Genomic DNA, 49,504 nt, shown 5'->3' with positions numbered 1-49,504 from the left:
GTGGCAGATGCGGAAGTAGCTGCTGCTGACCAGAGCGAGTAAGTAACACTGAATCCACATTGTCTAACGTTTAGAAATCTGCTAATCAATGGTACAATAGGTCAGTAAAATTCAAGTATGGGTAGTAAAGGATGGAATTTGTTTATGACAGTAGAAAATACACGAGGATTTGAGAAAATCTCGGCCTATGCCAATGATGAGGCAATTACATTACCAAAACGTTCAACAACTTTATCGGCTGGCTATGATATAGCAGCGGCTGAAGATATTATTGTACCGGCAATGTGGAAGACTGGTGTGAAGCACGTGCTAAAAGACCTTGCGCATTTAAATGTAGCAGGTGAAGTAGACGAAAGTGCTATGAAACCAGTGCTAGTGCCAACAGGTTTGAAAGCTTATATGGGCGAGAATGAATACTTACAATTAGCTTGTCGGTCTTCAAACCCGCTTAAACGTGGGCTTTCATTACCAAATGGGGTAGGTATTGTTGATGCAGATTACTACAATAATGAAAATAATGAAGGTCATTTATTTGTTCAATTAGTAAACTTTGGTTTACGTGACGTTCAAATTAAAAAAGGTGAGCGTATTGCGCAAGGGATTTTCCTTTCTTTCTTAACGACTGCTGATGACCAGCCAAGTGATCAAGTGCGTGCAGGGGGTTTTGGCTCTTCTGGTCAATAATCGTCAGTTGCTATTGTTCAACTAAATAGAAAGGAGTGAAGTCCATTATGGCGAAGAAAACGACAACGAGATATGTTTGTCAGGCTTGTGGTTATGAGAGTGTTCAGTTCTATGGTAAGTGCCCGAATTGTGGGGCCTGGAACCAAATGGAAGAGGAACGCTTATATGGAAAGACTATTGCGCATCCTGAGACGCACGCTGGACAAGTCAATTCAAGCCGAATGAAGCCACAAAAATTGGCGGCGGTTCAAGGGGAAGAAACGCCTCGAATCCAAACGCAGTTGGGTGAGTTGAATCGGGTCTTAGGTGGCGGTGTGGTTCAAGGCTCTCTAGTGTTAATCGGTGGAGACCCAGGAATTGGGAAATCGACCTTGATGCTACAAGTATCAGCTGAATTGCATCAAAGCGCAGGACCAGTTCTTTATGTATCGGGAGAGGAATCGATGCACCAAATCAAGCTGCGGGCGGACCGTCTAGGCTTTGAAGGGGCGGATTTCTACGTCTATGCAGAAACGGATATGGCGGCTATCCAAGATGCCATTTATGACTTACAACCGCGCTTTGTAGTGATTGACTCTATTCAAACTATGACCCACGAGGATGCGACATCAACGGCTGGATCAGTTGGCCAAGTCCGCCAAACGACAGCAGAGTTAATGAAATTAGCCAAGTCACAAAATATAGGGATTTTCATCGTTGGGCATGTGACGAAAGAAGGAAACATTGCTGGACCGCGTATTCTAGAGCATATGGTGGATACTGTACTGTATTTTGAAGGTGAGAAGCATGATACTTTCAGGATTTTACGGGCAGTGAAGAACCGGTTTGGATCAACCAATGAAATTGGGGTCTTTGACATGCAACAAGACGGCCTGCATGAAGTCGCTAATCCTTCCGAACTCTTCTTAGAAGAAAGGCTAGCTGGCACTAATGGATCAGCAGTTGTTGCTTCTATGGAAGGAACACGACCGATTTTAACGGAAATTCAAGCGCTACTTACACCTACCTCATTTGGGAATGCCCGTAGAACAGCTTCTGGCCTAGATTATTCACGGGTATCACTCATTATGGCTGTACTTGAGAAGAGAGCTGGTTTAATGCTTCAAAATCAAGATGCCTACCTCAAATCAACTGGTGGTGTCCGTTTAGATGAACCAGCGATTGACCTAGCTATCGCAGTAGCTGTGGCTTCTTCATACCGAGAAAAAGAAACAAAACCAACTGATTGTTTCGTCGGAGAAATTGGTTTGACTGGTGAAATTAGACGGGTAACAAGAATTGCGGAACGTGTTCAAGAAGCTGAAAAATTAGGGTTTGAGCGGATTTTTATCCCTAAAAATGCGATATCAGGTTTAACTGGCAAACAAAAAATACAAGTAGTTGGTGTAACTACTGTAAGAGAAGTGTTGAATACGATTTTTCCAAAATAGATAGATACTGGAGAGCTTGGACCGAACGGTAGCCAAGCTCTCTTTTTATCTCGAATATGCGTCAGATGTTAATTTCAGGTTAAGATGATAAATACTAGACTGTATTTTAAGTAAGTTTATTGTGTAAATGTAAACAAAAAGTTATACTATAAAAAGCGGTAGTATAATAAAGAAACCGCTTCATAACTTATTTTTTTTATAAAAGGAGGTGCATAAAATGAACGAAAGATTTTGGAAAATATTGTCTCGCGTACTCATTGTGATACTAGGATCTTCAATAGGTTATTATGTATTACCATTACTTTGGGACATGATCAATATCAATATGAGCTTTTTCTATTATCCACTGTTTAACATCGTACTTGGTGCAATTATTCTTTTTCTTATTTACGGATTAACACAGCCTTTATTGATGCGTTTTATTCATAATATCGAGCGTGACATGCGTCAGTTATCGATCGAAAAGGTTTTAGTTTCTGCATTAGGTGTTATTATTGGACTAGTTTTAGCTTGGTTAATCAACATTCCCTTAGTGGCGATTGGTTGGCCATTCATTTCAAATATCTTGCCAATTGTCTTAACCATTGTCTTGGGTGTACTAGGTTTCTATATCTTCTCTAATAAAAGCGCTGAGATTATGGAAATGCTTACCCGTATTCCGCAGGGGAGACGTAGTGAATCAACAGATATGCCTATTACTGAAGATGTACAATCAGATAAGGAAACACATGAAAATGACTTATCAACTCACTCAGAAGGCCTTGATATGTATACGGATGCCTTACTATCACTTAGACAAGCTGCAGATGAGGCTTACCAACCCTATAAGATTTTAGATACATCGGTGATTATCGATGGACGGATTTTAGATGTCTTAAAAGCTGGCTTTATCGAAGGTGTGATAGTGGTACCCAACTTTGTCTTGAAAGAATTACAATACATTGCAGATTCAGCAGATTCATTGAAGCGAGTTCGTGGCCGCCGCGGTTTGGATATTTTAAACCAAATCCAAGCGCTAGAAGATGTGGTGGTTGATTTCTACGCGGGTGATTTCGATGATGAAACGGAAGTAGACTTAAAATTATTGCGTCTAGCCAAATTAGTGGATGGTGTTGTAGTAACCAATGATTATAACTTGAATAAAGTGAGTCAATTCCACAAGATTAAAGTGTTAAATATTAATGAGTTAGCAAATTCATTGAAATCTATTGTGATCCCTGGCGAAACGATTTCTGTACATATTGTAAAAGCTGGTACAGAGCGCCAACAAGGTGTTGCCTACATGGACGACGGCACGATGATTGTTGTTGAAGAAGGGAAACATCATATTGATGAGACCCTTTCAGTAGAGATTACCTCAGCTATTCAAACCAATGCTGGACGCATGGTCTTTGCCAAAATAGCTGACTAGAAGTATAATAATAGTGATGGAAAATTAGGTTGGTATTTTTACCAGCCTATTTTGATTGAAAAGCTAAATATAAAAGGAGAAATCAACATGTCAGATAAAGTACGCGTACGTTATGCGCCAAGTCCAACTGGTCATTTACATATTGGGAATGCTCGTACCGCCTTGTTCAATTATTTATTCGCTCGTCACAACGGCGGGGAATTTATTATTCGTATTGAAGATACCGATACAAAACGGAACCTTGAGGACGGAGAAAGATCTCAACTAGAAAACTTACGGTGGTTGGGTATTGAGTGGGATGAAGGTCCAGATAAGCCAGGTGAATACGGCCCTTACCGTCAATCTGAACGTAAAGATATCTACGACCGTTACCTAACAGAATTACTAGACAAAGGCTTGGCTTACTATGCATTTGATACATCTGAGGAAATCGAAGCAGAACATGAAGCGCAAGTCGCAAACGGTGAAACACCACGTTATATTGGTAAATGGCGCGATAAATCACAAGAAGAAATCGACGCAGCACGTGCAGAAGGACGTCCAGAAACAATCCGTTTCCGCGTACCTGAAAACACCACATATACCTTTGATGACATGGTAAAAGGGGAAATCTCTTTCGAGTCAGCAGCGATTTCAGGTGACTTCGTTATCCGTAAACAAGATGGTATGCCAACTTACAACTTCGCCGTTGTTGTTGACGACCACTTGATGGAAATCACTCACGTATTACGTGGTGACGACCATATTGCGAACACACCTAAACAATTAATGATTTATGACGCATTAGGATTTGAACGTCCAACATTTGGTCATATGACATTAATCGTTAATGCTGAAACAGGTAAAAAATTATCTAAACGTGACGGGTCAATCTTACAATTTATCGAACAATACCGTGACTTAGGTTACCTACCAGATGCAATGTTCAACTTCATTACATTATTAGGTTGGTCTCCAAAAGGCGAAGAAGAAATCTTCTCACATGATGAATTGATCGAGATCTTTGATACAGACCGTTTAAGTAAATCACCAGCAGCCTTTGACAACAAAAAACTAGAATGGATCAACAACCGCTACATGAAAGCAGCGGATGCTGAAGACGTAGCGAAATTAGCGATTGACCATCTACAAAGAGCAGGCCGTATATCTGAGACATCAACAGCAGAAGAACGCGCATGGACTGAAAAATTAGTTTCATTATATAAAGATGAAATGTCATATGCAGCTGAAATCGTTGATTTATCAGATATGTTCTTCCAAGATGAACTACACATCGCAGATGATGCTAAAGAAGTATTAGCTGGTGAAGGTGTAGCGGATGTCTTAAAAGCCTTCCAAGCGAAATTAGCTGAAATTCCAGCTGATGACTTCAAAGAGGAAAACATTATGGCAGCAATCAAAGCTGTTCAAAAAGAAACTGGCGTAAAAGGTAAAAATTTATATATGCCAATCCGAGTAGCTACTTCAGGTGAACAACACGGTCCTTCTATTGGTTTAACAATTGAAGTATTGGGTAAAGAAAAAGTAGCCCACCACTTAGACCAAGCTCTAGCAAGCTTATAATCAAACATTTAATACCCCCTATCTAAGCATAAAAACTTGGATAGGGGTTTTTTTATATTTAAACGGCACAAAAAGCGATAAGTAAATACAAAAGTTGCTTACATTTTGTCGAAAATCACCATCGTATTTTTGTATACAAGATATAAAACGTTTAGAAACCCCTAATTTATCATATTCTACAAAAATTAGCAGATACAATTTGTTATTTCTTTTAGGAAACTTGTGAATAAGGATTGATAATAGTTCATCTCCACCCCTATACTATGACTAGATTAAACACAATATATAGGGTTAAATAATAAACAAACCACAATTTATTGTGTTTTTTAATAAAAAGCGAGGAGTAATGACCATGACAATCACAGTTTATGCAAAGAGTGGCTGCCCACAATGCGTATTTGCTAAGAAATACCTTGAAGCGAAAGAGGTGCCTTTTGAAGAGAAACGGGTAGACCTAGAGGCGATGTATCTAGATGAAGTAAAAGAATTAGGGTATTTGTCTTTACCAGTAATTACAGACTCAACAGGAAAACATTTCAATGGTTATAGACCTGAAAAGATGGAAGCTTTGGTGGAAGCATGGCAAGCATAGTTTATTATTCATTAACGGGTCAAACCAGACGTTTTATCAATAAAGTTCAAGGCTTCGATACTTATGAGATTTCATCAGCAGTAGCACCAGTGACGATGACTGAGCCTTTTATTATGGTGATTCCATCATATGAAAGTCATGTGTATGGTGACGTGATTGAAACGGCTGAAGAATTTTTAGAATGGGCGGATAATGCATCTTTATGCAAGGGCTTTTTTGGTGGGGGCAACCGCAACTTTGCTCAATTATTCTGTGTAACAGTAAAGGAACTATCTGCTGAGTTTGATATTCCTGTCTTACATGGATTTGAGTTCCAAGGGTCTGCTTATGACGTGGCTAAGTTAACAGAGGAGTTAGAGAAAATTGACAGATACCAAGAAATTAAAAATTGAAAATACGAAAGACATTACTTACTTTAAGCTTAACAATATGGTAAATATCCCAACTGCTGACAAACAAATCCAATTAAATAAAGACCGAGAAGCGGTAAGGGCTTATTTCTTAGAATATGTGAACCCGAATACAGTTTTCTTCCATACATTAGAAGAAAAATTACAGTATTTAGTCAACAATGATTATATTGAGGAAGGCTTCTTAAATAAATATTCTTTCGATTTCATCCAATCCTTGTTTGACCATTTATATAGCCATAAATTCCGCTTTAAGAGCTTTATGGGTGCTTATAAGTTTTACACGCAATATGCCCTAAAAACAAATGACAACAAACGATTTCTAGAAAGGTATGAAGATCGAATTGCTTTTACTGCTTTGTATTTAGCAGATGGCAACGAAGATTTAGCTTGGCATATTGCTGAAGAGCACATTGAACACCGTCTACAAATGGCTACACCTACCTTCTTAAACGCCGGTAAGAAGCGTCGCGGTGAGATGGTTTCTTGTTTCTTAATTGATGTCCAAGATAACATGGAGTCAATTGGTCGTGCAGTAAATTCCTCACTTCAACTGTCTAAACGCGGTGGTGGTGTAGGGGTTAACTTGTCTAACCTTCGTGAAGCCGGTGCCGCAATTAAAGGTATTGAAAATGCTGGTTCAGGTGTTGTGCCAGTAATGAAACTGTTAGAAGATGCCTTTTCTTATGCTAACCAATTGGGTCAACGAAATGGTGCTGGGGTCGTTTATTTAAATGCCTTCCACCCGGATGTGTATGAGTTCTTATCTACTAAAAAAGAAAATGCCGATGAGAAAATTCGTGTGAAGACGCTATCTTTAGGACTAGTTGTGCCAGATAAGTATTACGAACTATTGAAAACAAATGAACCCATGTACTTGTTTAGTCCATATGACGTGGAAAGAATCTACGGTGAGCCATTTGGTTACGTGGATATCACTGAACACTACGAGGATATGGTCGCCAACAAAGAAATCAAGAAATATAAAATCAATGCCCGGGAATTAGAACAAGAGATTTCTCGTCTACAACAAGAGTCTGGTTATCCTTACATCATGAATGTAGATACAGCAAACAAGGAAAATCCAGTCAACGGGACAATTACCATGTCTAACTTATGTTCTGAAATCATGCAAGTCCAAAAACCGTCTACTTTAAACGAAGACCTTACCTACGAGGAAGTTGGGCTAGATATTTCATGTAACTTGGCTTCAACCAATATCACTGAAATGCTAAAAACGCATAATTTTGAGAAAGCTGTGGATACTGCTGTACGGGCTTTAACTGCCGTTTCTGATATGACATCAATCCAAGCTGTGCCAAGTGTTGAACGCGGGAACTCAGCCTATAACTCTATCGGATTGGGAGCGATGGGACTACATACAGCCCTTGCTACCAATCAAATCCACTACGGTTCGCCAGAAGCTTTAGAATTAACCGACGCCTACTTTATGGCATTACGTTACTATGCTTTGAAGACCTCAAACCAGATTGCCAAGGAACGTGGAGAAAGCTTTTTTGAATTTGACCAATCAGCTTATGCTGATGGTTCTTACATTCGTGACCGTTACATTAACAACCAAGAACCGTTCGTTTTCCAGTCTGAGAAGGTAGCTAAGCTATTCGACCATATTCACCTGCCAACACCTGAAGACTGGCAAGCATTGAACGAGGCGATTATGACAGACGGCCTGTACAACGCCTACCTGTTAACCGTTGCACCAACCGGATCGATTTCATATATCAACGAAGCATCGTCATCTATTCACCCAATTGTCCATCTCATCGAAAATCGTCAGGAAACCAATATTGGATCTATGTACTATCCTGCACCATACTTGGATAATGATACTATCCAGTATTACAAATCTGCTTACGAAACTGACATGCGTCAAGTAATCGATACTTATGCAACAGCACAAAAACATATTGACCAAGGGATGTCCTTGACCCTGTTTATGCAATCAACTATTCCACAAGGCTTATATGAATGGAAAAATGGTAATACGGACAAAATGACTACCCGTGACCTTAACCGCTTGCGTAATTATGCTTGGGCACAAGGGATCAAATCGATTTACTATGTGCGGACCTATACAGATGACTCCGATAAAGAAATTGGCGTTGACCAATGTGAATCATGTGTGATTTAAAACGTAAATGAGAGGAAAAATAAGCAATGACACAAGAACAGAAAAAATACTTTAACCAGATTTTGAATGGTGAACCAACCAACCACAACGTTTTATACTACAAATCCATCGACTGGGACCGAGTAGAAGACGCCATCGACAAGTCAACCTGGGAAAAACTAACCTCACAATTTTGGTTGGATACACGTATTCCAGTTTCAAACGACCGCGACGACTGGCGGATCTTAACAGATGAAGAACGCGACGTCGTCAACAAAGCCTTTGCTGGTTTAACCGCCTTAGACACCTTGCAGTCTGAAGAGGGGGCTAACGTCATGCGTGACGCCGTTCGGACACAACACGAAGAAGCCGTATTGAATAATATCCTATTTATGGAGTCAGTACACGCTAAATCTTATTCAACAATTTTTATTTCATTGAATACAACTCGTGAAATTGATGAAATCTTTGAATGGGCTAATAACAATGAATACCTTCAATATAAGGCGCGTCGTATCAACGAAATTTACCAAGATGGTACTGGTCTACAACAAAAAGTCGCTAGTGTCTTTCTAGAAACCTATTTATTCTACTCAGGATTTTATGCGCCACTTTGGTATTTAGGTAACAATAAATTAGAAAATGTTGCTGAAATTATCAAGTTGATTATTCGTGATGAGTCTGTTCACGGTACTTATCTAGGTTATAAATTCCAATTAGGCTACAACCAACTTTCAACTGATGAACAAAATGAATTAAAAGACTGGATGTACGCGCTACTATTTGACCTAATGGAAAACGAAGAAAAATATACCGAAGAAATCTATACACAAGTAGGCTGGACGAAAGAAGTCAATACCTTCGTGCATTACAACGCCAATAAAGCTTTACAAAACTTAGGATTTGAACCCTTTTATCCAGATGGTACAGCAGAAAATGTTAACCCAATTGTGATGAATGGTATCTCAACAGATTCAAGTAACCATGACTTCTTTTCACAAGTAGGAAATTCATACTTAATGGGTGAATCAGAAGCGATGGGCGACGATGATTACGACTTTTAAATGTCCAACCAATATAAGTAAAAAAAACTGGCTCTCAAGCCAGTTTTTTGTGGTTAAATAAGCTTTTTATGCAAATTAATCGACATCCATTAGAAATTATTCGTAGTTTCGCCGAACAATCCCTTGCAATGGAAATATATTGTTCGTACAATGGAGGTAACAAAAATAAAGGGGCTATTTATCATGAACTACTTACAAAAACGTATTTTAAGAGATGGTACTGTTATTGACGAAAAGATTTTAAAAATTGACTCATTCCTAAACCACCAAATCGACCCAAAAGTGATGCATGACATCCAAAGCAATTTCTTTGATTACTTTAAATCACGTGAAATTACCAAAGTATTAACCATCGAAGCAAGTGGTATTGCACCTGCTATCATGGTAGCTGCACACTTCCAAGTACCGATGTTATTTGCAAAAAAATCTGAACCATCAACACTTGCTGGACAAGATAAATTCTCAACATTAGTACATTCATTTACTAAGAATAAAACAAGCGAAATTATCATCTCTAAAGAATACTTAAATGAGAATGATAAAGTACTGATCATTGACGATTTCTTAGCAAATGGTGAAGCGAGTCTAGGTTTAATTGACTTAGTGAAACAAGCTGGTGCTGAAGTTGTTGGTGTGGGTATTTGTGTAGAAAAATCATTCCAACCAGGACGTCAACGCCTTATTGATGCGGGTGTAGATGTTTACTCAGTTTGCCGTATTGCATCATTAGCAGGCAATAAAGTAACTTTTGTAGATGAAGAAGATGAAAAGTTAGCATAGCGGGTGGCCAATTTGAAAAATATAAATTTTAAAGATGTCTTCTCAGCTAAAACTACATTTCTCTCACTACAACATTTACTAGCCATGTATGCCGGTGCTATTGTGGTACCGTTAATTATCTCAAGTTCTCTAAACTTCACGACCCAACAGACCCTTTACCTGGTATCGGCTGACATCGTGATTTCAGGGATTGCAACATTCCTACAACTTTACCGAGGTAAAGTTATCGGTATGGGCTTACCTGTTGTAATGGCTTGTTCCTTTACAGCGATTGGCCCTATGGTTCAGGTAGGTGCGCAGTACGGTTTAGGGACCATGTTCGGTTCAGTCCTTGCAGCGGGTATCATCATCCTACTATTGGCACCTATTTTTGCCAAATTGTCCCATCTATTCCCGCCACTAGTGACCGGGACTATTGTAACCTTAATTGGTGCGACCTTGATTCCTGTTGCGATTAATAATCTAGCAGGTGGCGAGGGTAGTGCAGACTACGGCAATATCGATAACTTGATTCTTGGGCTGATTACTTTCGTGATTATCCTGCTCTTATACCGCTTCACTAAAGGCTTCCTACAGTCTATCTCTATTTTGATTGGACTTGTGGCCGGTATGGTGATTGCCGTCTTTATGGGCAAAATGGACATCCAACCGATATTAGAAGCCTCTTGGTTCCAATTACCCATGCCGTTTGCTATCGAATCGCCAAGCTTCAATCCGGCAGCTATTTTATCCCTAGCAGTCGTTGGGATCATCTCAATGATTGAAGTTACAGGTATCAACTACGCATTAGCAGGTATGTACGACAAAGACATCGATGAAGCGGATTTAAGACGCTCATATTTCTCAGTAGGTATCGGCTATTTACTAGCAGGGATTTTCAATACCTCACCACAAACCGCCTTCTCACAAAACGTTGGGGTTGTGCAAATGTCAGGTGAAAAGCGGAAATCGATCTTCATCAACTTGATCATCTTAATGCTACTATGTGGGTTAATTCCAAAAATTGGTGCGATTGCAACTTCTGTACCGTCAGCCGTATTAGGTGGGGCAATGATCTTCTTATTTGGTAATGTCTTATCATACGGAATCAGCGTATTGGGTGCGCAAGATTTAGCAGATAATCGTAACCAATTGATTATTGGTGCTGCAATTACAATCGGTTTAGGTGTAGCTATTGCACCTGCAGCCTTTGCACAACTGCCAGAATGGATCTCTTGGCTAACATCTTCAGGAATCGTAGCTGGTGGTGTAACAGTGGTCTTATTAAACGCCTTCTTCCATGGCATAAAGAAATAAACCACTTGAACAATACCTTGTTTAAATAGATGAAAAACCCCCTTGAATTTAGTTATGCTAGCTAAATTCAAGGGGTATTTTTATGGATATGATATTTGCAATTTTAGTCATAAATTCCAAATGACTTCGTAAAAAGCTGACAAGTGCTATTGACTCAAGATTGAAAGCAATATAGTATAACGTAATTGTGGTGTTTCCATAAAAAATGCTTATAGCGAGGTTTATATATGTTTAAGAAAATAAATAAAGTACCTGCAGGGATGTTTTTGATTCCCTTGGTATTATCACTGGTATTAGTGTCTATCTTCCCTAATATGTATGATGCAATTGGCGGTACCACACAACAAACATTTCAATTGGGGACCAACGTTGTGATTGGACTATTGGTATTTTCAGCTGGGACAAGTTTAGATTTAAAACAAATTGTGCCTTTGATAAAACGTCATTTGCCGATAATTTTGTTTAAATTAGTGATTTCAACAATCTATATTTTAGTTTTTTATTGGTTGTTTGGCTTAGATGGCATTTTTGGTATCAATTTATTGGCTTTCGCTTGTGTGATTTATTCTTTAAACCCAGCGGTAGCATTAGCTATTCATTCAAGTTATGGGGATAAACAGTTTGGCGCCGTTTACGGTATCATGGGTTTAATTGGGATGCCTTTTGCACCTTTAATTTTGCTTAGTATTTTAACGGCCGATGGTGGGGCAGCAGGGATCGATTGGCAACCGATTATCTCAATCTTTGTGCCTTTAGTAGCCGGTACTATTCTAGGTAACCTAGACAAAGATTTCACCGACTTTTTTGTGCCGATGATTGGTCGTTTACTACCTTTCTTAGGATGGAACCTAGGTGCAGCGATGAATATTCAATCAGCTATCGCTGCAGGTTTGCCAGGTATTTTGATGGCCGGAATCTTTATGGTCTTATTATTACCATTAATCCCATTTGACCGCTACATCATGAAACAAAACGCAGGGGTAGATGGTGCAGCTATTTGGAATGTAGCAGGCATGTCAGTAGCCAATCCTGCTAGTATTGCATCTGCTTTGCCGTTGGTATTTGCTGATCAGTCAGCAAGTGCTACAGCTATTGTCATGATGGTATGTATCATTACTTCAATCATTTCACCTATTGTTGCACAGAAACTATATGTAAAAGAATACGGTATTCAATCCATATAACACTTGTGAATACCTACAGAAGAGTCATGCTTGCATGGCTCTTTTTTTGACTCGGTGAATGCATAAATTTAAAAAGATGACTTTGGACAAAAAAGTCAGTCAAAACACAGACTTATTGCAATGTAATTATGACTTTGTGTGCGATAATATAACATACGAGTGATAATTTTGTTGGAAGCATGTCCTTTTGATGACACAATTTTATCGTGCGCAATTTTAAATCATCTACGTACACCTTGTAACTTGAAAGGAGTTATCATGAACGATTTTTTCTTAGCGTTAATGGAACGTAAAGACCAATTATTCACTGCTACTTACGAACATATGGCTATTTCCTTGCTTGCCTTGTTCATTGCTTGTGTTATTGCCATTCCACTAGCCATTTGGCTGAGTGATCACCGTAAATATGCGGAACCTGTATTACAATTTGCTAGTATCTTACAAACGATTCCCTCATTGGCCTTGTTAGGATTGTTAATTCCCTTAGTAGGGATAGGTTCAGTACCTGCACTGATTGCCTTAGTTGTCTATGCGATTTTGCCTATCTTACAAAATACCTATACAGGATTTGTAGAGATTGACCCGACAATTGAAGAAGCTGCAATCGCTTTTGGGATGCCTAGACGAAGACGTCTGTTTAAGGTGGAATTACCGATTGCCATGCCGGTGGTCATTTCTGGTATTCGGACCTCGTTAGTATTAACGATCGGAACAGCAACCTTAGCGACTTTAATCGGTGCTGGTGGACTGGGGTCTTTGATTATGTTGGGGATCGACCGAAATGATAGCAATTTAACCCTTATCGGTGCGATCGCATCATCTTTATTAGCGATTATTTTTGGTGCCCTCATTAAATGGTTGGAAAATAAAAAAATGAAAACCATCCTGATTAGCTTGCTTGTTTTATTTGTAGGAATTGGTGGGCCTATCTTGGCACAACGATTGACTGGTCAAGTAACGAATGTCACTATTGCCGGTAAATTAGGGTCAGAACCAGAGATTCTAATTAATATGTATAAAGAAATCATTGAAGCAGATAATGACGATGTCAATGTTGAAGTAAAAGGTAATTTTGGTAAAACAAGCTTCCTTTTTTCCGCTTTAGACAATAATGAAATCGATATTTATCCAGAATTTTCAGGTACAGTCCTTGAAAGTTTAGTTGACGTAGATGAAGCTACGGATACAAGCGACTTCGACCAAGCAGATACCTATCAATTAGCGCGTGACTTATTAAAAGAACAGTATGATATGACTTTTCTAGAACCATTTTCTTTTGAAAATACCTATGCTTTAGCCGTGAAACGTCCTTTTGCAGAGGAGAATGATCTAGAAACGATTTCAGATCTAGCGAAAGTCGAAGACGAGATCACAGCTGGCTTTACGTTAGAATTTATTGACCGTCAAGATGGCTATGTTGGTATTCAAGAATTATACGGGTTGACCTTCCCGTCAGTGAAAAGTCTTGAACCTGCGCTTAGATACAATGCGATCAATAACAATGAAGTCAATGTTATTGATGCTTATTCAACTGATAGTCAAATTTTAGAGTATGATTTGGTTACGCTTGAAGATGATTTAGGACTATTCCCTAATTATCAAGGAGGTCCATTGATGAATGTAGCCTTCGCTGAAGACCATCCAGAAATTGTGGCATCCCTAAACAAATTAAGTGGATTAGTAACCGAAGATGAGATGATTCAAATGAACTATGCTGTAAACGTTGAAGGGCAAGAGCCCAGCCAAGTAGCCCATGATTTCCTAGTCGACAAGGGCTTAATAGGGGAGGATGCATAATGGCCAGTATAATTGAATTTAAAGATGTAGAGAAAGTATATGAAGATAAACGTGTAATTGATGACTTGAACCTAACCATTCATGAAGGTGAATTTTTTGTCTTAGTGGGTCCTTCAGGTAGTGGGAAAACGACATCACTTAAAATGGTGAACGGCTTGACTGAGCCAACAGGTGGAGATATTTACTTTAAAGGGCAAAAGATTAAAGATCATGATATTGAGAAGATGCGCTGGAATATGGGGTATGTCTTACAAAAGATTGCCCTTTTCCCAACAATGAATGTTAGTGAAAATATTGATGTTATTCCAGAAATGATTGGTTGGCCAAAGGAGAAACGTGTAGCTAGAATTGACGAACTACTCAATTTGGTAGGCTTAGATCCCGAAATATACCGGAACCGACCCGTTAATGAATTATCTGGTGGGGAACAACAGCGAATAGGGATTTTACGTGCGATTGCAGCTGAACCAGACATTATTTTGATGGATGAACCTTTTTCAGCTTTAGACCCAATTTCGCGTAACCAGCTACAAGACCTCATAGTCGATATTCATCAACGGTTGAAGACAACCATTTTATTTGTTACCCATGATATGGATGAAGCCATTAAATTAGCTGACCGAATTGGGATTATGAACCAGGGCAGTTTAATTCAAGTGGATACGGCTCAGGAAATTCTGACCAATCCAGAAAACCAGGTAGTGGCTTCCTTATTTAACCAAGAGAAAGAAGATGTCTTTGGCTTAAATATCTTCCGATCAGATATTCAACCAATTTCCGGGGACCATCCAGATTATCCGCAAATTGATATCGCTAGCCATCAAAAAGACTTATACGCCTTACTAGCGACTGATGAGATTGTTGAGATCACGGAAAATGATACAAGTTTAGGAACGCTAGATAGACAGGCTGTATTTGCTCGGCTAAAAAGTATATAAGATGTTATGATATAAAGAAAATCAGAGAGGTGTGGTGGCATGTTTCAAACCCCAATTGATGACAAATTATCAATCAAAATATTAGAAGAGCGTGATGTAGAAGCTTTGTACAAGTTAATTGATCATTCACGTGACTACCTCGGTGAATACTTACCTTGGGTGAAATTCATGAAAGGTCCGGAAGATGAATTACCTTTTATTAAAGAGGGGCTACAACAATTTGCCAGTAACGATGGGTTTCAATGTGGGATTTGGTTTGAAGGCCAACTAGCCGGTGTGCTTGGTTTGCATTATATTAAACACCTAAACAAGTCGACTTCACTCGGTTACTACTTAGGGGAAGAATTCCAAGGTTTAGGGATTATGACCAAGTCTGTAGCGTTCTTACTTGATTATCTTTTTAATGACTTAGCCTTAAACCGTGTAGAAATTCGAGCGGCGGTAACTAATCATAAAAGCCAAGCGGTTCCAAAACGTCTGGGCTTTACTGAAGAGGGGATTCTTAGACAAGATGAACAACTAGATAGTGGGCCATCAGACTCCGTGGTATTTTCCTTACTTAGAGACGAATACCTAGCTCAAAAAGAATCATAAACTTAATAGATATATGAGGATATGGGACGAATGACTAATGTAGATAGTCATTGGTCCTTTTTATCTGCCTTTAGCTTTTACTATACAATTCTTAAGAAAGTTAATAAATAGGCGCATTTTTCGAATAATTCATCTTGAATAGACAGTAGTTTAACCTATCTTTCTTCACACTTTCGCCATCTATATAGCCCAATATATAGACAAGTTAGAAAACAAGAGAAAGAGAAAGGTGAATGAGTATGAAGGTCTTTGAATTACTTGAACAAAGTGGTGTGACACCGAAAAATCCTTTAAAAGCACATGTAGAAAATATGAACATTACCGGAATTAGTGAATCTTCACTTCAAGTAACAAATGGCCACCTATTTGTTGCCATCTCCGGATACGCCACCAACGGCGAAACTTATATCGGTAATGCGATTGAACGCGGAGCCAGCCTAATCGTTTCAGAATCTGATTTAACTGGGCGAACGACTGTCCCATTTATCCAGGTAGACAATGCTAGAGAGGCCCTTGGTTTACTGGCAGCCACCTTTTACCAAAATCCTAGTCAAGACAAGTTGGTGATTGGGATTACAGGGACTAACGGCAAAACGACAACCGCCTTATTCTTGCAACATTTATTGAAGAAAGCAGGCTTTGATGTGGCTTACTTCGGTACTGTATACAATGAAATCAACGGTCAACGATATGAAAGCAAATTAACCACGCCAAGTGCGACAGAAATGCAAACTGCCCTGGCCCGGTCAAATGACGATGTAGTGGTTATTGAAACTTCAAGTCAAGGACTCCATCAGTATAGAATGGCAGGGATGGAATTTGACTATGCCTTATTTACCAACCTACAACACGACCATCTAGACTACCACAAGACCATGGAAGCTTATTACCAAGCCAAAAAATCTCTATTTAGTTTATTGAAAGCGGACGGAAAGGCGGTCATCAATAGCTATACCATGTGGGGCAACCGCCTAGCCAAAGAACTGAAAGCGAGCGGTAAACAAGTCCTAACAGTAGATACCAAGAAAGAGGCGACAAGTTATGTTTTAGATAAAACAACCGACACAGCCGTTGTTGCCTTCAATGGACAAGGTGGACAAATTGAAGCAATCGAAGCGCCCTTATCAGGTGTTTATAACCAAGAAAACCTGGTCTTAGCCACAACCGTCATGGTTGACCTAGGATTAGACGCTGGCAATACCAATGATGCAATCGCAGACTTTGCGGGAATTGCAGGCCGTTTAGAATACTATCCACTAGCAGACGGCAACGAAATGGTCATCGATTATGCCCACACGCCGGATACCATTGAAGCCCTATTAACAACCCTAAACACCCAGTACCCAAACCACGAAATCATCCATATCTTTGGCTTTAGAGGGCAGCGGGACACTAAAAAATTCCCGCAAATGGTGTCCGCCTCGCAAACTGGGGCCGACTTAACCATCCTAACCACTGACGACTTAAATGGTGTGCCAAGACAAGTCATGGCTGAAAAGTATCTTGAATACGTGACCCTATATGGCCTAGATTCAATGGCTATGGCACTAGACCGGGTGGAAGCCGTCGAACTTGCCCTTGAAATGTCCACAAATCCGGTATTGTTAGTCCTTACCGGTAAAGGTCACGAAGCCTACTCCGAGGAAAACAAATATGGCGTGCAATCTGACCAGCAAGTGGCCCACATGTTTCGCTACCGTCAAGTCAGCTATTCCGTATGAAATAAAGGATATCAATAAGACCAACAAAAAAAGCAACTTGTATTTATATATAAGTAGTTCAGTTTTGGAGTACAAAATGACAAAATGTACTTCAAAATGGACTACTTTTTTCATTTTAACTTACATACCAAATTACATACAAAATGATTTATAAAATGCAATTGAAAATGATAATTGAATGAAAATTTGTGATTTTGTGGTATTATGATAATATAACTTATAGAAAAAATTGCTTATTCAACTAACGGGCAGGATAATGAGAAAAGGTTTTTTGATAGAAATAAGAAATTAGATGGTAAATTAGTTAAAAAGGCTGTGTTATAAATGAAAGTTTCTTTGATTGCTGCGATGGATAAGAATAGAGTGATTGGCAAAGAGAATGACATTCCTTGGAGGATTCCCAAGGACTGGGAATATGTTAAAAATACTACAAAGGGACATCCGATAATATTAGGTAGGAAGAACCTTGAATCAATCGGAAGAGCCTTACCTGACAGAAGAAATATTATTCTGACGAGAGATAAGGGGTTTACCTTTAATGGTTGTGAAATTGTTCATTCAATAGAAGATGTTTTTGAGTTATGTAAAAACGAAGAAGAAATTTTTATTTTCGGAGGAGAACAGATTTATAATTTGTTTTTCCCTTATGTTGAGAAAATGTACATCACAAAAATACATCATGAATTCGAAGGAGATACTTTTTTTCCAGAAGTGAATTATGAGGAATGGAATGAGGTATTTGCCCAAAAAGGGATAAAGAATGATAAAAATCCGTATAACTACTATTTTCATGTATATGAAAGAAAAAACTTATTGAGTTAACGGGTGCGTTAATTGAAGAAGAACAGTAAAGATAAAGCACAAGAGCTTGGGATTACTCCAAGCTCTTTTTGTCATTTGAAATAAATTATATCTTTCCAATCAAATTGTTTATCTGTAATCCCTAATCTTTGAGCAGGTGTCAAAACCTTTTTATCCGCTGATTTAAAAGGGCGACAAAAGTTGTAGTAAGTTCTTAGAATTGTAATCGCAAATTGAGCATACTTCGGATTGAAGTTAGCGTAAATATAGCTCTTCTTATCACCACGAGCTGTTGTTAATGGTCTTTCAAGAGATGATATATAACGTCTTATCTGTTGAATAAAGCTATTGGTCGAATGGTCATTAACATTTAATAGCATCTTTGCGATTTCGTTTGGTTCCAGAGCAGATAAATCCGTTCTACAATCAACTGAATAAAATCCTTTATCCTTAGTGGCTAATGGATGTTTGATAGGGTTATCGGCATATTTGCGATATCTTTCTCCATCTTTACTAATAGCCTCTTCGTGGAATTGATGACTTGTTAGTAATTCAGTTAGATAATGAGATGCCAAAGTCCGTAGAAACTTTGTTTTGAATCCTCTGATATCTCCCCAATCGAGCAGTTCTGCTTTTGCTTGTCCGAATTCTTTTAAGCATTGTTTTCTGCTTTTCGTCTTGTTAACTTGGCAAATAAAATGATGTGCATCGCTCAACCTTAATTCTTTCGTGAATACTCTATAAAAGGCGTTTCTAATAGAGAAGTCATCATCACTAATCATTCGCCATTCGTCGGCATTAACCATTTGTTTAATTAACCAATAGTGAGCAGTTGTAGTATAAGGAGCATCAACATTTAAACCATCGACAAATCTACTCCTATTAGTAATTTTCCCTAATTCGTGAAGATAAGCATTCCTATTTTCGCTATCGTTAGCGGATGGTTCTTGTGGATAATAAGACCAATCTAACCTATCATTTTTACGACTAAAAGTATTGAGATGGTCTTCTTTGAATTTTCTTGTATCTTCATTTAATTCATCCATTGAAATATTCCAATCATAGGCAACATCAGAACGGAACACATATCTTGATAAGACCTCAGCAGATACAACTATATACGTTTGCATATTAAGGTCTTCAAACCCCGTATATTTCTTTGAACCTTGTCCTTTCTTACGGACGTTATTTAGGTAGTAGTGCATCTTGTCCGTATTAAGCCACATCTCGTTAAATTTCTTTGTTTGAAGGGGTTGTGTCTCATATCGTTCTAAAAACTCCAAACAACGCCTATACAGCCACTCCAGCTTATGATAGTAGGTTCCAACTCCAATTCCTAAAATATCACAAGTACGACTGACTGAAACCCTTCCAACAACCATCTTAGCGAACATTGGAAGAATGGTGTTCTTTTGTTGGTGATAAGTAGTGGTTTCTTCTCTTTTTGGTAGAACATTAGTGAACTTCTTACACGCCTTACATTGATAGCGTTGAGATTTGCCCCTACTTTTCCCCCTTTTGTAAAATTGCTTCGGCTCATTGAATGGGGTTGATTCTTCTTCCGAGCAGCCTTCTTTATGAAATTGATAATCTGGCTCAACATCTTGGATGCTATTGATTTCTATAAGGCGTTTAATTTCTTCAACAACAGACCAATTAGATAAAGGGGTTACTGTACAGTTTTGCGATACACCTCTGCCAATAGGATTGTCATTGCAGTACATACCTTTATGACCTTTATCTTTGGAACTACCAGTCATTTTATATCGACTTGGTTTCCCTTTTACATCTTTGAATTTGTGCTGTTCTTTCCCAAAATTACAACAAAACGGATTGATGCAGTAATTATATTGAATGGGATATTCAGAACCGTTCCATTTAAAAGACGTTGGCAAGAACAACATTTTGTTATACCTTGTTGCAAATCGTTTTGGAGTTAATAAATCATATTGTTTAGCCCTATCTTTTAATTCTTCGTTTGAAATCGGAATTTTAACATCTACAATTTCATCTTCCTTCGTGGCTAATCTTTTAAGCTTGGTCATTGTCTATCAACCCACTCTATCTTTGATACCCATTTTTTCAACAATCCGCTTATTACTTCGCTTGTTGGCAATCCATTCAATAAACTTCTTATCGTCTAAAATGTTCAATAAGAATTCATCCACTGCTTCGCTTTCAGTACGCTCTGCATATTCAGCGTATTGCTTAACTATCACCCTTACTTGCTCTGATATTTCCCAATCCACAGACTTAGCGTTCTTATTTTTTGGCTCAAGAAATTGCATAGGAAAATGCACCCCTTTTTGCTTAGTAAATTGTAACCATTTTAACACACCAATTTGCATTCCTACAATAATTATTTCACGTTCGCATTTTTATATACATTTTAACTTACATTTTGTGGTGTAAATTAACAACAAACGTTGATTTAACAATAAAAAACGAGTATCAAATTCAGTTGCAATTTGATACTCATTTAGGTTTACATTTTCACTTTTTGTACTCCAAAACTGAACTACTTAATTTATATATATGTTGCTTTTTTATTTGACCTTAAGAGGATTTTAAAATGCTAGATTACATGACTCTGAAAAGTTATTTTGATAACTTTCTATGATAATATTGTTTGTTGTCGTAGTATAGTCCCTGTTTATATAAACATAAATAAAGGTATACGCTTACTGGAATTACGCTGATATCTTGATAACAGAAGGTTGCTATATCAAAAAATATATAGCTATTGATAGCAATAAACTATCAAGGATTATGGTTATCTAGTATCTCGATTGAATTGCAATCATGATTGGTTTTTCCTACAATTAAGGAATGATAAAAAACCATTTGGAGGCAACATTATGAAGAAAATTTTCCGTGCATTGGGCTTGGCATTAGTGGTATTAGTATTAGCTGCTTGTGGTCAAAGTGAAGAAACAACTAAAGTAAAATTAGGTGTCGTTGGTGATAAAAATGATCAATGGGAATTCCTACAAGAAGAATTGTTAGAAAAAGAAAATATTGAAATTGAATTGGTGAAATTCACGGACTACCGTCAACCAATCGTATCATTAGACGATGGTTCAATCGATATGCATTCAGCCCTAACAGAAATTTACATGGATTCAATTAACGAGGAAGGTGGTTATTCTAATACTACACTTGGATATACAACCTTAAATCCAATGGGTGTCTTCTCTGAAAAAATTGATTCACTAGATGAATTAGCAGACGGCGCTTTAGTCGCAATTCCAGACGACGTATCAAACGGATCACGTGCCTTACTGTTACTCCAAACAGCGGGCCTAATCGAATTAGATGAGTCAAAAGGTTTATTACCAACAACAAGTGACATTACTTCAAATCCAAAAAACTTACAATTTGAAGAAATGGCAGCCAACCAAACAGCTCGCGCACTTGCTGACGTTGATATCTCATTAATCAACAACGACATGGCAACAGACGCAGGTTACGTGCCAACACAAGACTCAATCTACTTAGAGCCAGTAGCGGACACCTCAAAACCATACTACAACGTCATTGCAGTACGTGAAGACGAAACAGAAAACGAAGTTTACAAAACAATCCTTGAATACTACCAAACTGACGAAGTCGCAGCAATCATCGACGAAATGTCAGCAGGCTCATCAATCCCAGTATGGGAAGGCGCACCAGAACCAGGTAGTGCAAACTAATATTAGAATATAATATAAAGACATTAATCCAAATATGAATTAATGTCTTTTTTTTAATTGAAGTTAAATTTTTATACTAGTATTATTGGTGGTAACATAATTTATAAATTATTTTAGATTTATTAAGAAAAGGGTTTTATTATGAGTAGTAACTTTAGAAGTGATATATCCAGAGAAAGAGTTATAAATAATTGGATTAAAGATAATTTTTATGAAAATCAGATACCTATTGGAGAGATTAGATATATTAACATCAATTCTAATGAAAGTTTACAACACCAAGGCGTTGACTTTTTTATTTATGATAGGGATATTTTTGGAGATAGAAAAGAGCATTGGATAGATTGTAAGTCAGCAACTTATTATTCGAAAACAATAAGAAATGATAGGAATAAGCGTCCTGATTCATTACCTACTTTTGCTTTTGAATTGTATTCAAAGAATAAAAATGGCGAATATAAATCTGGGTGGCTGTACGGCGAAAAATACAATCTAACAGAATATTATTTTCTTTCTTGGTTATGGGTAGATTTGCCAAAAAAAGGTGAGAATGCATTCGATTTGGTTGATGTAAATAACATTAAATATGATAATATCGAAGAAATTGAAGTTATGATAATTGATAAGCGAAGAATGCAAAAATATGTGTCGAGTATAGGTGTTACTAAAGATAATTTTGAAAAAAAAGCAACTGATTTGATAAGTACTTTCCATGAGAATAATATAGATAGGTTAAATTTAGAAAAAAGTGATGGTAAGGCATGGCTGAAATATACGAACCGACTTCAAGAAGAACCTGTTAATTTAGTTATTAGAAAAACTAAGCTCAAAGAATTAGCTATTAAACATAAAATTATAAAGAGGAAAAAATTTTAATAATTAATTCACATAATATAAGAAGGTTGAGTTAATATGAGAATTGAAACCATTGAGGAATTAATCGAAATTGCTGAAAGTGCAGTGGGTAAGACAGTTAAAGAATATGATATTAATGACCGCTTAGCTTCAAAAGGCAATAAAGGCGGTATCGGTCAAATATTAGAAGAAGGCTTATTTGGCTATGCCATTAATTCTACAAGTGAAGCTGATTTTGGCGAACTAGGTGTAGAGTTGAAAGCAACACCTGTGAAACAAAATAAAAATAAGGCACTTGCGGCTAAGGAACGATTGGTGCTGAACATTATTAATTATATGAAGGAAGTAGAGTATTCTTTTGAAACGTCTTCCTTCTGGCGTAAGAACGAAACGATATTAATGATGTTTTATTTCTGGGATAAGGAATTAGATCGTGGTGATTATCGTATATTAAAATCTGTCTTATATACTTATCCTGAAGACGACCTAGAGATTATCAAAAATGACTGGGAAATCATTGTAGGAAAAATCCGTGCAGGGAAAGCAGAAGAATTATCCGAAGGCGATACCATGTATCTAGGTGCATGTACGAAAGGCGCTAACAAAAATTCATTAAGACAACAGCCATTTTCTGATGTCCCCGCGATGCAGCGTGCATTTTCTTTAAAAGCTTCGTATATGACGACTTTAGTTAGAAAATATATAAAGCAAGACAATATCGTCTCGTTTGCTAGTAAAGAGGAATTAGCGAAAAAATCCTTGGAGACTATTCTACAAGAGCGATTTGCACCCTACGTAGGATTGAATATGAGAGAAATTAGTCAAAAGATTAATTATGAAATCAATCCTAAAAATAAATCTACCATCGCAAACATGATTAGTAGAATTCTTGGGATTACAGGAACGAAGTTAGATAATATAGAAGAATTTTCAAAAGCAAATATTCAATTTAAAACAATTAGGTTGGAACCGAATAATCTGCCTAAAGAGCATATGTCTTTTGAAAACGTCGATTTTGATGCATGGTTGAATGATTCTTTTGAAGAATCTCAATTCTATCAGAAATTTGAAGAAACTAAATTTTTATTCGTTGTATTTCAATATCGGGAAACGCTCAAGGAAAATCCCGATAGAATCCCTTATTTTAAAAAGATAGTATTATGGAACATGCCTGAACAGACGATTCGTAATGAAGTTGGATTAATGTGGCGTCGGGGTAGAAAAGTATTGAAAGATGGGGTAAAATTAACCGTCGAATCTAGAGGTACATCTAATAATTTACCGAGTGCCAAAGAAAACCATGTAACACATATTCGTCCAAAAGCCAAGGATGGTAAAGACAAAGTTCAGTTACCAGACGGTCAAGAAATTACTAAGCAGGCTTTCTGGCTCAACAGAGAGTATATTGCTGAAATCGTGAAAGATTAGATCAAGCTTTAGGCTTGATCTTTTTCTTGGAGTATATTATAATATACGAAAGTATGTTCGTAGAGAGGGAGATTTAATGAAAATTTTTTCAATGTTTGATGGTGTAGGAGGTTTCACCATTGGTTTCAATAATGCTGATAGTGAACTTTTCCAAACTACCTATTCAAACCAATATGAACCCTCAAAAAAATCACAAGACGCGTATGAAGTCGGTGTTTATCGTTTCCCAGAAATTGAACATATCCCAACAGATGTTGCTTTAATTCCAGACGAAAAGTTTGAAGAAATGAAACAAAATGGAGTCAATATGATTGTTGGTGGCTTCCCGTGCCAAGATTATTCTGTAGCTCGTTCAAGAAAAAATGAATTGGGTATTGAAGGAAAGAAAGGTGTCCTGTTCTGGGAAATCATTAGAGCAACAGAAATTATTCAACCTGAATACTTAGTGTTAGAGAATGTTGATAGACTGCTAAAAGCACCCACAAGTCAACGTGGTCGAGACTTTGCCGTTATGTTAGCTTCGTTTAATGAACTGGGTTACTCAGTAGAGTGGCGTGTAATCAATGCAGCTGAATATGGCCGCGCACAGCGTAGACGTCGTGTATTCTTCTTCGTATATCGAAATGATACTGTCTTTGGTAAGAAAATAGATGCAAAATATGAGCAGTCATCAGAAACCAATCTAATTGATGAAAAAGACTTTGATACCTATGCAGAGTATATTTTCAATGATGGTTTATTCGCTAGACAATTTCCTATCAAGCAAGAGCCGATTAAGAATCGAACCATGTCTAACCATTTAGCGAGTGATATTAAGGACGTTTCTGATAATTACGCGGATGGTAAGTTCTGGAATACAGGAATCATGCGCCATGGTGTTTATTATTCCGCGGATACAGAACCACTTGGTGACGAAAACCCAATTCCATTTAAAGATATTATTGTCCCAGAGAACACAGTTCCAGAGAAGTATTATATTGAAGGTGAAAAGTTAAAAAAATTCAAATACTTAAGAGGACCTAAACGATTAGAGAGAACCTCTGCAGAAGGACATAAGTATGTTTATTCTGAGGGTGGTATGAGTGAAACTGATAGTCTAGAGTTACCTGGTAGAACAATGCTGACTTCTGAAGGAACGGTTAATCGTTCAACGCATCTACTAAAAATCAATAACCGTTATCGATTAATCACGCCGATTGAAGCGGAAAGATTACAAGATTTCCCAGATGATTGGACGAAGTTTAAACAACTAGACAATGGTGAAGTAGTTGAAGTCTCTGAACGCATGAGAATGTTCTTTATGGGTAATGCCTTAGTAACTGGCATAGTAAAACGAATTGGTGATGAATTAAAAAAAATTATAGACTAGCATATATATAATAATTAAGTAAAAATATACCTAAAGCAGATATGATAGCAAATAAGGCTAGTACTATCTGCTTTTCTTTTGGTTATATAATTCAAATTATCATAATCAAATAGATATAACTATAGTACTGATATTTTTAGATAAAATTAGGTTTGAGTGTTTAGTTATTATTAATAAAGTAGTAACTGTGTTAAAATCAGTAGTAAACAAAAAGGTATCGTTAAAAGCTACAATCTTTATAGTTTCATATGATATTCATAGATATTGTACTAAGTGTATAAGAGGAAGGGCAAATTTATGTTAAAAATTTACAATACATTAACCAATCAGAAGGAAGAGTTTAAACCACTAGTGCCAGGAAATATTTCAATGTATGTATGTGGTCCTACTGTTTATAACTACATTCATATTGGGAATGCCCGGTCTACGGTTGCGTTTGATACAGTCCGCCGCTACTTCGAATACCGCGGTTTTGACGTCAACTATGTATCTAACTTCACGGATGTGGACGATAAGATTATTAATCGCGCAAATGAAGAAGGGTTAACACCTGAACAAATTGCGGACAAATATATTGAAGCATTCTATGAAGATACAGATGCTTTAAACGTGAAACGTGCAACGAAAAATCCACGCGTTATGGAGAATATGGAAGATATTATCCAATTCGTAGCCGATTTAGTAGACAAAGACTTTGCTTATGTAGTGGACGGCGATGTTTACTATAGAACACGTAAATTCGAAAAATATGGACAGTTGTCTGATCAAAATATCAATGATTTACGTGCAGGGGCTTCTGAACGTTTGGAAGCAGACAGCCAATCTAAGAAGGAAGATGTTGTCGACTTTGCTTTATGGAAGTCAGCTAAACCAGGTGAAATTTCTTGGACTTCTCCTTGGGGTGAAGGTCGTCCAGGTTGGCATATTGAATGTTCTGTAATGGCAACGAAACTGTTAGGCGATACTTTAGATATCCACGCAGGTGGCCATGACTTAACATTCCCGCACCATGAGAATGAAATTGCGCAATCTGAGGCTCACACAGGTCATACCTTTGCGAATTACTGGATGCATAATGGCTTTGTTACTATGGGTGATGACGATGAAAAAATGTCTAAATCTTTAGGTAATTTTGTCCTAGCCCATGAGTTGATGAAACAAGTTGATCCACAAGTTGTCCGCTTCTTCTTAGCATCAGCACATTACCGGTCGCCTTTAAGATTCAATGAAGAAAATATTCAAGATGCAACCAACAACTTAAACAACTTGAAGACAGCTTATGCGAACTTAAATTACCGTTTTGAAGATGCTAAAGCGCAATTAGATAATGATGCGGAAGTATTGGCCCAAATCAAGGCTTTAGAGAATGAATTCATGGAAGCTATGGATGATGATGTCAATACGCCAAATGGTTTAACTGTTGTGTACCGTTTGATGCGTGATATGAATGTTTATACAAACCAACCAAAAGTATCAGTTCCTGCACTTAATGCTTTTAAAGAGGCTTTCACAGCACTATTAATCGTCTTTGGTGTGACTTTATCGGACGAGAAAGAGTTATTGGCGGATGATATTCAAGCCTTAATCGATGAACGTAACCAAGCCCGTGCAGATAAAAACTTCGCGCGTGCAGATGAAATTCGTGACCAATTAAAAGCTGAAGGCATTATCCTTGATGATACTGCCCAAGGTACGCGTTGGAAGCGTGAGCAAGCCTAGTTGCGGTCTATAATAATGAAAATCAATACAGAAATGAGTCGACTAAATGTCAGAGAATAAGTCTTTAACAAAAAATGAAATAAAACAACTAAGTGGCCTAACCTTAGCTTATTTAGGCGATGCTTCTTGGGAAGTAGTGGTCCGCGACCATTTGGTTGAAAGTGGTTTAACGAAGCCCAAAGATCTACATAAAGCAGCGACTGAATTTGTGTCTGCTAAAGGACAAGCGCTATTAATTGAAGCGATGCAAGCTGAGGAAGGGTTCCTTACTGAAGATGAAATGACAATCTTTAAAAGAGGCCGTAATGCCAAAAGTCACTCAAGCGCTAAAAACGCAGATATTCATACCTATAGAATTGCAACCGGATTTGAAGCGTTGATGGGTTTTGCCTATTTAAATGATCAAAACCGTTTTAAGGAAATTGCAGCTTTCTGTATTCAATACATTCAACACGCACAAAAAGAGGAGCAAGAAAATGGCTAGAGACAATCAAAGACAACAAAACAGAGATAGAAAACCCCGCAGTACAAATAACGAAGAAGAACTGGATCAATCTCCTGATTTCGTCTATGGTTTCCATGCCGCTATGGAAGTGTTAGAAGGCGACCATGATGTGAATAAAGTCTTCCTACAAACTGGCTTAAACGAGAAGAATGCCCAAGCTATTTTAAAAGCAGCCAACAAGCGAAATATCTTAGTATCCAATGTCCCGAAAGAGAAGTTAGATACGCTTTCTGATGGTGGCAATCACCAAGGTGTTGTTATGGCGATTGCGGCATATAAATATGCTGAATTAGATGATATCTTCAAAAAAGCTGAAGAAGCGAATGAAGACCCAATTATCATGATTTTAGATGGTATTGAAGACCCACATAACTTGGGTTCTATTCTAAGAACTGCTGATGCTTCAGGCGTACATGGTGTGATTATTCAAAACCGTCGCGCTGTTGGGTTAACGCAAGTGGTTGCCAAAACTTCTACAGGTGCGATTGAACATGTACCAGTTGTACGTGTAACCAATATTTCTAAAACCATTGATACACTAAAAGAACGTGGTGTATGGGTATTTGGTACCGATATGAAAGGTCAATCAATGTGGCAAATGGATGCGACACTACCTATTGCTATTGTAATCGGTAATGAAGGTAAAGGTGTGTCACCAGGTGTGAAGAAACATCTTGATGGCATGATTACTATTCCAATGCGTGGTCACGTTCAAAGTTTAAATGCCAGTGTGGCAGCTGGATTATTAATGTATCAGATTTATCAAAGTCGCATGAGTAAAGGTTAATTGACGCGTTTATTTGAGCAAAGCATGATGAAGAAAAGGGGGGATAGCATGGCTTTAAGAAAAGAACGTTTAATTGTTGATGGGTACAACATGATTGGTTCATGGCCTTTACTTGTAAAGTTGAAAAATCGAGATGAAATTGAGGCTGCAAGAGACTTGTTGTTAGCAACCCTTTCTAACTATGTGGGCTATCACGATATTGAAACTTGGGTCGTTTTTGACGCTATGTTTGTCCCTGGTATTTCTAAGTCGTATGATCAATTTAACTTACATGTTGTCTTCACGAGTGAAGGGCAAACGGCTGATTCATACATCGAAGAGATGATTGTGGATTTAGTGAGTCCTCTACACAATGTTACTGTAGCGACTAGTGACCTAGCTGAACAGCGTATTGTATTTCAAAAGGGTGCCTTGAGACAATCGGCACAAGAACTATTTAGAGATGTACAAAAAACCAATGTGGAAATTGCACATGGTGGTAATGATTATGAATACAACAAATATCAAAGATCCATACCATGGTCAGTCCATCAGCTAGATAAATTAAATGACTTTTATAGAGATTTAATCGACAAGAAAAGTGAATAGTAGGATTTTGATGTTTTTGGTCTGTTGGATTGAGCCTGGGTGGTCTATCTGGAGAGGACAAATCTATGGCAAAGCAGAAACAAAGTAAAGACCAGTCACAGGTATTGGATTTAGTATTGCAGGCTAAAAATGAACTTACTGAAGAAATATTTGATGCATTATACCAAGAAGTTTTACCTACTTTATATGCTAACCGTTGGCGCATCCCTAAGTATATTTTAGAAAATGATGATTACTATCGAGAAGCTAGAATTAGTCTAGTACAAGCTGTTCAAACATATCGCATTAATAGTAAGGCAGCCTTTACAACTTACTTTGCGAATGTATTCAAAAATAGGTTGCTGGATATTCGCCGGATGCACATGACGGATAAACGGATTGCTAATTTTAAAGTTGAGCGGTCACTAGATTTGTTTGCAAGTGAAGGTGAAGAAAACAATATAGAAAATCGCTTGAGGACCAAAGAATTTCCACCCGAATATATGTATCTTTTCCATGAAACAATTAATAGATACGAGAAAAGTTTGTCTGATATGGAAAGATCGGCATATAGTTATTTCAAACAAGGTTTTTCTTACGAAGAGATGGAAAAACTCACGGGCTTTACCAGAAAACAGGTCCATTCGTTAATCGCTAAATGTAAACGAAAGTATCGTCAAATATTATCAGAATATTTTGATGATGGTGATTGAAACAAAATTATGCCATGCATGGGTTGAAACTGTGCATGGCTTTTTTATGGTTACTTTTTGATTAATTTTATGGAATAGCTTACATTTACCTAGTGAAAAAAGTGAGCAAAGTAGTTTATGATGTTTTTGGAAGTTGGTGATTTTTAGGGAGAGTTGTCAGTATTCCAATTACATAGGCGGTTCGCAAGGGCGCCTATAAATACATTTTAGGAGATTGTGCATGGGAATATTAGGTATTATTGGGGTGTTTATCGGTATTGTACTGATTATTTGGTTTTCTGTTAAAGGGTTGCATATCATTATTGCGGCACCTTTATCTGCTTTGGTTGTTATTCTCGCTAACCAGATGGATATATTTGGGTCATTGGTTGGTCAAGAGCATTCGTATATGACAGCTTTGGCTGGATTTTTGATTAATAACTTTGCGATTTTCTTATTGGGTGCTGTTTTGGCACAATATATGGAAAAGAGTCATGCGACAGTGTCTATTGCTAACTTCATCTTGAGTAAAGTTGGGATGGGCTCTAAATATATGATTATGGTAGCAATTATGGCTATTGCAGCTTTGTTAACGTATGGGGGGATTTCATTATTTGTGGTGATGTTTGCTGTGGTACCGTTAGGCAAGCGGATTTTCAAACAAATGGATATAAACTGGGAGTTGTTCCCTATTCCTTTATTTTTAGGTGCTGGGACCTTTACCATGTCTAGTTTGCCAGGAAATCCTTCGGTGCAAAATGCGATTCCAACTACAGCTTTGGGAACGTCATTAACGGCGGCACCTATTCTAGGGTTAATCGGGTCATTAGTCCTTTTGACTTTTGGCTTACTGTATATGAAATGGTGTTTGGACCGATCTGTGAAGAAGGGTGAACAATTTGATACCTATTTAGAAGGTAAGGTGGCTCCTAAAGTGGTAGATGAGGATGGGGATGAATTGAAATTGCCATCTATTTGGATTTCTTTAGCGCCGATTATGACCTTGATTGCTATTATTTTGATTTTTTCTAGTGTGGCCAACATTATTTTAGTGGCTCTAGCTGCAGCGATTGTCGTGTCAGCTATTCTATACCACAACTATATTCCATCACAGAATATGACCTTGAATGCGGGGGCGACAGGAGCAATTATGCCGGCCTTCTCAACTTCATCTTCTGTAGCATTTGGTTCAGTGTTAACCTTGGCACCTGGTTTTGGGGTCATCCAACAAGCGATTACCTCTATTCCTGGTAGTCCAGTGATTGGATTGGCTGTATCGTCTGCCTTACTAAGTGGGATCACTGGTTCTGCTTCGGGTACGATTGGGATTGTGATGAATACCCTAGCGCCAGATTATATTGCTATGGGGATTGATCCTGAGTTGGTCCACCGAATTACAGTGATTGCGGCGGCAACATTAACGGCGATGCCACAATCTGGAGTCGTGATTACCTTTAATAATCTGACTGGATTATCCATTAAACATGGCTTTATCCACCAGTTCATTATTACAAACGTGGCGCACTTGTTGGCTTTGATTGCTGTACTTATCGCTTCAGCCTTTTTATATTAAATACATCCTATAGATTTTAAAAGAGGAGTTAGCTGATGATAGTGCAACTCCTCTTACTATTTGTGGTATAATTAGGGATGCAGGAAATATTTATTGACATTGACCATCGGGGTAAGTACCATGTACAATGAATCAGAAATCAAGGAGATTGTGAATTATGGCAACGAAAAAAGTATCACTTGCTTGTTCAGTATGTGGCTCAAGAAATTACACGACTAATAGTAATGCCAATAACCGTACTGAGCGTTTAGAAGTGAAGAAATTCTGTAGACACTGTAATCAACATACAATACATAAAGAAACCAAGTAGTCGAAGTCGACTGATAGAGGGCGAGGGAAGTAGATGCAATTTTTAAAAGATGTATGGCATGAAATGCGATTGACAACATGGCCGAGTGGTGGCGAGTTGGTGCGTTACACTGGTATCGTATTATCAACTATTATCATGGTTGCCATTTTCCTAGGGGTTATTGATACCGTAGCGCAATGGGCGTTTAGATGGTTTATTAACTTATAATTGTAACTTGTTATGGCGCGCGCATGGGCGGTGTGTTATAATGGGCACGAATAAAGCGAAGAGAAAACCTTTCATGCGGGGAAGGTTTTTTAATTTGCCTTGAAGTTGATCGATGTTGAATGTATTGAAAGAAGGAGCATATCGATGGTAGAAGAAATCGAAATTGGTAAAGAGTGGTATGTAATCCATACATACGCTGGCTATGAAAATAAAGTGAAACAAAACTTGGAAATGCGTATTACTTCAATGGATATGGAAGATTACATTTACCGTGTAATCGTGCCTGAAGAAGAGCATGTAGAGAAGACGAAATCAGGTAAAGAGAAGATTGTTAAGATCAAAAACTTTCCAGGTTATGTATTAGTTGAGATGATCATGTCAGATGAAGCGTGGTTCGTTGTACGTAATACACCAGGTGTTACAGGGTTCTTAGGTTCTCACGGGCAAGGTTCAAAACCAACACCATTATTACCTGATGAAGTACGTAATATCTTATCAAGCCTTGGTGAAGGAGGCCGTAACCGTGATATCTCATTCGATATCGATGAAGTGGTTAAGGTTATCGACGGTGCCTTTGATGGTATGGAAGGTCGCGTACAAGAGATTGATGCAGAACATGGCAAATTGAAACTGACTGTTGAAATGTTTGGACGTGAAACATTAGCAGAAGTAGACTACGACCAAGTAGATAAATTCTAATTTGCGATATTTTACAAATCATAGTTGAGGTAAAATAAACCATAGTTAAATAAATAGCGGGTAAAGATTCTTAAACAAAATCCTTACCCGCTATTTTTCTCTATTGATTAATATTCATTTTCTAATTGTTTATTTTTTATCCTTCCAGCGGTAAAGATACATGTATTTCAAAATATCATACAATATATAACCGGAAATTACCGAATGTATATAAGGGAATGTGTATAGTGTGTAAAAACTACTATTAATTTAAGTGGTTAAATGTTTAATCCCCAACTAACGATGAATATAAAACGATTATTAATGATAAACATAAGTTGTTCTTCTCACTCTTTCTCTTCTATTGTTAAGCGCATTATAACGCGTTTATTGGTAGAAGAGGCGAATGGCAAACCGAAGATGCACAAAAAAATCAGTTGCTTTTATGGGCAACTGATTTTTTCTATTTATATATGTAGATTTTAATCGTTTAAGTTCACGATGTCTGCATCTTCTGTATAAATAACGCGTTCGCATAGGTTTGTTGCATAATCACCGATACGTTCGATATCATGTAAAATGGCATTAATCGCTGAACCTGTTTGAACAGTTTCGGGTTGATTCTGCATGATCACTAAAATTTGATCGACAAGTTCTCTAAAAGCACTGTCTACTTCGTCATCCATAGCAGCGATTTCTTTAGCGCGTTCAACGTTATGTTGGCTAAAGGCATCAATTGCTTGTCCAAGCATGTTTTTCGCTAACTCACCTACGGCAAAAATATCATCCATAACTGAATCAAATGGTGCTAAGTTTTCAACACGTAAAATACCTTTTGCTACGGATACTGCGTGGTCGGCTACGCGCTCTAGGTCAGAACTTGAAGCAAATACTGACAGAATCATACGTAGGTCTGTACCGATTGGTTGTTGACGAGCGATTATACGCATTACATAAAATTCGATTTCTTTTTCTAGCTTGTTAATCTCAGCATCGCTTTCAATGACAGTTTTTGCGCCATTGTGGTCATTGGTTTTTAATGCTTGGAAAGATCGTTCTAACATAGCCGCCGTACCAAATCCGAGTTTTGCGTGCATACCCTCCAAAGTCTTTAGTTGGTCATCGTAAAATTTTCTTACTGGACGTTCCATCATTATCACTCCTTTGCAATGTACTTTTCCTCTATTAAGGATACAGTTTACCATATTTTGTCGGTCTTGTCACCTGATAAATATTGTAAAATAAGCAATGTAACCCTTTACAATAAATTTACAAAATGAACTTAAAGATTATATAACCGTTTATCAAAAAAGGCTTGCAATCACGACTTTTATGTGGTTAAATAGGTTACTGTGTGTAGACACATGTAGTGGGAGGAGGAATCTTAACTCCATTAAACCACAACGCGAAAAACAAGGAGGAATGTTTCGTGGCTAAAAAAGTACAACAAATCGTTAAATTACAAATTGAAGCTGGTAAAGCAAGTCCAGCTCCTCCAGTAGGTCCTGCATTAGGTCAAGCTGGTGTGAACATCATGGGATTCACTAAAGAATTCAATGCGCGTACACAAGATCAAATGGGTATGATTATCCCTGTAGTGATCACTGTATTCGAAGATCGTTCATTTACGTTTATTACTAAAACACCACCTGCTGCAGTATTATTGAAAAAAGCTGCTGGCGTGGCTAAAGGTTCTGGCGAACCTAACAAAAACAAAGTCGCTACAGTAACTCGCGACCAAGTTCGTGAAATTGCAGAAACAAAAATGGAAGACTTGAACGCTGCAGATGTAGAAGCTGCTATGCGTATGGTTGAAGGTACTGCACGTTCAATGGGCTTTGTAGTAGAAGGCTAATTGTCACACTGTAATACATGAAACCCGTACGCCACAAATCAATTGCGATTTGTGAGTGGGAGGATTATCCGCTAAAACCACATAGGAGGAATATATATAATGGCTAAACAAACTAAAAACCAAAAAGCTGTTTTCGAAAAAATCGAAAAAAATAAAAAATATGCTTTATCTGAAGCGATTGAATTGTTAAAAGAAGTAGACTACGCTAAATTTGATGGATCAGTTGAAGTTGCATACCGTTTAGGTATCGACACTAAGAAAAATGACCAACAAATCCGTGGTGCTATGGTATTACCTAACGGTACTGGTAAAGACCAAACTGTATTGGTTTTTGCTAAAGGTGAAAAAGCGCAAGAAGCTAAAGACGCTGGTGCTGACTACGTTGGTGATGACGAGTTCATCCAAAAAATCCAAGGTGGCTGGTTCGACTTCGACGTGATCGTTGCGACGCCAGACATGATGGGTCAAATTGGTCGTTTAGGTCGTGTATTAGGTCCTAAAGGCTTAATGCCAAACCCTAAAACTGGTACTGTAACACAAGATGTTACTAAAGCAGTTCAAGACATTAAAGCTGGTCAAGTTGCTTACCGTGCTGATAGCGCTGGTAACTTACACTTACCTGTTGGTAAAGTATCATTTACTACAGATGCATTAGCTGAAAACGTAAAAGCTGTTCAAGAAATGGTATTACGTGTGAAACCTGCATCATCTAAAGGTACATACATCAAGAACTTATCAATTACATCTACTATGGGTCCTGGTATCCAAGTTGATGTTTCATCAATCTAAGATTAATTAAAAATAATACTTGACCCACTTATACTATTCTGTTAGTATGAGTGAGGTTATTTATATAGCTTACCGAAGACAGTTGGCGGCTTTGCCTTAATTTTGCCAACCGAGGGAGATACGTTGTTCACTACTAGATGGTGAACTTTATCCTCTATGTCTTCAGTGACATAGAGTTTTTTATTTAAAAAAACTCTAATAAAATCAGTGGAGGTGAAATATAAGTGAGTGAACAAGCAATTGCTAAAAAACAACAAGAAGTAAATGAAGTCGTTGAGAAAATGAACGCTGCAAATTCTTTAGTTGTGGTTGACTACTTAGGATTATCAGTAGCAGAAGTGACTGAATTACGTAAACAATTACGTGAAGCAGGTGTTGAGTTTAAAGTTATCAAAAACACAATCATGCGTCGTGCTTTAGATTCTCAAGAGTTAGAATACCATGAAGAAGTTTTCCAAGGCCCTACAGCTGTAGCGTTTGGTATGGAAGACGCAGTTGCCCCAGCTAAGATTCTTTCTGATTTTGCTAAAAAAGCAGAAGCGTTAGAACTTAAAGGTGGTATCTTAGAAGGTAAAGTACTTTCTAAAGAAGAAATTCAACAAATTGCGAAATTGCCAAACCGCGAAGGTCTACTTTCAATGCTATTATCAGTATTGCAAGCTCCTGTCCGCAACGTGGCATACGCTGTCAAAGCTGTTGCAGATGCAAAAGGCGAAGACGCAGCGTAATTTATTACCAATTTAATCATACAAAACAAACTATTTAAAAACGGAGGAATTTTATAATGGCTTTAAACATTGAACAAATCATTGCTGATTTAAAAGAATCAACAATTTTAGAATTAGCTGACTTAGTATCAGCAATCGAAGAAGAATTCGGCGTATCTGCTGCTGCTCCTGTAGCTGCTGCTGGTGCTGGTGCTGGTGAAGCTGCTGAAGAAAAAACTGAATTTGACGTAGAATTAACTTCTGCTGGTTCAGCTAAAATTAAAGTAATCAAAGCTGTACGTGAAGCTACTGGTTTAGGCTTGAAAGAAGCTAAAGCATTAGTAGACGGCGCTCCAGCGATCGTTAAAGAAGCATTACCTGCTGAAGAAGCAGAAGCTTTAAAAGCTGCTATCGAAGAGGCTGGCGGTACTGCAGAAGTAAAATAATCTTTAATGGATTATCTTATGATGTATATGAGGGAAGTTCGGAATTATCCGAGCTTCTCTTTTTTTTACCATTATTATTAGACCACATCCGCATTTGGGGTGTGGTCTTTTTTTGACTGCTTGAATCAGTGTGCCTGGTTTTCTAGATCAACTAGCTTGGCAAGGGAGCATCATTTTCCCAAAAATCTCGGCGAATTAGACTAGACGTTTATATATTTTTAGGTTAAACTAAAAATATAATTAACAAAAGCTAAGGGCGAACCTCATGGTTACCCCTTAAATAAAGAAAGTAGGAGTGAAGAATTCAAATGAAGAAGATTTGGCAATTATTGAGTTTAACGATTGTGGCCCTATTCTTAGGTGCATGTGCGAGCGGTGGGGAGTCAGCTAGTGACGGAGGCGATGTTGCGGATGAAAAACCGGTTGTCACAGTATCCACCTCTTTTCTACGTGATATGGTAGAACAATTGGCGGGAGACCAAGTGACGGTTGAAACGATTATTCCAGCGGGCGAGGACCCTCATGGCTACTTAGCACGTCCTAAAGACTTGGAGAAAATCCAAGGGGCAGACTTGGTTTTATACCACGGTTTACACTTAGAGGCGCAAATGGTTAAAGCCTTGGAAGCAACAGGTGTGGCGGTGACGAAAGATTTCACTGACGAAGATGTAACGATGGTCGACCAAGACGAGGAAAGTGAAGTAGACCCACATTTCTGGTTTGATATCACCCTTTACCAAAAAGCGGTGGATGCAGTAGCTGCTGAATTAGTGACTTTAACTGGTGACGAGTCGATCAATGTCGCGGCAACGGCTTATAAGGAAGAGTTGACTGAACTGGATACTTGGGCGCAAGCAGAAATCAACTCAATTCCAGAAGGTCAACGTTACTTGATTACACCACATGATGCCTTCAACTACTTCTCACAACGTTACGGAATAGAAGTAGTGGCACCACAAGGGATTTCAACACAATCTGAAGCATCTAACGCAGATATTTCAGCTATTGCAAGCTTTATTGTAGAAAACGAAGTGCCAGCAATCTTTGCGGAATCAACAACTGACCCAGCGCGTATGCAGCGTATCCAAGAAGCAGTGAGTGCTGCTGGTGGCGAAGTGACAGTTGTTTCTGGTGAAGGGCAAGAATTGTTCTCAGATTCACTTGCGAGTGAAGGACAAGAGGGTGATACCTATATTGATATGTTTAAACACAATGTGAACCTAATTGTGTCAAATCTTAAATAGGTAAGATTAAATAAGATAAATTTGGATAATGTAATGAAAGGATGACAGACAAGATGACAGCAATAATTAAAGTGGACGACTTGGCCATGTCTTATGACGACCAACTCGTATTAGAGGATATAAACATTGCTATAAAGGAAAATTCGAAGACGGCCATTATCGGGCCAAATGGTGCCGGTAAGTCAACTTTATTGAATTGTATGCTTGATTTTTTGAAGCCCTTGAAAGGGGATGTGACCTTCTATGGCAAGGCATACAAGGACTATTACAAGAAAATTGCTTATGTGCCCCAATCTTCTTCGGTGAATTGGGACTTCCCAACTACGGTTTTAGATGTTGTTTTAATGGGACGGTATGTACATCAAGGCTTTTTCAAAAAGGCCAGCCAAACGGACAAGGACCGGGCACTTGCTGCCTTAGCAAGTGTCAATATGACTGACTACGCTGACCGGCAAATCGCTCAGCTTTCTGGCGGGCAACGGCAACGGGTTTTCTTAGCCCGCGCTATCTGCCAGGATGCAGACATTTACTTCTTGGATGAACCAATGAAGGGGATCGATGTTAAGACGGAGAAACTTTTCGCAGAGATTATTAACCAATTTCAACGCGACGGGAAGACCATTATTATCGTTCACCACGACTTGGCTACAGTCCGTGAGTACTTTGACCATGTCATCTTATTGAATAAGAAAGTCATTGGCCAAGGTCCAGTTGCGGAAACTTTCAATGAAGCCAATATTGCGGTGGCATATGATCAAAGGATTGGTGAGATCTATGGCCATATTAACTGATTTCTCCTTTCAAATCGTCTTGCTTGGAACAGTCGTTTTAGCTATGACATCAGGTATCGTCGGGACAGTTACTGTCCTTAGAGGGCAAAGTTTGATAGGGGACGCGATTGGTCACGCCACCTTTGCGGGTATCGTTATCACCTTTATGCTCTTTCAATCAAAAAACACCTTGATTTTAACCCTGGGTGCTTTGGTTGCGGGTATGGTGGCCTTCTACTTTATCGAGTTGATCCATAAGCATTCCTTAGTCAGCCTTAATTCGGCATTGGCTTTAGTCTTGTCTTCTTTCTTTGGATTGGGGATGGCCTTGAAGTCATATATCCAAGGCAATCCGCAGTTTGGTGATGCATCGCAAGCAGGTCTCCAACACTATATTTTCGGGCAGGCAGCCTTTTTGCTGAAATCAGATGTCTGGTTAATCATCATCGCTTCAGTGATCGCCTTAACGATATTCATCGCTTGCTACCAGCAAATCAAAATTTTCGTCTTCGACCCAAATTATGCGAAAGCAGTCGGCATTCAGGCCAACGTATTGAACTGGGTGGTTCTCCTGATGGCTATCGTCATGATTGTTGTCGGGCTAAAGGCAGTGGGTGCTATCCTCATCTCCAACATGTTGATTACGCCAGCCATTACCGGCCTGCAATGGTCAAAACGGTTCCCAATCGTCTTGCTGGTAGCTGCTGTATCGGGCGGTATTGCCGCTGGTATTGGGACCTACTTGTCATCAACAATCTCAAACTTACCGACCGGACCAACCATTATCGTGGTCATGTCGATCGTCTCATTATTGTCCATTATTTTTGGGCCAAGAGGTTATGTGGTCGCTTATTTACGGAAAAAACGTTATTTAGCCACCCATCAAGATGACGCGTCAGAGACAGAGGAGGTGGCATAATGGGGGCTTTATCCGTTGTAATGATTACGGCCGTTTCCTGCGCCTTGCTCGGTGTATTTTTAGTTCTGAAAAACATGGCCATGGTGGCTGACGCCTTGTCGCATACGGTTTTACTAGGTATTGTCCTTGGTTACTTTATTGCCGGTGACCTAGATTCACCGATCCTATTTGTTGGGGCAGCCCTATTTGGTGTGATGACTGTCTATGCCATTGAATACGTAGTCAACAAATTTGCCATTCAAAGCGATGCGGCCACTGGCTTGATTTTTACCTTGCTTTTTGCCATCGCCATCATCCTGATTTCTAGGTATGCGCGAAATGTTCACTTAGATGTGGATGTAGTCTTGAGTGGGGAAGTGGTCTTTGCGACCTTAAATACTATGGAAATCTTTGGTATCCAGGTACCGATTGCCTTCGCCCGGATGTTTGCCATGTTGGTGATTAATCTGGCCTTTGTTGCAGTGACCTACCAACAACTCAAAGTTAGTATTTTTGACCCCGTTTACGCGAAATCAATCGGTGTAGCAGTTGGCTTATTGAATCTGGTCTTGATGACACTGGTTTCCATCACCACCGTTGTCGCCTTCGATACCGTTGGTGCCATCCTAGTCATCTCCCTAATGGTAGCGCCGGCTTTGAGTGCCCATTTGCTATCAAAACGGCTAAGCATCATGTTGCTGGTGGCCTTATCGTACGGGGCAATCAACAGTATCATTGGTTACTATGTAGCCATCCACTTCAACGTGTCCATTTCAGGAACCATCGCCTTCGTAGGTTTTGTGACCTTCTTATTGACACTCTTGTTTGCACCAAATGGCTTAATTGGCAAGCGGTTCAGCCGGACATAAAGAGACTGAGCTTGCGGGTTGAAGCATACATAGAAAATTGCACGAGCGCCTTGCTTGGACATGACTGTCTGAGTCGGGCGTTTTTTCTTTTGGACAAAAGCATTAGGCAAATTTTACCTACTTGCGTCTAGTCCCCACAAACTATAAAATGAGAGATGATAATGTGCATTTACAAAAATAATGAAAATAATAACGATATAGAACGGAGGGTGTTCATGAAAGAGAGTCATCAGTACTTCGAAAATAATGAAGATCTTGGACACGACTTTAAACAATACGAGACAGTGATTTTCGACCGGCCCTTTACCTTTAAGACCGACTCAGGTGTCTTTTCTAGGGATAATTTAGATTTTGGGACTAGGGTCATGCTTGAAGCCTTGGACCTTGACCAACTTGCACCAGGCGACCTGCTTGATTTAGGCGCTGGTTACGGGCCAGTGGGGGTCATTATGGGTACTATGCTGCCTGACAGAGCCATTTACGGGGTAGATATCTCTGAGCGGGCGATTGGTCTGGCTAAGGACAACGCGGCTGCTAACCATGTTGACAACGTCACTTTCACCGTTTCAAATGCCTATGAAGCTATTGATAAAAGTGATTTTGGTGTCATTCTGACGAATCCACCAGTTCGTGCGGGTAAGGAAATGGTGCATCATTTTATGAGCGAAGCCATCCACTATCTAAAACCGGGTGGCGAAATCTATGTAGTTTTACAAAAGAAACAAGGGGCACCTTCAGCGATGAAGAAATTAGAAGAGGTCTTTGGTAACGTTGAAGAAATCGAACGCCGTAAAGGCTATTGGATTTTAAAAAGTATAAAAGAAAGCGAATAAACCATCATGGCGGGCATTGCATCCTTTGGGTGTAGTGCTTTTTTATTTATTCCGGGAAGTTTATAAATAGAACAATGTTTGTACTTTTAGGAGCTTGTGAAATTAAGCCCTTTCATATTTAGTTTAAAGGGGGTGTAGAAAGTTAACATAAAAAATGACCTATTTGTGAAAACTTGTCAAATCAACCTTTTCAAGGGTTCTTTTTTGAAAATTTCCGGTGAACGTGTTACGGTAGTATGGTGAGTTTACGTTGCGTTTTGTAACAAAGTGTCAAAATAAAGGAGGATTATGATGACTACAGCAGTAAAAATTGAGAATTTAACCAAAATTTATGGATCTCGCGCTCAAACTGAGAAAGCGAAAAAACTATTAAATGAAGGAAAGTCTAAAGAAGAAATCGTTCAACAAACAGGTGCGACAGTCGGGGTCGACAATGCCAGTTTAGATATCAAACAAGGTGAAACTTTCGTTATCATGGGATTATCTGGTTCAGGTAAATCAACTATGTTACGTATGATCAACCGATTAATTGAACCAACAGCGGGTAACATCACAATTTTAGGTGATGACGTGACAGGTGCTAATAGAGATGAATTACGTGAAATCAGACGTAAAAAAGTGAGTATGGTGTTCCAAAGCTTCGCCTTATTCCCACACAAAACAATTCTTGAAAATACAGAATTCGGTTTGGAGATTCAAGGTGTCAGCAAAGAAGAACGTCAAAAAGCTGCTGAAAAAGCACTAGAAAACTCTGGTTTGTTAACTTTTAAAGACCAGTATCCAAACCAATTATCTGGTGGTATGCAACAACGTGTTGGTTTAGCACGTGCCCTAGCTAACGACCCGGAAATCCTATTAATGGATGAAGCCTTCTCGGCGCTTGACCCATTGATTCGTCGTGACATGCAAGATGAGTTAGTTGATTTACAAGAACGTGTAAACAAAACGATCGTCTTCATTACCCATGACTTGGACGAAGCTTTGAGAATTGGTGACCGTATCGCCTTAATGAAAGATGGAGAAGTTGTTCAAGTAGGTACCGGTGAAGAAATCTTAACGAATCCAGCTAACGATTACGTTGAACGCTTTGTTGAAAGTGTTGACCGTTCTAAAGTCCTTACTGCAGAACATGCTATGGAACGTCCTAACTTCTTATTGAATGTTGAGAAGCACGGTGCCAGAATGGCTCTACACCGTATGGAAGAAGAAAACTACAACTTCCTAATGGTGACAAACAGCAAACGGGAGTTATTAGGTTACGTTCGTAACACTGATGTTGCCAAACTGATTAAAGGCAACCAAAACAAAGAATATCTATCTGTTGAATCTCTTATCCGTACTGACCATCCAGTCGTACACCCAGAAACACCGATTAATGATATTTATGACGTAATGGGTAACGCGATAATGCCGATTTCAGTTGTAGATGACGGAAATCACTTATTGGGTATGATAAGTTCTAAGATGGTTATCAACAGCTTAGCAAATGACAACAGCGAAGAAGCTGATGCAACAAATACTGAAGAGGGGGAAGAATTGAATGTTTAATTTAGCGATGTTTCCAATTGAGCAACTACCAGTTGCTGATTGGATTGAAGCAGCAACAAACTGGTTAACCGTTACATTCTCAGGTTTATTTGGCGCCATCCAAGCTGGGGGCTCAGCCTTTATGAACGGGATTACCAACTTATTACTATTAATTCCACCATTTGCCTTTATCTTAATCGTGGCAGTGATTGCTTATTTTGCAAGTAAGAAGCAATTATCATTATCTGCCTTCGCCTTAGTTGGTTTGGGATACATTTTAAACCAAGGTTTATGGTCAGAATTAATGAACACAGTGACATTGGTACTGGTTTCTAGTGTGATCTCAATTATTATCGGTGTACCTTTAGGGATTTGGTCAGCTAAATCTAAAACTGTCCACAATATCTTAAAACCAATCTTAGACTTCATGCAGACAATGCCAGCTTTTGTTTACCTAATTCCAGCCGTTGCCTTCTTCGGTATCGGTATTGTACCTGGTACATTCGCGTCAGTAATTTTCGCCTTACCACCAACAGTACGATTCACTGAATTAGGGATCAAACAAATCTCTACTGAGTTAGTTGAAGCAGCAGATGCCTTCGGTTCAACTGGTAGACAAAAATTATTCAAAGTGGAATTACCTTTAGCTAAATCGACTATCATGGCTGGTGTAAACCAAACAGTGATGCTTGCTTTATCTATGGTTGTTACAGCGTCAATGATTGGTGCGCCTGGTCTAGGTCGTCAAGTATTAACCGCTCTACAACGTGCGTCAGTAGGTTCAGGATTTGTGTCTGGTCTAGCGATTGTTATCTTAGCAATCTTGATTGACCGCTTAACAAACCGTTTCACAGCTGATAAAAATAGCTAAGTAGAGGAAAGGAGAATCCATTTTGAAGAAAAAACTTAAAGGCTTGTGGATTGCTGTCATTGCAATCTTGGGATTAGTCCTTACTTTCGGTTCTGCCGATTCATACAAATCAAACATTTTTAATTTAGTCTCTGGTGAAGACAAGGGAACCATTACCTTATCTTATGTAACGTGGGATACGGAAATTGCCTCTACAAATGTGATCGCTGAAGTATTGCGTCAAGCAGGCTATACTGTAGAAATTACACCATTAGACAACGCGATTATGTGGTCATCTGTTGCTACAAACGAAGCGGATGCTATGGTAGGTGCTTGGTTACCTAATACACATGCACCGCAATACGAAAAATATGGTGATCAAATGGAAGACTTGGGCCCTAACTTAGAGGGTGCGATTACAGGTTTAACCGTACCAACTTACATGGAAGATGTGAACTCAATCGAGGACTTAAGTGACCAAGCGAACCAAACGATTACAGGTATTGAACCTGGTGCGGGTGTTGTAGCGGCTGCAGAAGAGGCAGTAGGTACATACAGCAACCTAAGTGATTGGACAGTTCAAACATCATCTTCAGGTGCCATGACGACTGAATTAGGTACAGCTATTGCTAATGAAAAAGAAATCGTCATTACTGGTTGGTCACCACACTGGATGTTCCAAGAGTATGACTTGAAATATTTAGAAGATACTGAAGGTGTCTTCGGAGACGGTGAAACAATCAACACAATGGTTCGCCTAGGATTGCAAGACGATATGCCAGAAGCTTACCAAATTTTAGATAAATTCTTCTGGGAAGTTGAGGATATGGAATCTGTAATGGCAGAAATCAATGACGGTGCTGATCCTCAAACTGCAGCACAAGACTGGATTGAAGCAAATCAAGATACAGTTGATCAATGGGTGGCTGTTGAAGAATAAGTAAATAAAAGCATAATAGGACTAAAATCGGGTTTGAGCCTTCCAAAAGGACTGCGTTTCAGATTAAGTTGCAGTTGACTTTGTCAGCTAGTGCCTTAATCTTTCAGCGTTCTCTTTCTGGACCTCAATCCTTACAAAGTCTCAACGAGCTTAAACAGGAGTGAGGCACACTAGTAGCCCCTCCTGTTTTTTTAGATAAAGTAGCGAACATTTGTAACTAGGGAAGTATATTTCGGGAGTGTAAAAATGTTTAAGAAAATAGGTTTAGTAGTCGCGGTAATTGTTGGGTTATTATTCACTTTTGGAAGTGAAGATTCATATCAAACGAATGTAGGGTCCAATAAAGGTGGGCAAACGGTGAATCTAGCCACAGTTAATTGGGAGTCAGAAATTGCTTCGACAACCGTTTTGGCACAAGTGCTAGAAGAAGCGGGCTTTAATGTCCAGATGACCACAGTCGATCCTGCCATCATGTTTAGTTCTGTTGCTGAAGGGCAAGCGGATGCTATGGTTGGTGGTTGGTTACCAGTCACACATCAAGCTTATGAAGCGGAATACGGCGGTTCCATGGTTGACTTAGGCCCTAACTTAGAAGGGGCGATTTCAGCACTAACTGTTCCAACCCATATGGAAGATGTGAACTCGATTGAAGATTTAACGGACGAAGATGGATCAACGATTACTGCCATTGAACCGGGTGCTGGTGTCACAAACAGTGCGCAGAATTCAGTAAAAGAATATGACAACTTATCTGGTTGGGAAGTTTCGGTAAGTTCTACTGGTGCAATGATTGCTGAACTTGAGCAAGCGATTGAAAATGAGGAAGAAATTGTTGTCACAGGTTGGCAACCACACTGGATGTTCATGGATTATGATCTAAAAATGCTTGAAGATCCAAAAAATGTCTTTGGTGGTCATGAAGAAATTCGTTCATATGCTAGAGAAGGATTTCAAGAAGATAATCCAGAAGCTTACAAAATCATCGATAACTTCTACTGGGAAGTAGCCGACATGTCTGCTGTAATGGAAGAATTGGCTACAGGTGTTGAACCAGAAGAAGCAGCAGATAACTGGATTGAAGCCAATCGTGAAACAGTAGACGGCTGGTTAGAATAAACTTTCTTTTATTATAATATAGAAAATAGGCAGGTAGATTAATGGGATCTACCTGCCTATTTTTTTTTCAAAAAAGGGTTCTTTTCAATTTATATAGTTCGATAGGACTCAGTTTGTCGTTTACATTATTGGGAGAAGATAGGTTTAAGATAGAGCTTGTATATGCGAGTAGTAAAGCATCTTTTAGTGCCCATTTTTTCATTTTAGCCCAAACATAGGTGCTGGTGAAAGCTGCGTGTGAGCCGTTGACGGTTTCTATATGAGTTATTTTAATAGGTTTTTGTCGGATGAATTGGCCTTGTGAGTGTACATAGCACAGTATGCCTTTGAGATAATCATATAAAATAATTGTTTCGATGCCCTTAGCGCCTAGAAATTTCATTCCTTCTTTTATAGTTAAGGGCTGATTAGTGGAATCATTTAGTAAAACAACAAATTCTTCCTCCGTTGTAACTAGTGTATCGATCTTCATTTGCGAACTAAGAATTGTTGAGTTCTTTAGGTTAGTAGTTGTTTTAACAACTAAAGGGATGGATAAGTGGTTATATAACCATTTAAAGCAATCTTTTGAAAGGTTGGTGTCAACCAAGCAATGGTCAGAATGATTAATGATTTCATATCTAGCGTCGAGAAAATCACTGGTGATATATTGATATATTTCCATATCATCTACACCTAACAATCGTCTGCCTTCATAATCTTCTATGTACATGTAAGAACTAGTACTTATATCCTCTATTTTTTGGGAATAAGACATATCAATGTCGTGTTCTTTTGAATCCACAATAATTTGATTACCATCTGCATCATTTCCATAAACGGTGATGAAATAGTTATCTGCATGTAGTTTGGTTAAATTAGCTGCCATATTATGGCCAGCTCCACCTATAGCTTTATGAATTTTGCCAGGATTAGAATTTTTATCGGTTATTTTCTGATGTGATCGTCCTATGTAATCTACATTTACCCCTCCTACGATAGAAATATAGCCAGGTTTGGAAATGAAATATCCTCTACCTTCTATATGACCCTCGCTAATTAATTTACGAATGATGGAAGCTACGCCAGAACGAGATAGACTAATTTCTTCGGCAATTTCTTCCTGGCTGATAAAAGGATTGATAGCAATTAATGATAATACTTCTTCTTCATTGCGTGTCATGTTAACCTCCTTAGATTTAACTGAGACTGAATTTCAACAAAAGTTTGTTAAAAATAACTTTTTAAATAGTTTGTAAGCGTTTTCTCTTATATTATAAACAAATGTTGCTATAAAATGAAACCGTTAACAAAAATAGGATTTATCATTGTATATTGAATTCACAAGAGAACAGGAGGCGTAAAAATGGAGCTTGAAAAATACGTAGTAGTAATCGGTGGGTTAAATATGGATATCGCAGGAATCTCTGGACCAGTTTATCATGAACGTGATTCAAATATTGGTAAAGTGTTTCTTAGTCCGGGAGGCGTAGGACGAAATATTGCACATAATTTAGTGAACCTTGAAGTACCGACCTATTTAATTACAGCATATGGTGATGATGACTTTGGATTATTACTTGAAAAAAGTTGTAATGAATTAAATATTAAATTAGATTATGCAGAAAAATTAGATCACGCAAATAGTTCAACGTATCTCTACGTTACAGATGATGAAGGAGATATGGTAACGGGTGTGAATGATATGGGAATCGTTGATTGTATCACACCGGCATTCTTACAAGATAAATTAGATGTGATTAATAAAGCGGAAGTCGTTGTGTTTGATGCTAACTTATCTAAAGAAACACTAGAGTGGCTAGGGGACAATGTTACTGCACCAATCTTTGTTGATCCAGTTTCAGTTTCCAAAGCAGACAGAGTTCAAAATATTCTGGATAAGATCGATACGATTAAACCAAATGAACATGAAATTGAATTATATACAGGCGTTAAAGTGGTTGATTTAGAGAAAGCTAAAGAGGCTGCGTGCAAATTAATTGATTTAGGTCCTGAGCATGTCTATTTATCATTGGGCTCTAAAGGTATGGTCGTAGCAGATAAAATGCAAAAACCAACTTTCGTACCAGTGATTCCGACAGAGGTTGTTAGTGCTAATGGTGCGGGAGATTGCTCTATGGCTACATTAGTATGGGCCCGGTTCCATTATGGCAATATTCTATCTGTAGAAGAGGTTTCTCAATTAGCCCAAGCAGCATCTAGCATCACGCTACAAACTGAAAGTTCAGTTTCAGATGAATTATCCATTCGTTCAGTTGTCCGTCACGCACAATCATACGAAACTATTTCGTATTAATACAAAAGGAGATTATACAATGTTAAAACAATTATATTCAATTATTACTTATGAAGAAGCAGTTCAAACAATCGATGCAGGTGCAGACCATATTGGTTTAGTACCTATGCAAGATGGTGGGGTACCTGCTCACCGTGTAGAACACGATCTAGTAGATAAGATTTTTGATAAGTGTAGAGAACGAGGGGTAAAAACAGTTGCGATTATGTTGAACCATGATGGGCAAGAAATTATCGATGTTTGTCAACGAGTGAAACCTGATATTGTACATTTTGCAGGTATGGATTTTACATGTGACGAAAATTTTGCAACGAAAGTCCGTGAAGCATGTCCTGGTATCGAAATTATGCAAGCCGTTTTAGTGGATGGGCCTGGCGCCTTAGAGAGAGCGATTGAATATAGTAAATTTGCTGACTGGATCCTTACAGATACTGGATTAGCGCCGGATACTGGAATTGGTGCATCAGGTGAAACGCATGACTGGGATATTGATAAGGCAATTGTTGAAGCTGTTGATATTCCAGTAATTATGGCAGGTGGTTTAGGACCAGATAATGTTGAGGAAGCCATTCGTCACGTTAGGCCTGCTGGCGTAGACTCATTATCTAAAACATCAATCAAATATGATGGCGGACATATGGAAAAAGATATTGAGAAAGTTCGTTTATTCTGTGAAAGAGCAGATAAAGCAGCAACTGAATTGGGACTATAAAAAGGAGCGGGTTTATATGAATTATAAAATGATTCAAAGCGTAAATATTCTAACTACAGACAACTTTGTAGAAGATGCAGTTGGTGTGCTTCAGGAAGGGGGCTATTCAAAACCGTTAATTGTTACCGATGAATTTATGGCGCGAACTGATTTAATGAAAGCGTTTCTGAACAAAATCACCGATGCGGGATTGCAATACTATATTTTTGATTCAGTAAAACCGGACCCTGTTATATCAACAGTTGATAATGGATACGAAGTTTACGCTGAAGAAAGTTGCGATGCAGTCTTTGCTATTGGTGGCGGTAGTGTATTAGATGTTGCTCGTGGGATTAACATCTTAGCACATAATGGCGGAAAGATTATTTCTTATATAGAAGGAAAAGCAGTAAAACATTCCCCAGGGCTGATCTCGGTAGCTACCACATCTGGAACAGGTAGTGAGATGTCTAATGCGGTGGTCTTAACGGATCCAGAAACTGATTCAAAACATACAATTTTAGCTGATGGTGCCAAGAGTGAAGTGGCGATATTAGCGCCAGAGTGGGTACTTACACTACCATTGGAACAAACGATAGCAACAGGATTAGATGCCTTTTCACATGCGGCTGAAGCTTATACATCCAAACTAGCAACACCAGTTAATGATGCGATTTGTGAAAAAGTAATGTTTATCATTGTCAACTACTTACCTAAAGTTATTGAAAATCCAACTGATAAGTTAGCAAGATCGAAGATGCAAGTTGCAGCAGCTTTAGGTGGATGGGCTATCAATAATGGGGGGACCCACATTGGGCATTCAATTGCACATATTACCGGCGCAGAATTCCATGTACCTCATGGTATGATGTGTGCTTATGCATTGCCTGCGGCT

At 38.5% G+C, this 49,504-nt stretch carries 47 protein-coding genes, 1 pseudogene and 1 other annotated feature; of the genes and pseudogenes, 44 read left to right on the top strand and 4 right to left on the bottom strand.

The genetic code is table 11. The annotated features are described in order from the left end of the window. Positions 1–144 precede the first annotated feature (144 nt). The 16 genes from ACFW0C_RS03585 (at position 145) to dfrG (ending at position 18,417) form a co-directional block, all read left to right on the top strand. Positions 145–684, top strand: coding sequence for a dUTP diphosphatase (locus tag ACFW0C_RS03585; protein WP_039934533.1), 540 nt, complete (start codon positions 145–147; stop codon positions 682–684). Positions 685–731: 47 nt separating this feature from the next. Next, positions 732–2,114: a DNA repair protein RadA gene (gene radA, locus ACFW0C_RS03580; protein ID WP_378105427.1), complete on the top strand. Its 1,383-nt coding sequence runs from the start codon at positions 732–734 to the stop codon at positions 2,112–2,114. A gap of 217 nt (positions 2,115–2,331) precedes the next feature. Continuing rightward, entirely contained in the window at positions 2,332–3,525 is a 1,194-nt protein-coding gene (locus ACFW0C_RS03575; RefSeq protein ID WP_378105424.1) for a PIN/TRAM domain-containing protein, read from the top strand. An 87-nt stretch (positions 3,526–3,612) separates the two neighbouring features. Continuing rightward, entirely contained in the window at positions 3,613–5,088 is a 1,476-nt protein-coding gene (gene gltX, locus ACFW0C_RS03570) for a glutamate--tRNA ligase (RefSeq protein WP_378105422.1), read from the top strand. A gap of 352 nt (positions 5,089–5,440) precedes the next feature. Then, entirely contained in the window at positions 5,441–5,680 is a 240-nt protein-coding gene (locus ACFW0C_RS03565; protein WP_378105421.1) for a glutaredoxin domain-containing protein, read from the top strand. Next, entirely contained in the window at positions 5,668–6,072 is a 405-nt protein-coding gene (nrdI, locus tag ACFW0C_RS03560) for a class Ib ribonucleoside-diphosphate reductase assembly flavoprotein NrdI (RefSeq protein ID WP_378105419.1), read from the top strand. The genes ACFW0C_RS03565 and nrdI overlap by 13 nt, the downstream gene beginning before the upstream one ends. After that, positions 6,044–8,242 (top strand): class 1b ribonucleoside-diphosphate reductase subunit alpha, encoded by a 2,199-nt coding sequence (nrdE, locus tag ACFW0C_RS03555; RefSeq protein WP_378105417.1) that lies wholly within the window; start codon positions 6,044–6,046, stop codon positions 8,240–8,242. The genes nrdI and nrdE overlap by 29 nt, the downstream gene beginning before the upstream one ends. Before the next feature lie 26 nt (positions 8,243–8,268). Continuing rightward, positions 8,269–9,285, top strand: a complete 1,017-nt coding sequence (gene nrdF, locus ACFW0C_RS03550) for a class 1b ribonucleoside-diphosphate reductase subunit beta (RefSeq protein ID WP_378105414.1) — start codon at positions 8,269–8,271, stop codon at positions 9,283–9,285. A 183-nt stretch (positions 9,286–9,468) separates the two neighbouring features. Beyond that, positions 9,469–10,065 carry a xanthine phosphoribosyltransferase gene (locus ACFW0C_RS03545; RefSeq protein WP_111856500.1) on the top strand — a complete coding sequence of 199 codons (597 nt, stop codon included), beginning with the start codon at positions 9,469–9,471 and terminating at the stop codon, positions 10,063–10,065. A 3-nt stretch (positions 10,066–10,068) separates the two neighbouring features. Then, the gene (locus ACFW0C_RS03540; protein WP_378105412.1) at positions 10,069–11,361 is read left to right on the top strand and encodes a nucleobase:cation symporter-2 family protein; all 1,293 of its coding nucleotides are present in this window, start codon (positions 10,069–10,071) and stop codon (positions 11,359–11,361) included. A gap of 227 nt (positions 11,362–11,588) precedes the next feature. After that, positions 11,589–12,545, top strand: coding sequence for a 2-keto-3-deoxygluconate permease (locus ACFW0C_RS03535; RefSeq protein WP_378105409.1), 957 nt, complete (start codon positions 11,589–11,591; stop codon positions 12,543–12,545). 258 nt (positions 12,546–12,803) lie between these two features. Beyond that, on the top strand, positions 12,804–14,342 hold the full coding sequence (locus tag ACFW0C_RS03530; RefSeq protein ID WP_378105408.1) for an ABC transporter permease/substrate-binding protein: 1,539 nt from the start codon (positions 12,804–12,806) through the stop codon (positions 14,340–14,342). Then, the gene (locus ACFW0C_RS03525) at positions 14,342–15,280 is read left to right on the top strand and encodes an ABC transporter ATP-binding protein (protein ID WP_378105405.1); all 939 of its coding nucleotides are present in this window, start codon (positions 14,342–14,344) and stop codon (positions 15,278–15,280) included. The genes ACFW0C_RS03530 and ACFW0C_RS03525 overlap by 1 nt, the downstream gene beginning before the upstream one ends. Positions 15,281–15,319: 39 nt before the next feature. Further along, entirely contained in the window at positions 15,320–15,874 is a 555-nt protein-coding gene (locus ACFW0C_RS03520) for a GNAT family N-acetyltransferase (protein ID WP_378105402.1), read from the top strand. A 233-nt stretch (positions 15,875–16,107) separates the two neighbouring features. Beyond that, complete coding sequence (locus ACFW0C_RS03515; protein WP_378105399.1) at positions 16,108–17,595, top strand: Mur ligase family protein; 1,488 nt, start codon at positions 16,108–16,110, stop codon at positions 17,593–17,595. A 324-nt stretch (positions 17,596–17,919) separates the two neighbouring features. After that, positions 17,920–18,417 carry a trimethoprim-resistant dihydrofolate reductase DfrG gene (dfrG, locus tag ACFW0C_RS03510; RefSeq protein ID WP_000868795.1) on the top strand — a complete coding sequence of 166 codons (498 nt, stop codon included), beginning with the start codon at positions 17,920–17,922 and terminating at the stop codon, positions 18,415–18,417. A 71-nt stretch (positions 18,418–18,488) separates the two neighbouring features. Here the strand turns inward: dfrG and ACFW0C_RS03505 are convergent, their stop codons facing one another. Both ACFW0C_RS03505 and ACFW0C_RS03500 read right to left on the bottom strand, forming a co-directional pair. Next, complete coding sequence (locus tag ACFW0C_RS03505; protein WP_000163792.1) at positions 18,489–20,441, bottom strand: hypothetical protein; 1,953 nt, start codon at positions 20,439–20,441, stop codon at positions 18,489–18,491. A gap of 6 nt (positions 20,442–20,447) precedes the next feature. Further along, on the bottom strand, positions 20,448–20,684 hold the full coding sequence (locus tag ACFW0C_RS03500) for a hypothetical protein (protein WP_001159903.1): 237 nt from the start codon (positions 20,682–20,684) through the stop codon (positions 20,448–20,450). A 570-nt stretch (positions 20,685–21,254) separates the two neighbouring features. Here ACFW0C_RS03500 and ACFW0C_RS03495 point away from each other — a divergent pair. The 13 genes from ACFW0C_RS03495 (at position 21,255) to nusG (ending at position 32,799) form a co-directional block, all read left to right on the top strand. After that, positions 21,255–22,088, top strand: a complete 834-nt coding sequence (locus ACFW0C_RS03495) for a MetQ/NlpA family ABC transporter substrate-binding protein (protein WP_378105397.1) — start codon at positions 21,255–21,257, stop codon at positions 22,086–22,088. 141 nt (positions 22,089–22,229) lie between these two features. Further along, positions 22,230–22,964: a hypothetical protein gene (locus ACFW0C_RS03490; RefSeq protein WP_378105395.1), complete on the top strand. Its 735-nt coding sequence runs from the start codon at positions 22,230–22,232 to the stop codon at positions 22,962–22,964. Between the two features lie 36 nt (positions 22,965–23,000). Then, positions 23,001–24,371, top strand: a complete 1,371-nt coding sequence (locus ACFW0C_RS03485; protein ID WP_378105394.1) for a Sau3AI family type II restriction endonuclease — start codon at positions 23,001–23,003, stop codon at positions 24,369–24,371. 76 nt (positions 24,372–24,447) lie between these two features. Further along, positions 24,448–25,740 (top strand): DNA (cytosine-5-)-methyltransferase, encoded by a 1,293-nt coding sequence (gene dcm, locus ACFW0C_RS03480; protein ID WP_378105393.1) that lies wholly within the window; start codon positions 24,448–24,450, stop codon positions 25,738–25,740. Between the two features lie 297 nt (positions 25,741–26,037). Beyond that, positions 26,038–27,459: a cysteine--tRNA ligase gene (cysS, locus tag ACFW0C_RS03475; protein ID WP_378105392.1), complete on the top strand. Its 1,422-nt coding sequence runs from the start codon at positions 26,038–26,040 to the stop codon at positions 27,457–27,459. 46 nt (positions 27,460–27,505) lie between these two features. Then, positions 27,506–27,943 (top strand): Mini-ribonuclease 3, encoded by a 438-nt coding sequence (locus tag ACFW0C_RS03470; protein WP_378105390.1) that lies wholly within the window; start codon positions 27,506–27,508, stop codon positions 27,941–27,943. Continuing rightward, complete coding sequence (rlmB, locus tag ACFW0C_RS03465; protein WP_378105388.1) at positions 27,936–28,751, top strand: 23S rRNA (guanosine(2251)-2'-O)-methyltransferase RlmB; 816 nt, start codon at positions 27,936–27,938, stop codon at positions 28,749–28,751. The genes ACFW0C_RS03470 and rlmB overlap by 8 nt, the downstream gene beginning before the upstream one ends. A 48-nt stretch (positions 28,752–28,799) precedes the next feature. Further along, entirely contained in the window at positions 28,800–29,339 is a 540-nt protein-coding gene (locus ACFW0C_RS03460; protein WP_290490578.1) for an NYN domain-containing protein, read from the top strand. A 65-nt stretch (positions 29,340–29,404) separates the two neighbouring features. Then, complete coding sequence (locus ACFW0C_RS03455; RefSeq protein ID WP_378105385.1) at positions 29,405–30,031, top strand: sigma-70 family RNA polymerase sigma factor; 627 nt, start codon at positions 29,405–29,407, stop codon at positions 30,029–30,031. Between the two features lie 220 nt (positions 30,032–30,251). After that, positions 30,252–31,583, top strand: a complete 1,332-nt coding sequence (locus tag ACFW0C_RS03450) for a GntP family permease (protein ID WP_378105383.1) — start codon at positions 30,252–30,254, stop codon at positions 31,581–31,583. Between the two features lie 157 nt (positions 31,584–31,740). Continuing rightward, positions 31,741–31,893, top strand: coding sequence for a 50S ribosomal protein L33 (rpmG, locus tag ACFW0C_RS03445; protein ID WP_003142586.1), 153 nt, complete (start codon positions 31,741–31,743; stop codon positions 31,891–31,893). 33 nt (positions 31,894–31,926) lie between these two features. Further along, positions 31,927–32,100, top strand: coding sequence for a preprotein translocase subunit SecE (gene secE, locus ACFW0C_RS03440; protein WP_290490581.1), 174 nt, complete (start codon positions 31,927–31,929; stop codon positions 32,098–32,100). 144 nt (positions 32,101–32,244) lie between these two features. Continuing rightward, the gene (nusG, locus tag ACFW0C_RS03435) at positions 32,245–32,799 is read left to right on the top strand and encodes a transcription termination/antitermination protein NusG (RefSeq protein ID WP_083068271.1); all 555 of its coding nucleotides are present in this window, start codon (positions 32,245–32,247) and stop codon (positions 32,797–32,799) included. 461 nt (positions 32,800–33,260) lie between these two features. Here the strand turns inward: nusG and phoU are convergent, their stop codons facing one another. Beyond that, on the bottom strand, positions 33,261–33,932 hold the full coding sequence (gene phoU, locus ACFW0C_RS03430; protein WP_378105382.1) for a phosphate signaling complex protein PhoU: 672 nt from the start codon (positions 33,930–33,932) through the stop codon (positions 33,261–33,263). Positions 33,933–34,207: 275 nt separating this feature from the next. On the opposite strand from phoU, the gene rplK reads away from it, so the two are divergent. From rplK to ACFW0C_RS03370, 12 genes and pseudogenes are all read left to right on the top strand, one after another. Further along, a complete protein-coding gene (gene rplK, locus ACFW0C_RS03425) occupies positions 34,208–34,633 on the top strand; it encodes a 50S ribosomal protein L11 (RefSeq protein ID WP_029315747.1) in 426 nt (141 codons plus the stop codon). 99 nt (positions 34,634–34,732) lie between these two features. Then, positions 34,733–35,422, top strand: coding sequence for a 50S ribosomal protein L1 (rplA, locus tag ACFW0C_RS03420; protein WP_111856515.1), 690 nt, complete (start codon positions 34,733–34,735; stop codon positions 35,420–35,422). 54 nt (positions 35,423–35,476) lie between these two features. Continuing rightward, positions 35,477–35,614 (top strand) — a sequence feature (ribosomal protein L10 leader region). Between the two features lie 32 nt (positions 35,615–35,646). Continuing rightward, entirely contained in the window at positions 35,647–36,150 is a 504-nt protein-coding gene (gene rplJ, locus ACFW0C_RS03415; protein WP_003142597.1) for a 50S ribosomal protein L10, read from the top strand. A 56-nt stretch (positions 36,151–36,206) separates the two neighbouring features. Then, positions 36,207–36,575: a 50S ribosomal protein L7/L12 gene (rplL, locus tag ACFW0C_RS03410; RefSeq protein ID WP_016897304.1), complete on the top strand. Its 369-nt coding sequence runs from the start codon at positions 36,207–36,209 to the stop codon at positions 36,573–36,575. A 308-nt stretch (positions 36,576–36,883) separates the two neighbouring features. Continuing rightward, entirely contained in the window at positions 36,884–37,819 is a 936-nt protein-coding gene (locus tag ACFW0C_RS03405; protein WP_378105380.1) for a metal ABC transporter solute-binding protein, Zn/Mn family, read from the top strand. Positions 37,820–37,872: 53 nt separating this feature from the next. Then, entirely contained in the window at positions 37,873–38,610 is a 738-nt protein-coding gene (locus ACFW0C_RS03400; RefSeq protein ID WP_378105378.1) for a metal ABC transporter ATP-binding protein, read from the top strand. Next, on the top strand, positions 38,594–39,508 hold the full coding sequence (locus tag ACFW0C_RS03395; protein WP_378105376.1) for a metal ABC transporter permease: 915 nt from the start codon (positions 38,594–38,596) through the stop codon (positions 39,506–39,508). The genes ACFW0C_RS03400 and ACFW0C_RS03395 overlap by 17 nt, the downstream gene beginning before the upstream one ends. Continuing rightward, a complete protein-coding gene (locus tag ACFW0C_RS03390; RefSeq protein WP_378105374.1) occupies positions 39,508–40,356 on the top strand; it encodes a metal ABC transporter permease in 849 nt (282 codons plus the stop codon). The genes ACFW0C_RS03395 and ACFW0C_RS03390 overlap by 1 nt, the downstream gene beginning before the upstream one ends. 215 nt (positions 40,357–40,571) lie before the next feature. Next, entirely contained in the window at positions 40,572–41,189 is a 618-nt protein-coding gene (locus ACFW0C_RS03385; protein ID WP_338191857.1) for a methyltransferase, read from the top strand. Between the two features lie 291 nt (positions 41,190–41,480). Beyond that, on the top strand, positions 41,481–42,737 hold the full coding sequence (locus ACFW0C_RS03380) for a glycine betaine/L-proline ABC transporter ATP-binding protein (protein ID WP_378105371.1): 1,257 nt from the start codon (positions 41,481–41,483) through the stop codon (positions 42,735–42,737). Next, a pseudogene (locus ACFW0C_RS03375) lies at positions 42,730–44,506 on the top strand (ABC transporter permease/substrate binding protein). The gene ACFW0C_RS03380 and the pseudogene ACFW0C_RS03375 overlap by 8 nt, the downstream one beginning before the upstream one ends. A 246-nt stretch (positions 44,507–44,752) precedes the next feature. Continuing rightward, complete coding sequence (locus ACFW0C_RS03370) at positions 44,753–45,622, top strand: glycine betaine ABC transporter substrate-binding protein (RefSeq protein WP_338191853.1); 870 nt, start codon at positions 44,753–44,755, stop codon at positions 45,620–45,622. Between the two features lie 67 nt (positions 45,623–45,689). Here the strand turns inward: ACFW0C_RS03370 and ACFW0C_RS03365 are convergent, their stop codons facing one another. Beyond that, positions 45,690–46,784 (bottom strand): PfkB family carbohydrate kinase, encoded by a 1,095-nt coding sequence (locus ACFW0C_RS03365; protein WP_338191852.1) that lies wholly within the window; start codon positions 46,782–46,784, stop codon positions 45,690–45,692. A 183-nt stretch (positions 46,785–46,967) separates the two neighbouring features. Between ACFW0C_RS03365 and ACFW0C_RS03360 the strand changes: the two genes are divergently transcribed. From ACFW0C_RS03360 to ACFW0C_RS03350, 3 genes are all read left to right on the top strand, one after another. Further along, positions 46,968–47,918: a PfkB family carbohydrate kinase gene (locus ACFW0C_RS03360; protein ID WP_338191851.1), complete on the top strand. Its 951-nt coding sequence runs from the start codon at positions 46,968–46,970 to the stop codon at positions 47,916–47,918. A 19-nt stretch (positions 47,919–47,937) separates the two neighbouring features. Beyond that, a complete protein-coding gene (locus tag ACFW0C_RS03355) occupies positions 47,938–48,630 on the top strand; it encodes a phosphoribosylanthranilate isomerase (protein ID WP_338191850.1) in 693 nt (230 codons plus the stop codon). A gap of 16 nt (positions 48,631–48,646) precedes the next feature. Continuing rightward, positions 48,647–49,504 (top strand): iron-containing alcohol dehydrogenase (locus ACFW0C_RS03350; protein WP_378105370.1); only part of this gene is annotated, 858 nt, incomplete at its 3' end.

The sequence above is a fragment of the Aerococcus sp. NPDC058936 genome (assembly GCF_042741995.1).
GTDB lineage: Bacteria > Bacillota > Bacilli > Lactobacillales > Aerococcaceae > Aerococcus.
This window is presented reverse-complemented; position numbering and strand designations above follow the sequence as displayed.

Coding starts and splice junctions, on each gene's coding strand:
- ACFW0C_RS03575 (WP_378105424.1), top strand. CDS start 2,332: ATGAACGAAAGATTTTGGAAAATATTGTCTCGCGTACTCATTGTGATA.
- ACFW0C_RS03405 (WP_378105380.1), top strand. CDS start 36,884: ATGAAGAAGATTTGGCAATTATTGAGTTTAACGATTGTGGCCCTATTC.
- ACFW0C_RS03565 (WP_378105421.1), top strand. CDS start 5,441: ATGACAATCACAGTTTATGCAAAGAGTGGCTGCCCACAATGCGTATTT.
- ACFW0C_RS03355 (WP_338191850.1), top strand. CDS start 47,938: ATGTTAAAACAATTATATTCAATTATTACTTATGAAGAAGCAGTTCAA.
- ACFW0C_RS03495 (WP_378105397.1), top strand. CDS start 21,255: ATGAAGAAAATTTTCCGTGCATTGGGCTTGGCATTAGTGGTATTAGTA.
- ACFW0C_RS03585 (WP_039934533.1), top strand. CDS start 145: ATGACAGTAGAAAATACACGAGGATTTGAGAAAATCTCGGCCTATGCC.
- gltX (WP_378105422.1), top strand. CDS start 3,613: ATGTCAGATAAAGTACGCGTACGTTATGCGCCAAGTCCAACTGGTCAT.
- ACFW0C_RS03365 (WP_338191852.1), bottom strand. CDS start 46,784: ATGACACGCAATGAAGAAGAAGTATTATCATTAATTGCTATCAATCCT.
- ACFW0C_RS03360 (WP_338191851.1), top strand. CDS start 46,968: ATGGAGCTTGAAAAATACGTAGTAGTAATCGGTGGGTTAAATATGGAT.
- rpmG (WP_003142586.1), top strand. CDS start 31,741: ATGGCAACGAAAAAAGTATCACTTGCTTGTTCAGTATGTGGCTCAAGA.
- ACFW0C_RS03535 (WP_378105409.1), top strand. CDS start 11,589: ATGTTTAAGAAAATAAATAAAGTACCTGCAGGGATGTTTTTGATTCCC.
- nrdF (WP_378105414.1), top strand. CDS start 8,269: ATGACACAAGAACAGAAAAAATACTTTAACCAGATTTTGAATGGTGAA.
- radA (WP_378105427.1), top strand. CDS start 732: ATGGCGAAGAAAACGACAACGAGATATGTTTGTCAGGCTTGTGGTTAT.
- ACFW0C_RS03450 (WP_378105383.1), top strand. CDS start 30,252: ATGGGAATATTAGGTATTATTGGGGTGTTTATCGGTATTGTACTGATT.
- ACFW0C_RS03490 (WP_378105395.1), top strand. CDS start 22,230: ATGAGTAGTAACTTTAGAAGTGATATATCCAGAGAAAGAGTTATAAAT.
- cysS (WP_378105392.1), top strand. CDS start 26,038: ATGTTAAAAATTTACAATACATTAACCAATCAGAAGGAAGAGTTTAAA.
- ACFW0C_RS03500 (WP_001159903.1), bottom strand. CDS start 20,684: ATGCAATTTCTTGAGCCAAAAAATAAGAACGCTAAGTCTGTGGATTGG.
- dcm (WP_378105393.1), top strand. CDS start 24,448: ATGAAAATTTTTTCAATGTTTGATGGTGTAGGAGGTTTCACCATTGGT.
- ACFW0C_RS03470 (WP_378105390.1), top strand. CDS start 27,506: ATGTCAGAGAATAAGTCTTTAACAAAAAATGAAATAAAACAACTAAGT.
- ACFW0C_RS03390 (WP_378105374.1), top strand. CDS start 39,508: ATGGGGGCTTTATCCGTTGTAATGATTACGGCCGTTTCCTGCGCCTTG.
- ACFW0C_RS03515 (WP_378105399.1), top strand. CDS start 16,108: ATGAGTATGAAGGTCTTTGAATTACTTGAACAAAGTGGTGTGACACCG.
- phoU (WP_378105382.1), bottom strand. CDS start 33,932: ATGATGGAACGTCCAGTAAGAAAATTTTACGATGACCAACTAAAGACT.
- rplL (WP_016897304.1), top strand. CDS start 36,207: ATGGCTTTAAACATTGAACAAATCATTGCTGATTTAAAAGAATCAACA.
- ACFW0C_RS03370 (WP_338191853.1), top strand. CDS start 44,753: ATGTTTAAGAAAATAGGTTTAGTAGTCGCGGTAATTGTTGGGTTATTA.
- ACFW0C_RS03380 (WP_378105371.1), top strand. CDS start 41,481: ATGACTACAGCAGTAAAAATTGAGAATTTAACCAAAATTTATGGATCT.
- rplA (WP_111856515.1), top strand. CDS start 34,733: ATGGCTAAACAAACTAAAAACCAAAAAGCTGTTTTCGAAAAAATCGAA.
- nusG (WP_083068271.1), top strand. CDS start 32,245: ATGGTAGAAGAAATCGAAATTGGTAAAGAGTGGTATGTAATCCATACA.
- ACFW0C_RS03485 (WP_378105394.1), top strand. CDS start 23,001: ATGAGAATTGAAACCATTGAGGAATTAATCGAAATTGCTGAAAGTGCA.
- ACFW0C_RS03520 (WP_378105402.1), top strand. CDS start 15,320: ATGTTTCAAACCCCAATTGATGACAAATTATCAATCAAAATATTAGAA.
- nrdI (WP_378105419.1), top strand. CDS start 5,668: ATGGCAAGCATAGTTTATTATTCATTAACGGGTCAAACCAGACGTTTT.
- ACFW0C_RS03525 (WP_378105405.1), top strand. CDS start 14,342: ATGGCCAGTATAATTGAATTTAAAGATGTAGAGAAAGTATATGAAGAT.
- ACFW0C_RS03455 (WP_378105385.1), top strand. CDS start 29,405: ATGGCAAAGCAGAAACAAAGTAAAGACCAGTCACAGGTATTGGATTTA.
- ACFW0C_RS03395 (WP_378105376.1), top strand. CDS start 38,594: ATGGCCATATTAACTGATTTCTCCTTTCAAATCGTCTTGCTTGGAACA.
- rlmB (WP_378105388.1), top strand. CDS start 27,936: ATGGCTAGAGACAATCAAAGACAACAAAACAGAGATAGAAAACCCCGC.
- ACFW0C_RS03505 (WP_000163792.1), bottom strand. CDS start 20,441: ATGACCAAGCTTAAAAGATTAGCCACGAAGGAAGATGAAATTGTAGAT.
- ACFW0C_RS03385 (WP_338191857.1), top strand. CDS start 40,572: ATGAAAGAGAGTCATCAGTACTTCGAAAATAATGAAGATCTTGGACAC.
- ACFW0C_RS03545 (WP_111856500.1), top strand. CDS start 9,469: ATGAACTACTTACAAAAACGTATTTTAAGAGATGGTACTGTTATTGAC.
- ACFW0C_RS03530 (WP_378105408.1), top strand. CDS start 12,804: ATGAACGATTTTTTCTTAGCGTTAATGGAACGTAAAGACCAATTATTC.
- ACFW0C_RS03460 (WP_290490578.1), top strand. CDS start 28,800: ATGGCTTTAAGAAAAGAACGTTTAATTGTTGATGGGTACAACATGATT.
- ACFW0C_RS03400 (WP_378105378.1), top strand. CDS start 37,873: ATGACAGCAATAATTAAAGTGGACGACTTGGCCATGTCTTATGACGAC.
- secE (WP_290490581.1), top strand. CDS start 31,927: ATGCAATTTTTAAAAGATGTATGGCATGAAATGCGATTGACAACATGG.
- dfrG (WP_000868795.1), top strand. CDS start 17,920: ATGAAAGTTTCTTTGATTGCTGCGATGGATAAGAATAGAGTGATTGGC.